The organism is Pontimicrobium sp. MEBiC01747, from assembly GCF_053601635.1.
Window position 1 is genome coordinate 1 of sequence record NZ_JBSHNS010000438.1, and the last position, 40,516, is coordinate 40,516.

The window sequence follows — 40,516 nt, forward strand, 5'->3', positions numbered from 1 at the left end:
TATTTAACGAAAACTTTTAACCAATTAGCAACACAGCTAATTTTATAAAATCATTAACAAGAAAAAGAAAGATGATTTTATACCTTTAAAAGTCAGAAAAGCACGAAGTTAAAATAAAATGAAACAGATAATAATTTACATACTACTACTAACAACAGTATTTTCTTATGCTCAAGAAGAAGATAAAGCCTTAGAATTAGCTACAAAAAAAGCTAACGATTTAGTATACAAAGCAAATGATTTGGCTAGTAATGATGATTTTATTTCTGCAGAAATGGAATATCGTAAAGCCTTATCTCAAAAGCCAACAAGTGTCGCAGGCACATACAATTTAGCACACTCATATTACAAAGAAGGCAATTACGAAGAAGCCTTATACCGTAATAAACAAGCAGCAAAAAATGCAACAGACAAGGCCGAAAAACATAGAGCATATCATAATATAGGTAACATTTTAATGCAAAATAACGAATGTAAACAAGCTGTAGAAGCCTACAAAAATGCCTTAAGAAACGATCCTACCGACGATGAATCTAGATACAATTTAGGTCTTGCCAAAGAATGCGCAAAAAAACAAGAACAAGAGCAAGAACAAGACGACAAAGGAGACGATAAAAAAGATAAAAAAGAAGACAAGAATAAGGACGAAAAGGATAAGAAAGAAAAAGACAAGAAGGACGAGAATAAAGAAGATCAAAAAGATAAAGGCGATAAAGACAAAAAAGAAGGAGACGACCAAAAAGACGACAAAGGAAAGCCTAAAGATGAAAAAGACGATAAAGGAAAAGAAGGAGACGATAAGAAAGAACAACAAAAACCACAGCAACAACCTGGGCAATTATCGCAACAGCAAATTAAAAATTTGCTAGAAGCAATGAATAACCAAGAACAAAAGGTTCAAGAAAAAATGAATGCTAAAAAAGCAAAAGGAGTTAAAGTACAAACAGAAAAAGATTGGTAAAACAAATAGAAAACAACAATTTAAATTTTGTTAATCGTTGTTCATTAACCATTATGAAACAAATAAAGCACATAACGTTACTTCTATTAATACTTAGTACAAGTATACTTTCGGCTCAAATAAAATTTGAAGCAAAAGTAAGTAAGAAGAAATTAGGAATAAATGAGCGTTTACGCGTTGACTTCGAAATGAATAAAGACGGAGATAACTTTAACGCACCTAACTTCGACAACTTTAAAATTGTAGCTGGACCAAACCAATCGGTAAGCACCTCTTGGATTAACGGAAAACGATCCTATAAAAAAACATATAGTTTTTTCCTTGCACCACAAAAACGAGGAAACTTCACCATTAAACAGGCAACCATTGTAGTAGATGGGCAAACTTATAAAACATCCCCTATAAAAATTACTGTAACTAAAGCTGTAGACAAACCAAAAGATGGCAACAACGCCGATTATATTGCTTCAGAGAACATTCATCTAGTTGCAGACGTTTCCAATTATAACCCTTATTTAAACGAAGCAATAACTGTAGAATACAGACTGTATGTTTCACCAAATACAGGAGTAAGCAATTGGCGAGAAATAGACAACCCTAAATTTGATGATTTTTGGAGCCAGAATATAGATATAAAAGGACTTAAAATACTTAATGGTACCTACAAAGGAGAAGATTACCGTTATGTTGTACTACGTAAATCTGTATTATACCCTCAAAAAACAGGAAAATTAAGTATAGAGCCACTTAGCCTTGATATCACAGTAGACGTCCCTACCAATAGAAGAGACATCTTTGGAGGACGTTTAATGACACAAGTACACAAAACCGTATCTGCAGGTAATAGAACCATTAATGTAAAACCATTACCAGAAGCAGGAAAACCATTAGATTTTACAGGAGCTGTTGGAGAGTTTCAATTTAATTTATCCACCTCTAAAACAGAACTTAATGCAACAGAATCCTTACAAGCCAAAGTAGAAGTCTCTGGAAAAGGAAACTTAAAATTGTTTGAGCTTCCAAAACTAAACTTACCAAGCTCATTAGAAGTATACGAACCAGAACATCAAGAAGCTATAAAAACAAACACAAGTGGCATGCAAGGCCGTATAGCAGACAGTTATACAATTGTTCCACAATACAAAGGGAAGTACCCAATACCTAGCATCTCATTTTCGTATTTCGATATAAAAACAGAAACATACAAACGTCTTTCTACCAAAGAAACAGTTATAAATGTGTTAGAAGGCCCAACTTTTGGTAGCTCAGAAAACACAACTAGCACAAATAACGCTTCAGGGAAACAAGCTGTAGTACTTAGTAACGACCAATTTGCGTTTATAAAAACCAATGCAAATTTAGAACCAAAACAAAGTACAATTTTCTTTAAGTCTACCTCATTTTGGACAGCACTACTTCTTCCTTTTTTAGCCATACCTTTAGCTATAGTATTTAGAAAAAAGAAAGCAGAACGCGATGCCGATGTTGTTGGCAATAGATTAAGAAAAGCAGACCGTTTAGCAAAACGCTATTTAGGAGAAGCAAAAAAAGCACTAGGAAACAAAGAAAGCTTTTATATTGCTCTAGAAAAAGCATTACACAACTATTTAAAAGCTAAACTTAATATAGAAACTAGCGATTTTAGTAAGGATAGAATTAAAACATTATTATCTGAACGAAAAGTAGAAATTTCAGTTATTTCAGAATTTGACAGCCTTCTAGAAAGCTGCGAGCTGGCACGATATACGCCTTTTACTTCTGTAACCATGCAGCAAGATTACGATAAGGCAGCACAAACTATTAATAAAATAGACAAACAGATAAGATAAGTTTTATTAAGCATAAAGATTATAAAAGCAATGAAATCATTATTATACATATTACTTTTTCTTTTAAGCGGAAATATTTCTGCACAAGACAATACTGTTTTCGAGCAAGCAAATAAGCTATACAACGACGGTAAATATGCTGAAGCTTTAGATAAATATGACGCCATTTTAGAAGGCGACTCGCACTCTGCTGAACTCTATTTTAATATTGCTAATGCACACTATAAACTAAATCATATTGCACCTAGTATATATTACTACGAGAAAGCTGCAAAATTAGCACCAAACGACACCGATATAAAAAATAACATGGCCTTTGCCAATAACATGAAAATTGACGCCATTGAAACCTTACCAGAAATTGGTATTAAAAAATTCATGAATAAAATAACTAATAGTTTCACTTTCGATGGTTGGGCTAAACTCTCTGTTGTTTTAGTCTTTGGCTTCGTTATTTTATTTCTGTTATATTACTTTACATACACTACTACTGCAAAACGATTATACTTTATAAGTAGTTTAGCTTCTATATTTTTAGCCTGTATTGCTTTAGCATTCACCTTTCACAACTACAACCTAGCACAAAAAGACAAGGCAGCTATTGTATTTGCACAAGAAAGTCAAGTTAAAAGTGAACCAAATAATAGAAGTGATGAAGCCTTTGTATTACACGAAGGTACCAAAGTACAAATTTTAGATACGGTAAGCGACTGGAAAAAAATTAAAATTGCTGATGGAAAAACTGGCTGGATTCCTCAAAAGGATATTAAGGAACTTTAAATCTCTGTTTCCTCCTGTTCCTCTTCCCCATTATTAATAATACTAGGAAAAATCATAGGCGCTAATGATTTTACTGGTTTGTAAAGTATAGAATCGTTAATATTTTCTTCGTCTATAAACGTAATAGTATCATTCATTTTATTAAAAACAATTAATACAACACTTAAAATTAATCCAATTTTTAGTGCTCCAAAGACGCCACCAAGTAACTTATTTAAAATTCCTAAAGAAGCAAAATCGGCTAGCTTTGTCAATGCTTTACCAGCTAAAGCAATAACCACAATAATAATGACAAAGGTAATTGCAAATGCGGTTATATTTATAGTCTGCTCGCTCCATTCTGTTTTACTTTCTAGATAAGATGCTGCAAAATTACTAAAGTGTATAGCTCCATAAACCCCTCCTACTAAAGCAACCAAAGATGCAACCTCAACAAATAACCCTTTCATAAACCCACGAACCAAGCCAAACAATAAAAGTGCAGCTAAAACAATATCTATAACAGCCATAATAGTTTTATTTTTAACAAATATAGTAGTTTAAAAGTAAAATCTTAATGTTGCATTTGGTGTAAACCCCAAAGAGCGTTGCTCTACTCTGTTAAGTTCCGTCAACCCCGTATTTGGGTTACTGTCTATTCTATACGATACCGATAAAGGTACACGACGCGAATATAAGTTTTGAAACGACAGCCCAATAACACAATGCTTTCCAGCTTTTTTAGACAACCCAAAATGATATAATAACGACGCATCCAAACGGTGATAATCTTTTAAACGCGAACCATTAATACTGCCAAATATAATCTCTTCGGTGGTTTCATCAAAACTCTCAACAGTTGTAAAAGGACTTCCAGTTCTATACTGCCAACCTAATGAACACTGCCAATGCCCTTTTTTATAACTTGTAGACACTCTAAAATTATGAGGAATATCGTTATTACCAGAGAATGACTCTGAGGCAATTTCTTCAAATTTATAAGTAACTTTATTGTAAGTATAACTTAACCATACATCAAAATTTTCAATATTCTTTTTTAATAAAACATCTACTCCAAACACATTACTTTCACCTTCAGAAAACCCATTAGAAGTATTGGTAAAACCATTGGTAAACGAGGTTAAACCATCTATACGTTTTACATAGGTGTCAACATCTACAACAAAACCATTAGCATCGTAAATAAAACCTCCCGAATATTGAGTACTAGATAACACTGGAATGTCTTCGGTATTAGACAAAGTCCAGATTTGATTTTCCAAACGTAGTTGTGTGTCTTCAAATTCTACTAATTGACTAATAGTTTGATAACGTCTTTCGGTTGTTGCTTTTAGTCGTAACGATGATGTAATTGGATATTCAATATTTACACGAGGTTCAACAAACACACGATTTATTACCGAATATTTAGAGGCTCTAAGCCCTAGGCTTATAAAGCTTTTACGTACAGGTTTATAAACATATTCACCATACAAACTATGTAATGTATTATTGTTTTGTCTTGATTGATTGAAGTCTCTTTCATCTGGATCATCATTTTCTACATTATCTCTAAACAATTCAAACAACACTTTAGTATCACTAAACTGATATCCTAGATGAGCATTATGATTTGGCAAAAATTCGTAGGCAACGTTTGCATTAAAGCCATACTCTTTAATTGTGTTTTTTCTAATATTTTCTTCGTCAATAGTAACATCTTCAGCAAAAGTATTTCTGTAAAAACTATCAAAATAAGAGTAATACCCTTTTAGTTCGTGTGTAAATTTAGAAAACTTAGAGCCAGACCAATTTATACTCAACCCTTGATTTTCAATTTTAAGAGCATCGGTTGTTCTGTCTCCTTCTACATCTGAAGAAAAGTTTAAATCATTTTGAGTAATGAGCCCACCAATAGTAATTTTATCATTTTTAGATGGTTCTATAATTAGCTTTACATTAGAATCGTAAAAATAGAAGTTGTTGTCTGAGTTAACATCTAACAACTCTCCCTCTTCATCTAAAATTTGTCCTTGCATGTTAGTTGCCACTCTTGTGTTTTGAAATACTTTATTGGACAAAGCATCGTATGTTGGAGTTTGTACTATATCTGTATACGAGCGTCTAAAAGAGCCTACAACACCAACAGATTTTGAAACAGGCATTTTTAATAAAGCATCGGCATGTGTACCATTTAATCCTACTTGAATTTGTGTTGAGTCTGTAACTGTTTTGGTTGTAGAAATGTCTATAACACCCGAAACACGATCACCATATTCTGGGCTGGCACCACTTTTATAGATTTTAGTTTTTTCTACAACATGAGGGTTTATAGCCGAAATCATTCCGAAAAAATGCCCTGTATTATATAGTTTAATATCATCAAAGTAAACTAAGTTCTGGTCTTGAGAACCACCACGAATTTGAATATCGGAAGCACTTTCGTCCAAACTTGTAATCCCCGATAGTATTTGCAAACTTGTTAATACATCTGGTTCTGTTTGTCCTGGTAAAATGCCTAATTCTTGATTATTAACAGTAGTAGACCCATCACTGTTTTTATCTAATCCTGTGGTGATGTAACTTTTTATAATAACATCATCTAAGGTTTCCGAACTTGGTGTTAAATAGAGTTTTTTACAGGGTTCTTTTTTTAAATCTTCAGCTTTTAAACTCAAATCTTTATATCCTAAATACTGAATAGTGATTGTTTGTTCTACAGCTACTTTTTCAATATTAAAATAGCCCTCATTATTTGATGTTCCGCCTTGCGATGTCCCATCTACAATAATACTTGCGTATACTAATGGGGTTAAGGTAATTTCATCAAACAAGTAACCACAAATCGTCATTGTAGTAGTAGCTTTACTTATAATTATTTGTTTTTGGGACACCACTTGCTCAAACTCTAAACCAGTCTGTTCTGCTAGGGTATTTAATAACTCATCTAACGTTATTTTTTTTGAAGCAATGGTAATGGTTTTATCGGCCACATATGTTTCATTGTAGGAAAATAAAGTACCAGTTTTATATTCAATATCTTTTAACACCTCTTTTAAAGGGGTATTTTTGTAAGTAATATCAATATCTGTTTGCGCAAAACTCATCTTAAAGAGTAATACAAAAAACAAAACAGAAACTAATCTCATAATATTATATTTAAGGGCTGGTCAACTCTAACACATTATTGGTTAATGTGTATTTAATATTCATTGGTTTAAAAACTGTTTGTAGCGCTATTTCTATATTATCGTGTACAAAATTACCACTAAATCGTTGCTTAACATCTATATCATTTGTTTTTACAGTAATGTTGTATTGTGTTTGTAATTCATTTAATACATCACTTAACAACACATTATCAAATGTACTTATACCTTGTAACCAAGACGGTTTTTTATTAGTGTGTTTTTGTGCTTCCAATACGCCGTCTAGCACCTTAATAGATTGCCCTGCTGTTAGTATTTTAGCATTTGCTTTTTCATCTTTAAACTGTACTTTTCCTTCGTAGCAATCTACGTGTATTGTTTTTGCTCTGGCTCTTACATTAAACTGTGTCCCTAACACACTTACTGCGCCTAAATTGGTTTCAACAGTAAATTTATTTCCAGAAGTAACTACAAAATAGGCTTCTCCATCTAACTGCACTTCTCTATTATTATTCCAGAAAAAACGACTGTGTTCTAATTTAGACTTTGCATTTAATTGTACTTTAGAACCATCTGGTAATGTTACAGCCAATTGTTCACCTATAGCTGTTTCGTAACTTACCGTATTAAATAAAAAGCCAACTAAAAGTATTAACGATGCTGCAATGCTTATAGTATATATTACTTTTTTAAGTGTAATAACTTTAGGAACACTTTGCTTTTCTATATTAACCTGTTCTCGATTCACTTTTATTTTTTCGTATACTGCTTCTTTATCGCTAAAGGTTGGTTTTAAAAAACGACTACTTGCATTAGCAATGTACTGATACTCCAAAAACGCATCGGTTTTTTGGAATTCGGCCAACTCTTCAGGAGTCAATTCTCCTGCGAGCCATCGTGCTAAAATAGTATCGTCTTTATCTTCAAACATAAACTTGGTGTTCAAAAAGGGTAACAGGCAATTTTATTTCTACCCTACCCCCATTAAATATTTTTTATTGTTTTTCTAATTTTCACTAATGCTTTATGCATTCGCTTTTCAACAGCTTTTTGCGAAACTCCTAGTAGTTCCGCCATTTCTTTATATGTCTTTTTTTCAACTCTATTTAATAAAAACACTTCTCGCTGCCCTTCAGATAATGTATTTATAGCATCCATTAAGGTTGTCATAAACTCATCTTCTTCCATTTTAAATTGCGGTGTCTCAATAGTTGCTGTTTGCTGTGGTTGTTTCGCATATTTAAGCACTACCTTTTTATGTGCAACTTCATTATAAAACGCATTTTTTGTAATGGCGTATAAATAGCCTCTTGCTTTTTCAAGAAGTACTTTTTTACAATTATTCCACAGTTTTATAAAAGCATCTTGTACCAAATCTTCTGCTTGCTGAAAATCGCCACAACGGTAATAAATGTAATTTCTAAGTTCTTCGGAATAGTTGTCGTAAACCTTCTTATAAATTATTTCGGTACATAGTGAAGGTTTATTATCCATTATAAAAAAAAATTACATGTAGGGGGTGGGGTGTTTTTTAGGTTTGCTTGTTCCCCTTACAAATCTATAAAAATATATTTATGAAAGCATCTAGCAATTTTAAAATCATTTTATCACTATTGCTAATTTTAGTTGTAGGGTCTTTAGTTGTAAAATTTTGGTCTTTGTCTGATAGATTAGGAGGTTTTTATCCTGAAGAGCGCTATACAGTAAATTATCAGTACTTCTTTAAAACAAAAGACAAACCTGTTAAAATAAAATCTTTTTTGCCAAAAAACTCTAGTCGTCAGCAAATTTCGTTAGAAAAAACTTTAGCGAATAGCACAGTTAGTTTTAATAAGCTAGAAGAAAATAATAATGTAAAAGGCATTTGGACTGCTAATAAAACGAACCACTATGAAAAAATAGAATATACTTTTGAGTTTGAAGGAAAATCTAAATCCTATACTGTTCCTGATACTTTTGAAGCTTACTCTACTATAGATAAGAAGTATTTAATGGCTACTGAGAACATACAGGTATATCACCCAAAAATCGCTGCGCTTTCTACTAAACTATCTAAAGATAAAACTACAGATAAGGCTATTATTACTGCGCTTCATAATTATGTGAAAAATATTCCCAACGAACCTATTCTTACTTTAACTGATGCTGTTAGTGCTTTAGAACAAAATATGGCTTCTTGTAATGGTAAAAGCAGATTACTAGTAGCACTTTCTAGACAGTTAGGTTACCCTGCGCGTATAAAAGGTGGTATTATTTTAAATACAAATAATACTAGAACGTCTCATTCTTGGGCAGAATTATATATAAATAAACAATGGGTTCCTTTCGATCCTGTTAATGACAATTTTGCTCATATCCCTGCAAATTATTTAGAATTATACGAAGATGATGCTTTTTTACTAACCCATACTGCAGGTGTTAATTTCGATTATAGCTACTACATTAAGCAGCAGATTAATATTCCTTTTATACAAGCAAGTTCTCAAGAAATAAGTAAAGCCACTTCATTTTCTTTATTACGTTTATTAGACCATAAAGTCATTAACTACAAATCGTTAATGCTATTGTTAATGCTTCCTTTTGGAGGTTTTATCGTCGCTATATTACGAAATGTTATTGGTTTAAAAACCTTTGGTGTATTCTTGCCCGTACTTATCGCTTTTTCATTATTAAAAACAGGGTTTGTTACTGGGATTAGCATTTTTATATTTCTAATTCTTGCCATTGGTTTATTGTCTCAACCATTTTCAAAATTAGGATTATTACACACACCAAAACTAGTTATCTCATTAACATTAATGGTAATTATAATAATTGTTGGGTCGTATTTAAGTACAACCACTAGTGCTACATGGTTAAGTTCGTTAAGCTTTTTTCCAATTATAATTTTAACCATTTCTGCAGAGCGTTTTTCTACATTAATTGTTGAGGATGGCTTTAACAAAGCCACAAACATGCTCTTTCAAACTTTAATTGCAGTAAGCTGTTGCTATTTAATATTAGTAAGTAACTGGTTAGCTTCGGCATTAATAGTTTTTCCTGAAATACTACTTATTATCATGATTTTATCCATGTTCTTAGGACGCTATGTGGGGTTGCGTTTTTCAGAAGTTATTCGATTCAATCCCATTTTTAAACTTAAAGCTGCATAATTATGTTTAAGAACTTATTTAAAATACAAAATAGAAGAGGCGTAATGGGTTTAAACCAACGAAATATTGAACTCATTTACCCAAATAATAAACGTAAAGACTATCAATTAGCAGACGATAAAGTAAAAACCAAAACCATTTTACACGATAATAATATTGCTTGTGCTGAGACTTATGCAGTTATAGAGCGCATAAGTGAAATTAAACAGAAATGGCAACTGTGTAATACTCATAATGCTTTAGCTGTAAAACCAGCTAATGGTTGTGGCGGTGGTGGCATTTTAATATTAAAAAAAGAAGAAAACGGCAACTGGAAAAACGGAAGTAAACCTATAAGTGAAGCTCGTATTTTTCAACATATTACTAGTATTGTTTCTGGGTTTTATTCTATGAACTCACAAGACAGTTGTTTAATAGAAGAATGTATTGTACCACATCCTTTTTTTGCGGAAATCTACGGAGAAGGTGTTCCAGATTTTAGAATTATCACACTAAAAGCACAGCCTTTAATTGGTATGCTACGTATGCCAACCTCAAAGTCTAATGGTAAAGCAAACTTACACCAAAAAGGGGTTGGCATTGGCGTGGATTTAGATAAAGGGATATTAACACAAACTTATGATGGGAAACACTATTTAGATTGTCACCCAGATAATCCTACACCTATAAACGGAAAACCTATACCACATTGGGAGGCATTAAAACAATTGGCTATAGATACCGCAAAAGCATTCCCGTTAAACTATTTAGGTATTGATTTAGTTATAGACGCTAAAAAAGGACCACAAATTATGGAAGTAAACGTAAGACCAGGTTTAGGTATACAATTAGTAAACCAAATAGGCATGGGAGGTGCTATTAAAAAACACTATAAACACTAATATCAAAGCTCATAACTGTCTTATACAAATAAACTGTACCCCAAAACAATTAAACATAACCCTTCTCGAAAATTTAAATAAATGAAAAAAGTAATCATAGCATTAATAGTATTAATAAGTATACAAGCACAAGCACAAATAAAACTAGAAGTTGGGTCGCAATTAGGATACGAATACAACTATTTTAAAAGTCCAAACACAGTACGATTTGATAATACTATCTTAACAGAAAATGATTTAATCTCTAACAGTATTTACCAAGATATAACAGTAAATTTTGAAAAAAAATTTAAATGGAGAGATAGCAAACTTCGATTAATAGTTGTTCCAGAAGCAAGACTATTTTACGAAAACATAGACGATAGTTATTGGCAAATCCTAGGTCAAGCAAAATACTATAAAGACCTTAGCAAAACAATAGAATTGCTGGCTGATGCAGATATAAAACGAATGCATAGAACAGGGTTAGATGGCGCACAAGATGTCCTTATAAATCCTTTAGGTTACACCAATTTAGGTGCTAGCGTAGGATTACAATTCAAAGTTTTAAAAAACAATAAAACTACCACGAAACTGTTTTATAATTTTAGAGATTTTGATGCTTTTGGAATGCGAGATTTACAATTTAATGAAATGGGTGTTTCCTTATCAACACGACAAAATATGGAAATAAACAATAATCGATACAAAGTAGGTTTACGTGGGTTTTATAAAATTAGAAAGTACGACACCTTTAATGCCACTAATTTAATACCAAATGGAAAACGTGACTGGAGTTACCTTAAGTTAAACCCATATTTAGACATTCCACTAAGTAATACCTTTAACATTAAACCAAGTTATATTTATTACGAACGCTTTGATAAAATTGATCGTTCTGGATTTACACAACACGGTCCAGAGCTACAGTTAAATTACGATTCTAAAAATACCGAAATAAAAGCAGATGTATCTTATTCAACCAGAAATTATAAAAGCATTGACGCTAGAAACAACAACGGTTTAATAGGAGAAAAATTAACCTACAAGTACACCCAATTTAATATTACAGCAGCGCACAAAATCACTAGAAATTTATCATTAACTGCTACGGTTTACAGTAGGATTAGAAACACAAATTATACAGACATTAGCGCAAGATCATTTAGAGGCTACAGAAACCAATATGCTGGCATTGGCTTAAAATGGAAATTATAAATAGAATAACTACCTTTTTAGTCTTAAATTTGTAACTGAAAAAATTTAAATAAGTAAAATCTAAACATGTCCAGAGATCAAGAATTAAAAGAACGTTGGGAATTAGTAGTACAAAAACTATCTAACCAATTTGCAGATGGGGAAACTTTAGATTTAGATGCTATTATTTATTTAATAGGCGTGCAAGAATTAGGGCAATTAGAGCGTAAATTTAAAAAAGACCATAAGTTAGATTTAATGCATATTGCTATTTGCAAACTCTTAGAACCTTACGGCTATTACGAATTCGATTTTGTTGATAAAGAAGGCTGGCCACATTATAAAGTAAAAGAGCAATTACCACATTTAAAAGCTGGAGAGCAAAGTGTTTTAATGAAAGAAGCCATTGTAAACTATTTTTTAGAAATAGAATTCATTAATTAACATAATTTTGGCACATTGTTTGATGCGTTAAAAGAATCAAAAAAACGAACAAACAATGAAAAAATTAATTTTACTTTTAAGTGTTTTTGTACTCACTTTTACATCTTGTAATAATAATGATGATGACTCTCCACCACCTCCTGCAGTAAACCCAATCGTTGGTACTTGGACCTATCACAAATCTTTTGAAAATAACGTAGAGCAAACATTAACAGATTGCGAAAAACAAGAAACTCTAATATTTAATGCCGATGGAAATTACATGTATACTTATTATGAGGTTATTTCTGGAACTTGCCAATTAGAAGAATCTACATCGGGCACTTGGACTAACGAACAAAATAGTATGTACACAATAACTGTTGGAAATGAATCTAACACGGAACCTGTTACTTTTGAAAACAATACCTTCTTTATAATTGATACCGAAACCATACAAGGAGAAACGATAACTTATAAAGAAGTATACATAAAACAGTAATAACTTATAGCTATTAAATCAATTTAACACCTTCACTAATCAGAAGGTGTTTTTTTATACGAGATATTTAAAATAGCAAACGGTATTATACATAAAATCACTAAATTTGCCATCATTTTATAATGACCATCATGATAGACAGGATAAAAGAACTTATAGCAGAAGCAGAAGCATTTAAAGCACAATCTAAAGAAGAGGTTGAAGCGTTCCGTATAAAATACTTAGGTAAAAAAGGGTTGCTAAACGATTATTTTGCTGAGTTTAAGAATGTAGCAAACGAACAGAAAAAGGAGTTTGGCCAAACTATTAACAAGCTTAAAAAAACAGCCGAAGAAAAAGTCGCAGCTTTAAAGAACGAATTGGAAGCTAATGAGGAAGAAAAAGGGCTTTTTGGCGACTTATCTCGTCCAGGAGAACCTATTGCTTTAGGTGCACGCCACCCAATATCGTTAGTAAAAAACCAAATTACAGATATATTTTCGCGTATAGGTTTTAATGTAAGTGAAGGTCCAGAAATTGAAGACGACTGGCATAACTTTACCGCATTAAACTTACCAGAATACCACCCAGCGAGAGATATGCAGGATACGTTTTTTATTCAAACAAATCCAGATATTTTATTACGCACCCACACTAGTTCTGTACAAGTACGTTATATGGAGAATAATCAACCACCTATTCGTACTATATCGCCAGGAAGAGTATATAGAAACGAAGCGATTTCGGCACGTTCGCACTGTTTTTTCCATCAAGTAGAGGGTTTATATATAGATAAAGATGTAAGCTTTGCAGATTTAAAGCAAACATTACAATACTTTACAACCGAGTTATTTGGGAAATCTAAAATTAGATTACGTCCGTCGTACTTCCCGTTTACAGAACCAAGTGCAGAAATAGATGTGTACTGGGGACTAGAAACCGAAACCGATTATAAAATTACTAAAGGAACTGGATGGCTAGAAATTGGAGGTTGCGGAATGGTAGACCCTAACGTTTTAGAAAATTGCAAAATAGACTCTACCGAATATTCAGGGTTTGCTTTTGGTGTTGGTATAGATCGTATTGCGATGCTATTACACCAAATAAGCGATATTCGTTTGTTAAGCGAAAACGATGTACGTTTCTTAGAACAATTTAAGAGTGCTTTGTAGAATTACAAATTAATATAAAAACTAAAGCCAAATGTGATTATTACATTTGGCTTTTACTTTTTTTCTTGTTTATTAAACTATAAAAAATCTCATAAATTCACTTATTTCATATGCCACAAAAAGAGTTACAATAGACAATTCTTTAATCATCCTTTTTTCTTTACAAACCTTAAAAAATAACACGCTATTGGTATTACCATTAACAGTTGTATTAGACTTGTATATGGATAATGTTGTATTTTAAAGAAAAAGGAAACAAAAGCAGCTAAACCAATTACTAGATTCAACCAATTTTTGTGCAATACACTATAGATAGAATATATAAAGCTCAAAACTCCAAAACTTACAAACGCTATATTTATTAACGCATTAATTTCCGAAAAAGGCAAAATAAGGCTTAGTAGTAAAGCGACTAAAACACCTTTTAAAAAATTGGGTTTTGTTTTTTTATAAAGAAGAATTCCAACACAAATTCCAATAATGATTATAATTCTTAATTCTTCCATATTAATTCAATTAACTCTATGCTATTTCATATATTTCTATTTTATCTAAAGCATAATTACTAAAAGGTATTTTCTATTTCTTCTAATTAACATCATCAAAACATGTAACTATACTTACTTATTTTTATCTTTTGAAGATTAACTCATATTTGTAATAAAAACCAACCAAATGTTACAGCATATAATCAATAGAAAATAACTTCTTCTTATTTTTGCAACAATAATTTAAACAGAGTCTTACCTACACAAAAAATATTATGAAAAAAGATATCGAAATCCCAAAAGTAGAAGATGTATACATTGCAGTAGTTAATGAGTATAACGACATTTATAAAACGCAAGATTGGAATGCTTACATTATAAATGATAAAACAGAGGATTTAGATATTGTTATAATAGTGACTAATGGGTATTCTGAAGATAAAATTACGTCCACATTTCGTAAAAAACTAGACAAGCTTCCTGCTAAAAGCTATGCAAAAATAGAATTAATGCAAGAAGAATTATTTGCGCTTAATAACCAGTTTAAAGTGTCTTTTTTTCAAGGCAATAAAATGTTTGATAAAACATACTTATTTAGAAAAAACACTATTAATTTAAAAGCTTTACAACCCATTCCCTTAATGGAAGCGAGAGGTGTTTTGGTAAAATAATATGCCTGTTATATACCATACTCTAAATTAAACAGATATTTAAAGAGCACTTAAGAAAAAAATAGACAACTTAATCCTTTAAAATTTTTGTTGTAAAAAACCCATCTCTTGCCGAAATATTTAACAAGTACAACCCAGAACTTAAAGCAGACATGTCTACAACCGTAGTTTCCGTTGTAATTGCATCTTTTTTTAATACTAGCTTCCCAGTTATATCATGAAGAGCAATACCAACAGGTCCTTTAATAAAATTAATATATAATTTATTTTTTACAGGGTTAGGAGATAAAGAAATAGATTGTATCAAATTAAATTCTGGTGTGCTTAAATTATCTATTAAAACCGATTGCGAAGAAGTACTTGTCTCCCCACATTTAGTAACAGTTAGTGAAACTACATAATCTCCATTTGCTAAATAAGTATGTGTTGGATTAGATTCTGTAGAAGTATTACCATCTCCAAAATCCCACAAATAACTATCTAAATTACCTAAAGAGTTAAAAGAAACTTCTCCATTAACTATTGTTGGCGTAAAACTAGAATTGGCAGGGTTTACAGTAAAATCCCAATCTGAAATAACATCGTAGATAATCGTTTTTGTAGCCAATTTTATTGTAGAAGTTACAGTTTCAGATAAACTAGAATTCCAAGTAATTAAAGTAGGGTCTAGTTTATATATCATAGTATAAAAAGCAGCAGCAGCAGCATACGTCCCAGTTAAAGATGGATGAGATCCATCTCCAGCATATAAGTCTATTTCGGGGTGATTTTCTCTTAAATAACGCCAAACAGCACCAACTGGAGATACCTCAGCAAGATTATTATTTGCCATAAATGTATAAGTTGTTCTAATAGCGTCATCCATGCCTTGATAAGTACACACCCAAGGGTAAGTTGCACAATTATTAGCATCTCCATTTTCGCGTCCCCATGTCATATAAAACATAGGCTCAGAACATACGTTGTTAGCTCTAATAGCATTACAAAGGGTAGTAGCGTGAGGATATACATCTGTTTCCATTTGTTCCTCATTTAAAGATGTTTCTTGACTTTGCGCTTGTAACACTACATAATCCCAATCATTAGAGTTAATTTTATTTAAACTGGTGGCATTAACAACATGATTTAAAAAACGGTGCCCACCAGGTGTATTAGAATCGTACTCTAGAACATTCCCTGTACTATTAGCCATATTACTTACTATTAAAGGTAAATTATTAGATGCTGTATAACTATTTCCTAAAAAAAGAACCTTCTTAGATTCTTGCCCATGTAGTAATAACGAAAAAAAAGTAAAAAGAATAAAAGGTAAGTAATGTTTCATTTTTAGTAATCTAAAATAGTAATACAAAATTAACGTGCTGTTTTTATAAAACAACTTAAAAGCTTAGTTCCCTAATTACATCATTTTAACTCTTACATGCTAAAACAATATATTAATCCCCAATAGCTAAAAAAAAGTATAAAAAACCTTAGGCATATTGTACAATTAAGAATGCGCTTGTACACTTAAACGATAAACATGCAGCTGTCGTTCATTTTTTCAAATAAACTAGACTCGATTCAAATGGTTTTAGCAGTAATAAAATACCTAAACCCCTAAAAATAAAGTAAAAGAATGAAAAATTACCGAACAACTAAATTACACTTTATCGTCATTTTATGCCTTTTAACCGAAATTAACCATGATTTCGTCTTTTTTATAAAAAGAAAGACAACACAATTCTTTTATTTTGATGTAAATACTTACAAATTATGTATAAAACCTCTCAAATATTAATATTCGTTTTCCTATTATTTAACTTTAATAGCTTTTCTCAAACTGGGCCTGGTGGTGTAGGAAATACAGACGGAACTTCCGATTTAATTCTATGGTTTAAAACAGACAACGGTTTAACTACTTCTGGATCTAATGTATCATCATGGGAGAATTCTGCTGGTTATTCAGAATTTAACCTAACGCCTTCAAGTGGTACAGCACCAACAATAGTTTCTAATGCTGTTAATGGTTATGACGAAGTACTATTTAATGCTCAAGCTTTTTTGTACACAGGTTTAAACCTAACAACAAGTAATTTTGTAACTAATGAAGCATCAACATTTACAGTAACACAATTAGTTTCTAAAACAAGTTCTAATACATATGGTACTTATCCTTTAAATGCCAATCGTTTTAATGCTCATATACCATGGAGTAATAATCAAGCATATTTCGATATAGGACAATGTTGCGGATCGTCAGCTAGAGTTAACATAACTCAATCATTAAGTAGTTACTACAACTATTCTGTATGGACCTATGGTGCTAATGCAGCTTCAGGAAAACAAATGTATAGAAATGGAAACTTATTAGTAAGTAGAAACGGCACCTCTACATTTAATAGACATAGTACAAGTAGATTTCAAATTGGTCAAAATTATAAAGGAAAAATCCCAGAAATAGTTATCTATAAATCTAAAGTAAATACTGCCCAGCGCATTATTGTAGATAATTATCTTTCTGCCAAGTACGGATTATCTTTATCCTCTAACGATTTATATACTCAAGATAATTCTGGTAATGGGGATTACGACCATAAAGTAGCTGGTATAGGTCAAGCATCAGATGGCACTAACCATACAGATTCTAGAGGAACAGGAATTGTACGTATTAACACACCATCTGCACTATCTAATGGAGCATATTTATTTTGGGGAGAGAATGTTAAAGACGCAAATTATGAATTTTCAACAGATCCTGTTAGTTATACAGAGCAATTAAGCTCTAAATGGAGAGTATCTAAAATAAACGATTTAGGAACCGTAACAGTTAGTTTTGATATCTCCGCAATAGATCTCTCTGAAAAACAAGATTGTCAACCTTTACAATTAATAGTAGATAGCAATAGCAACTTCTCTACAGCAGTTGGCTATAACCTCACAATAACAGGCAATACAGCAACAGCTACTAATGTTTCATTTAACGATAACGATTATTTTACATTACAATTTTTAGATGAAATTACATGGGATGGAGCTACATTTTTTAATGGATCTGGTACAGCAAATGCACCAAATGATACTAACGAATGTTTAAAATTAACTGTAAAAGCAGGAGCTACAGCTATATTAACAGCAAACGCACACGTAAGAGAAATTGAAGTAGAACCTGGAGCTACACTAGAAGTAGAAAATGGTATTTTATTAGAAGTAGAAAATCAAGTAGTAATAAATGGTACAATAGACCTTCAAAAAGAAGCTCAACTAATTCAAAACCATACAGGATTAAGTGCAAACTCTGGTAGTGGAGAATTAAAAATAAGCCAACAAGGTTCTCTAAACCTATATAATTACAACTACTGGAGTTCTCCAGTAAATAGAAGCGGTACATGGAAAATTAAATATTTAGAAGAAACCAACGGCGTTGTAAATTTTGCGTTTCAAAATGATGCAGATCCAACAACAAGCCCTATAACACTTAGTAGCAAATGGTTATATGGTTTTAATGCAGTTCAAGGCAATTACTATGGTTGGAATTATTTAGGTATAGAAACAGATATCTTACCAGGAATTGGTTATTCTATGAAAGGGTCTGGTAGAACCCCCACACCTTCAATGTCTTTATTAGAAGAAAACTACTTTTTTAAAGGCATTCCTAATAACGGTGATTACTCTTATACAGTTACAGCAGGGAATAACTTCTTAGTAGGAAACCCATACCCTTCTGCATTAAATGCTATACAATTTATTAACGATAATTTATCTGCTATAGATGGAACCCTCTATTTCTGGGAACAGTTTGAAACAAACGATACACACATCACAGCAGATTATCAAGGCGGGTATGCTACCTTAAATTTAATGATGGGTATTAGCGCAGTAGCTGCACCAGATACTAATGGAGGAACATCATCTAAAGGAGCCCCAAAAACAAACATTCCAGTTGGTCAAGGCTTTTTTGTAAATGTAGATAATGGAGGGACTTTAGTCTTTAAAAACTCGCAACGTATTTTTGCAAGAGAATCTTTATCTGAGTCAACATTCTTTAAAACAGGTACTTCAGTTAGTACTAATACAGATAATCGTACAAAGTTATGGCTAACCTTCACAGACGCCATGGATAGAGAAAGAGAATTAGGTTTAGGCTACGACTCTAATGCTACTAGCGGTTACGATAGAGGTTATGATGCTATAGATTACAGTACTATTCCAGATAACATATCTTGGGCCATTACAGATCATAAATTATCTATACAAGGGCTACAATCATTAAGTATAGAAGATGAAATGCCACTATTTACAAAAATAGAATCTCCAGGAATTTATACATTATCTTTAAAAGACACTGCAAATTTCCCTGAAGACCTTCCTATCTATTTAAAAGACAATTTAAATAGTACATACTATAACCTAAAAGAAGCTCCAGTATCCTTGTTTTTTGAAACTGGAGAAAGCGATACAAGATATTCTATAGTATACAAACAAGAGGAAACTTTAAGCGTAGACGAAAATACGCTTACTAATAGTGATTTTTCGGTTACTTATAATAACCAATCACAGCAATTAACTCTTAATAATTATAAGGAGTTAGGCGCTATTAAAAACTTAAACATTTACAATTTATTAGGGCAAAAGATAGTATCGTTAAATACATTAGAAAGTAACACAATTACATTATCTCAATTATCTAATGCAGTTTACATAGTAGAAATTATAGAAAAAGACAATGGTAGATTTACTCGAAAATTTATTAAAGATTAATGAATGATTAGTTGATTATTGGAGGCGTTATTTCCTGCCAAAATCGGCAGGAATTTCCCCCCAAGCTTTTGTTTCCCATTTAACAATAGTAGTTGTATATGTATTATTTTTAAGCCAAAGTTCTGCACGATCTACTAAATCGTACACTGGTTTATTTTTAGCATTGCGTTCTAATTTAGAGTTACATTTCTTTTTACGCACCCAACTCATAGCTGTTTTAGAATCTGTATATATAATACGATTGCTTTTATGCTTTTTAAGAAAGCTTAACCCGTGTACTAAAGCTAAAAACTCACCTATATTATTAGTCCCTTCCTCAAAAGGCCCTTGTATAAACAACTGTTTCTTACTTTTAGTATCTACACCACGATACTCCATAATACCAGGGTTTCCACTAGAAGCAGCATCAACTGAAATAGAATTATAATTTGGCTGTCCTATTTTTTTTAATTCAGCAGCACTTAATCCACTTTTAAAGGTTTTATTCTTTCCTATGTAATCAAAATAATTACCCTCTAAAGCCTTTTTGGCAGCATCTAAAGAATCGAAAGATTTATACTGTGCGCCTTGAAAATCTTTAATCTGCTTTTTACAGTCTTTCCAAGTTTCAAAAACACCAGTTTTATGTCCTTTCCAAACGGTATAATATTTTTTCTTTTTCTTACTCACTTTTGTCATTCCCGTGAAGACGGGAATCTTTTAAATTTAACTTAGATTTAAAATAATACGCTCCATTTTTTTAACATCCTCTAAATCGACTAGTTTAAGTGTTTTAATAAACAGATTATCGTTGTCTATTTCAATTTCTAAACCCTTATTATGAATGATTTTATTTAAAATAGTATTGATTTTTATAATATTACGGGATTTTTCAACCGTAAAACATTCGTAATTCTTCAGTTTAATATCATCATCATTTCTAATGCGATCAAAAAACTTTTCCGAACTTGTTTTTTCTCTAAATAAATAGTGTCCTTCAATAGTTTCAATTTTATACCAAATCATTAAATGTACTTCTTGATGAAAACGATTTTTATTCCATTCTACAGAAGGTAAAAAAATAAAACCATTTTCAAATTTATAAGCATCAGAATAAAACCAATTGTCGTACCCTTTAAGTACTTTCGTCTTTTTAAGCTTGTTTTCTTCTTCGTAAGTCAAATCTGTTTTTATAAAGAATCGACTCTCTCTAATATAATTAAGTGCAACCTCCACTTCTCTCTCATTGTCATTTGCAATCTTATTTAGTTCTTCTTCTGGAATTGTTCTAAATTCATTATCGTGAGCCAACCAAACACCACTTTCTGCCTCTTCCAATGTTAATTTTACTCCTGTTTCTGGGTCTGTAATAAACTCGTCATTCAAACTCTCTTTTAACTTTCTTTCATATTCTTTATCTTCAGGTGTTTTTCTGAAAATCCAAAAATTCAAACATAGAGCAATAATTAATCCAATAAGAAAATAAAATTCGACATCCATGTTGCATTAATCGTTTAGTAATTCCTCAACTACCTTCGGAAAGTACTCCATTTCTAATTCATGAATCTTTTTAGCGACATCCTCAGCAGAATCCTCAGGTAAAACCTTACATTTTGCCTGAAAAATGATTGCACCTTCGTCGTAATGCTCATTTACATAATGAATTGTTATACCCGTTTCAGTTTCTTTTTGGTTAACAACGGCCTCATGAACATGCATACCGTACATACCTTTTCCTCCAAATTTAGGTAACAATGCGGGGTGTACATTTATCACTTTATTTGGAAATTCGTTAATAATATGCTCTGGAAATTTCCATAAAAACCCAGCAAGAACAATTAAATCTGGCTGAGCTAACTTTAAAATATTAAGTACATCATCTGTACCCGTAAAAGCTGTTCTATTAAAAGACAATGCACTAACTTTCAGTTTTTTACACCTATCCAACACTTTGGCATGAGGATTGTTAGTAAGAACTTGAATGACAGAAGCATTATCTCTGTTGTGAAAAAACTTAATTAAATTTTCAGCATTAGTTCCACCTCCGGAAGCAAAAATTACAATACGTTTCATTTTACAGACTATAATGTTAAAATTCTTCGAACAAAAAAAAGAATAATTATTAACAATTATGGGGTAAAAGCCAATAACTTGAACTTTATTTATTAAATTCGAAACACATTTTCACAGTAAACTGTTGTTTTAAAATAAAGTTTTTTATTTTTGCGTCTTAATTAAAACTAAAAAATTAAAATTATGTCAGACATTGCATCAAGAGTAAAAGCGATAATCGTAGACAAATTAGGAGTTGATGAAAACGAAGTTGTTACAGAAGCAAGCTTCACAAACGACTTAGGAGCAGATTCATTAGATACTGTTGAGTTAATTATGGAATTCGAAAAAGAATTCGATATTCAAATTCCAGATGACCAAGCAGAAAACATTGCAACAGTAGGTCAAGCAGTTTCTTATATTGACACTGCAAAAAAATAAGCACTAAAATTTATGGAACTTAAGCGAGTTGTAGTTACAGGACTAGGAGCACTTACGCCAATTGGAAACACCAAGGATGAATACTGGGATGCTCTAATTAATGGAAAAAGTGGCGCTGCGCCTATAACCTATTTTGATACTGAAAAGTTCAAAACAAAATTCGCTTGTGAGTTAAAAAACTTTAACGTGACAGATTTTCTTAACAGAAAAGAAGCACGTAAAATGGACAGGTTTACGCAGTACGCAATGGTCGCATCCGATGAGGCTATTGCGGACTCAAACCTAAATTTAGATACCGTTAACAAACTACGTGTTGGCGTTATTTGGGGTGCAGGAATTGGAGGTCTAGAAACGTTTCAAAACGAAGTATTAAACTTTGCAGAAGGAGATGGAAGCCCTAGATTTAATCCTTTCTTTATTCCAAAAATGATTGCAGATATCGCTCCAGGAAACATTTCTATAAAAAATGGCTTTATGGGACCTAACTATACTACCGTATCTGCATGTGCCTCTTCTGCAAACGCTATGATAGATGCCTTAAACTATATTCGTTTAGGACATTGTGATGTTATTGTAACAGGAGGTAGTGAAGCTGCCGTTACTATTGCAGGAATGGGAGGATTTAATGCCATGCATGCTTTATCTACAAGAAATGAAAGTCCAGAAACAGCCTCAAGACCTTTTGATGGAACTAGAGATGGTTTTGTATTAGGAGAAGGTGCTGGAGCAATTATCTTAGAAGAATACGAACACGCTAAGGCAAGAGGCGCTAAAATTTATGCAGAAGTTGTAGGTGGAGGCTTATCATCAGATGCGCACCATATGACAGCACCACACCCAGAAGGAATTGGAGTTGTTGCAGTAATGCAAAACTGTTTGCAAAACGCAGGCTTAAAACCAGAAGATGTAGACCACATTAATACACATGGTACTTCTACGCCTTTAGGAGACGTTGCAGAACTAAAAGCAATCTCTCAAGTTTTTGGTGAACATGCCAAGAACTTAAATATTAATTCTACGAAGTCTATGACAGGGCATTTGTTGGGAGCAGCTGGAGCTATAGAGTCTATAGCCTCTATATTAGCTATAGAACATGGTATAGTACCACCAACAATTAACCACACAACTGTAGACGAAAACATAGACCAAGAATTAAATTTAACCTTAAACAAAGCACAAAAAAGAGACGTTAAAGTCGCCATGAGTAATACTTTTGGATTTGGAGGACATAACGCTTGTGTATTATTCAAAAAATTAGACTAAATCTCGAATGAAACGCATTCGAAACATATTCGGTTCTCGTTCTAAAGAAAACGAGGGCTTTTTTATGGCCATATCTAAAATTTTAGGGTTTAAACCTAAAAATTTAAAACACTTCGAGACTGCGTTTACCCATCGTTCTATGAATATAAAAAACAGTCAAGGACACACTGTTAATTATGAACGATTAGAGTTTTTAGGAGATGCTATGCTTAGCGCTGTAATAGCAAACCATTTATATCTAGAAGTCCCTAGCGGGGACGAAGGTTACTTAACAAAAATGCGCTCTAAAGTAGTAAGTAGAGAACACTTAAACGAGTTAGGTCGAGGTTTAGGGCTTATAAACTTAGTACAAAGTAAAATACCAAAAGGACAATTTGGAGACAACATACATGGTAATTTATTTGAAGCTTTAGTAGGCGCTATTTACCTAGACAGAGACTATAAATACTGCGAAAAGTTTATTTACAAACAGGTTATTATACCCTATGTAGATATCGAAAAACTCGAAGGAAAAGTAATAAGCTATAAAAGTTTATTAATAGAATGGTGCCAAAAAGAAAAGAAAACCTTTAACTATAATGTTTATGAAGATACAGGAAACGATAACACACGTCATTTCTCTGTAAAACTCTCTATAAACGATAAAATTGTATCTAAAGCAAGAGCCACTTCTAAAAAGAAAGCAGAAGAAAAAGCTTCTAAACGAGCCTTTTTTGTCTTTCAGAATCAGATCTCTAAAACACTTTAAATATAAAATAGGTAATAACCAACATGCCTATAAAAAACCTAACAATACTATAACGTTTGCGTAACTATTTCGTACAAAAATGTGCAATAATAAAGGTTTTATATGCTATATTTACAATTAATTTTAGCAATAAATGGCCATTCATAAACTTGTTTTAGATGACTTTTTAGAAACAGAAGTATATACTTTAATAGGTATACATTGCACTATAGAAGACTATAGATTAGCATATCTTTTAAATAAGGCTTTACAAATAAACCTAACCAGAAAACCAAAAGATCTAGACAACTGTAACCTAAAAACTACCTATTCTATTTTTGAGTGGGAAAGCCCATCGCAGTTAGCCACATGGAATTTAGTATCAAATAGTTGTAAGGTAAAAAGTAATCCAGACACCAATACAGTAAACTCGCTATTTAATGCGCAACAAACCAGTACTAAAGTATACTATTTAGTACCAGAATATAAAAAAGTAAACTATATACTAAAAATAGAAAATGAGTTAAATAGTAATAGACAAAAACTCATTTTAGACAAAATACTAAACATACCGCAAGTTGTTACAGCATATAGTATAGATGCAGAACAATTAAAAGCAAAAGACAATTTAATATTTAACTAATGTTAAACAGAAAAAAAACCAAAATAGTAGCAACCTTAGGCCCAGCAACAAGTACAAAAAAAGTATTAAAAGCAATGCTTGAAGAAGGCGCTAATGTATTTAGAATTAATTTCTCTCATGCCGATTATACCGATGTTAAAGAACGTGTACAGATGATTCGTGAATTAAATGACGAATTTGGTTATAACGCTTCCATTTTAGCCGATCTACAAGGCCCTAAACTACGTGTTGGGGTTATGAAAGGAGAGATTATTGTAAATCCAGGAGACGAAATTGTTTTTGCAACAGGAAAACGATTCGAAGGCACAAAAAAGCGTGTCTACATGACCTACGACAACTTCCCTCAAGATGCAAAACCAGGAGAACGTATACTTTTAGACGATGGTAAACTCATTTTCGAAGTCCTTTCTACAGACAAAAAGAGCGAAGTAAAAGCTAAAGTAATACAAGGCGGACCATTAAAATCTAAAAAAGGTGTAAACCTCCCAAACACCAACATATCTCAACCCGCATTAACCGAGAAAGATATAGAAGATGCAAAATTTGCATGCCAACTACAAGTAGATTGGATAGCATTATCCTTTGTGCGCCACGCAGAAGATTTAATGGTATTACAAGAACTAATAAAAGAAAACAGCGAACATAAAATTCCTATAATTGCAAAAATTGAAAAACCAGAAGGCGTCGCTAACATCGATAAAATTGTAGCCTATTGCGATGGCTTAATGGTAGCCCGAGGAGATTTAGGAGTAGAAATACCAGCAGAAGAAGTACCACTAGTACAAAAAAAGCTAGTACTACGTGCAAAAAAAGCAAGAATACCTGTAATTATTGCTACACAAATGATGGAGACTATGATAAATAGTTTAACACCAACACGAGCAGAAGTAAACGATGTTGCTAATTCTGTAATGGATGGAGCCGATGCCGTAATGCTATCTGGCGAAACCAGTGTTGGCCAATACCCAGTGCAAGTAATAAAACAAATGGCAAGCATAATACGCAGTGTAGAAGACTCTAGCCTAATACAAGTACCACAAGAGCCACCACACATACGTACTAAGCGTTACATAACAAAATCTATATGCTATCATGCAGCACATATGGCCAATGAAATAGATGCTAAAGGTATCTCTACACTAACCAATAGCGGTTACACAGCCTTTCAAATATCGGCATGGAGACCAAAAGCACACATATTAGTATTTACATCTAATAAACGTATACTAACACAACTAAACCTATTATGGGGCGTAAAAGCCTTCTTCTACGATAAGTTTGTAAGTACAGACGAAACCATAGAAGACGTAAACCAAATAGCACAAGACAAAGGCTATCTAGAAAAAGGAGACATGCTAGTAAGCCTAGCAGCAATGCCAATACAAGACAAAGGCATGGTAAACACACTTAGAGTAACAGAAATATAGAAAACAAAAAGAATCTATAGTAGTCTGTTTGCAGTACTTACTCGAAACTCTATAAATAATACATAGGGCGTTACCCAAGGGTCGCGCTTTCATTACTCGCTCTCTTCGAGGAGCTCAAACAAACCATTCAATCGCTAACGCGAGGACAGTAATTTATAAAAAACCAGTTATAACATTATAGCTGGTTTTCTTATTACACATAAAACCCATAAAATATATTTTACACAATTATTTAAATAAAGACTACAATAAAAAAGAATACAACCATTCCCCATCGTAGGGTTTTTCATCCCAAAACTGTTAAATAAGTAATAATATTATTATAATTAACAATTTTAGTGTAATTATTAATAATAAAAACCCACTAAAGCTTATATTAATAAAAACCCTAGACATTATGTTAAGTACACAAATAGAAACTATAGAAAAAGAACAAATAAAATATTTAAAATTCCCTAAAGAAGAAGTATTAACTTCCAAAACCGAACAAAACGAACGCTGCATAACACTAAAACGCGCTATGGCCTTAGGCAATTTAGAACGCGGTAAAGTAGGTATTTTATTTATGGATAACGATGGCTTTAAAAAAGTAGAAACTACCGTTTGGGGCGTAACAGATAAATCTGTAATACTAAAAGAATCTACAGTAATCCCTTTAAAACGTATTTTGTGGGTATCCTAGTTACTACCAAAACACTTTAATTAATACTAACAACGACCAACCCCTTTATTTTGTCAAGAAAAACAATGCTTAAAAGATTAACCTCTATACTTTTTGGCATTACCATATTGTTTTTACTCTGTATTATAAAAGCATTATTTAATACAAATAATATGTAAATGCTAAGGTCTATTATTAAAACTCAAACTTTAATTGCACAGTAACCGCTTTAGGTTTTTCTTTTTTAACCACTTTCTCAGTATTTAAATTCGATAACGAAATCCCTAATAAGCGTACAGAATTATTCAACGTATCCTGATAGAGTAAATCTTTGGCCGTTTCTATAATTAAGGCCTTATCGCTAATAAAATATGGCAACGTTTTACTGCGCGTTTGCAAGGTAAAATCACTATACTTAATTTTTAAAGTTACCGTTTTACCGGCCACTTTACTTTTACTTAAACGCCTAGCAACCTCATCGGCAATATGGTCTAGTTTTTCTAGCATAAAAACCTCCGACGACAAATTCTCATTAAACGTACGCTCTGCAGCTAACGATTTTCGTATACGATTGGGTTTTACCTCACTATGCTGTATACCCCGAACTATATAATAATAGTACTTGCCCGATTTCCCAAAATTGGTTTCTAAAAATTCTATAGATTTCGATTTTAAATCGGCACCTGTAAAGATGCCTTTTTGGTACATTTTTTCGGCAGTAACCTTACCAATACCGTAAAATTTTCTAATATCTAAAGCCTCTAAAAAATCTAGAACCTCTTCCGGGTTTACTGTTTTTTGTCCGTTGGGTTTGTTATAATCGCTTGCTACTTTAGCAATAAACTTATTAATAGAAATCCCTGCCGATGCCGTTAAACCTACTTCATTAAAAATACGGGTGCGTATCTCTTCGGCAAGCATAGAAGCACTTGGGTTTCCCTTTTTGTTTTCGGTAACATCTAAATAAGCTTCATCTAGAGATAAAGGCTCTACCAAATCTGTGTAGTCATGAAAAATAGCACGTATTTTTTTAGAGATCTCACTGTAACGCTCATACCGTGGACGTACAAAAATTAAATCTGGACATAAACGTCTTGCCTTAACACCGCTCATAGCACTGCGTACACCATATTTACGCGCTTCGTAACTAGCAGCACTTACCACACCACGTGTACCACTACCACCAACAGCCAACGGTTTACCCTTAAGCTCAGGATTATCCATTACTTCTACAGACGCATAAAAGGCATCCATATCTACATGAATAATTTTTCTAATTGGTAAATCGCTTTGCATGCTGTAAATTTATAACATTAAAGTAAAAAGCTCTAGGTTTTTAACGCTAACTAAAGTTGGTGCTTACTTTATAACTTGCTATAACACTATAGCAAACCATATTAATCGATAATAAAAACCACCTTATGGCTACACCTCCACCTCCTGGATTTAAAAATGAATTAGAATATTTACAAAATACTTTAGAAGCAGAAATTCCAAAGAGTCAGTATCAATTGAATAATCTTGGCCAAATAGTATACTTGAAATTATCTGATATTGGCTTATACACTATAGATGCACTATCGCATTTAAAATCCCTTAAAGAACTATTAGTTGTAGGAAACTTGATATCAGATATAACACCATTAAAAAATCTGTCTAACCTAGAAGTATTGGATCTTAGTTATAATAAAATAACTAATTTAGAATCTATCTCAGGGCTGAAAAAATTAACTTATTTTCATGCAAGAGACAATCAAATTCAAGATATTGAACCACTCGAAAATTTAAAATTCTTAAATAACCTATCACTGTCTAGAAATAAAATTAGAAATCTAAATCCGCTTGAAAATTTGATTAAATTAAATCATCTTTTTTTAGGTAATAATCAAATTCAAGACATCAAACCGCTTAAAAACTTGAATCAATTATCGGTCTTAGAACTTGATAGTAATTATATAATGAGTATCGAACCTCTTAAAAACTTAATTAAATTAAGACAATTAACATTAGGTGACAATAAAATTTATAATATTGAAGCTCTAAACAATTTACACGAGCTTAACATACTATCAATTCCATTTAATCAAATATCTAATATTTTCCCGCTAGAAAGTTTAAGGTCGTTAACTCAACTGTCTCTTAACAATAATCAAATATCTTCAATTAGAGCTATTAGAGAATTAAACAAATTAACTCGTTTAATACTTAACAGCAACGAAATAGAGCATATTGAGCCTCTGAACAATCTAACTAAATTAATTCAACTATCTCTTTCAAAAAATAAAATTACAAAAATAGAACCGTTAGAAAATTTAAATAAATTAGGACAACTAGATTTATCTAATAATGAAATATCTAATCTTACTCCTTTAAAAAAACTACTTCATTTAAAAAGTTTAATTATTCGAGAAAATCCAATAGAAAACATTCCTACAAACATATTAAACAGCTCTGCACAAGAAATTATACGTTGGTTAAATGAAAACACAAACCAACCAGAGTATAAAAAACAGCTTTTAAAAGATATTAAAGTATTACTGTTAGGCAACACCAACATAGGCAAATCTAATTTATTATTTCTATGGCAACAACATTATAAAGCTATAGACGGCAGAACAAAATACCCAGAAAACAGTGACTCTACACATGGTTTGGTCTACGAAAGCTTTTCTAAAACAAAAGAGAGTACACAACTACACCTTTGGGATTTTGGTGGGCAAGACTATTTTCATGCCACACACCAGCTCTTTTTTAGCCCAGACGCCTTGCATATTATACTCTGGGCAAAACAACATCCTACCCGTAAGGCTAACGAGCAAGTGTTTCAATTAGATTATTGGCTCCGTTGTGCAGAGCAATTAAGCACTAGTAACAATGCTATAGAAACCGTATTAGTAGAAAACTATATAGACCTAGAAAACACTGACAGTACAGAATATTATACACACTTTCCAGAAAGTGCACATTTAAAAAAGTTTGCAGTGTACTCGCCTCACAATACAGAAGCTTCTAAACAATCCAAATCAAACTTTGTAATTAATACTTGCTCTGTGAGTTTACTAAAAAAACAACGTATTAATGGCTTATTCGAAATATTAGAAGAACGTATAGACCACATACAAAGCAAAAACAAATATCCTTCAATTTATATAGAGATTAGAGATAAACTGGCTAATTCCAATAAAACCGTTTGGACACTTAAAGATTATAAAACCGAGTTTAAAGAAACAGACAATACCATATTAAAAACACTACACCGAGCAGGTTGTATTTTGTACTTTCATGAGCAACTACCCAATATTATTTTTAATAAACCAGAAGCACTTTTAAATTTAATATATAAAGACATTTTAAATGAAAAATTACAAAAAGCCCATGGGAAAATTACTGAAGAAATTAAAAATGCAGGTAAAAGCAATAATTTAGGACTCACAGCTACAAACATAGAAACCCTGCTCGATTCTTTTAATTTAATATTTAAAACCAAAGGCAAAAAAGATAAACAATACACTTGGTACGTACCACAATATTTACCAGAAGCCGAACCGAGTTGGCTAGAATTACTAAAAAAATACACCTTTAGTTATGCTAATGTGGTAATCACTTCCGATCACTATTTAATGAATGTGATTCTGTTAGAAATTTTTCAAGAATACGGTGTCGAAATTAAGCGCAACGAAGACCAATCCTATATGTTTTGGCAAAATGGCTTAATTATAGAAAAGGACGAGCAATTGCTATTAGTAATATACGATAGACAGAACATGACATTACAATTGTACGGCGACCAACAAGGCAATAATTTAAAACTGCAAAAAGAAGTGGTCGATTTTGTTTTAAAAACAACAACTCCAGAAGAAAAAAATGTAATGGATTATCGCCATTCTGAAATTAAATTAGATGCAACCTCAAAAGGCGAAACATTCGACTTACCAATCAAAAATAAAGATAAAAAAAGAAGTGACTGGAAAAGCGATATCATAGACATTATGGTAAGTAAAGACGGCAAATACTACATAAACATTAACGAACTCTACAACAATGTAGAGAGTAAAATGTACACTGTAAAAGGTTATGATTATACAGATAATAGTAATTTTAAAACCTTTTCGGTATTTAGTTTTAATCAATATTTAGCAGACAAAGACCAAGGACAAATGAAAAAAGTAGCCATTAGTTATTCTAAAGACGATTTAACCTTAGTAAATGAATTTATAAAAAACCTAGTACCGTTACACGACGATGGTTTAATAGAAAACCCTTGGTATTGTTCGCAATTAGAGGCTGGTAGCGAATGGAACAAAGAGATACAAGATAAATTTAAACAAGCCAATATTATCTTTTTTATGGTAAGCCCAAATTTTTTAGCAACCAAATATATTAAAGAGCATGAAATTAAAACGGCCATTGCCAGGCGCGAAAAAGAAATAGTAGATAATATATTACCGAGACAACAATTAAAAATAATCCCCATTATTTTAGATTTTTGCCGTTGGGACCGTAAAGACGACCGTTATAACTTAGGGAAGTACACTGCCTTACCTTATACAGCAAAACCTGTAGCAGATTTTAAAAACAAAAACAAGGCATGGTACATTATAGAAGAATGCATACGTACTGCAATAGAAAAAGATAACGACCCAGAATTTGACACCAACTTAAGTAAAGCCGTTAAAAAGATATATGAAGACATTATTAATAGTAAAGTTTAGAGTACAAATTTTAATGGTTCTCGATACTAAATTTCTAAAAAAAGGAATTTCACATGAACTGACGTTAGTATTTCAAAACTATCTCTACCCGTCGCTTCGAGTGATTTGTGAGGTACGAGCAAATTGTATCGAGAAGTTTTATCAACTAAAAAACATAACTCTAAAATAAGCTTCACTATTTTTTGTAAAACCATCCGATTTTTCATTCTGAAAAACTCATCGTCCTTTTTTAAAGGAAGGCGTCTTTTACACTTTTGTAACATTAGAGCTAGCAAATTGTATCGAGAAGTCTTAGTAACCATAACACAATATAACATTCAAAAAAACAAAATAGTTCTCGATACAAAATCCTAAAAAAGGATTTCACTCGAACTGACGGTAGTGCTTAAAAACAAACCCAAAACGTCACTTCGAGTGATGCTGAGGCACGAAGCATTGTATCGAGAAGTCTTAGTAGACTATAGTCGCGTACTTGCGAAACTATTGTGGTTTCATATAAAATTAATAGATTTAGCATTAAATTTAGAGACTAATTAAAGAGAGACTTCCGTTTTCACGGAAGGCAAGCATGATAGAAATAGAACGTAAATTCCTAGTAAACTCTACAGCTTTTAAAGCCGAAGCTTTTAAAAGTACGCGTATTATACAAGGGTTTTTAAGCACAGACAAAGCACGTACCGTACGTGTACGCCTAAAAGGCGAACTGGGTTTTTTAACCATAAAAGGTAAGTCTACAAACGATGGCTTATCGCGTTTTGAATGGGAAAAAGAAATACCAAAACACGAAGTAGAAGCATTATTAAAACTCTGTTTAAAAGGCATTATCGATAAAATACGATACGAAATAAAAGTAGATAGCCATATTTTTGAAGTCGATGAGTTCTTTGGAGACAATAAAGGTTTAATCGTTGCAGAAGTAGAGCTAAACACAGAAACAGAAACGTTTACCAAACCCAATTGGTTAGGTAAGGAAGTAACTGGAGATATTAAATACTACAACTCACAATTAAGCAAACACCCCTATACATTATGGAACTAAATAAATACGTTATAATTGCTCTATTAAGTGCATTATGCTTTACAAGTTGCAAAACAGAACTTGAAAAAGAAACGACTATTACCGAAATAAAAGAAGAGGTCATAGAGAAAAAACAAACCACGAAACAACTTTTAGAAGAACTAAAAGCAAAAGGTTTTAAAACGTTTAATTATTATGACGAAACCCTTAAAGACACCGTTGTAATGCAACAGTATTTTATAGCCTTTTTAAAACGTGGTAAAAATCGTTCGCAAAGCAAAGAGGAAGCAGCTAAAATACAAGAACAACACCAAGCACATTTAGGTAAAATGTACGAGTTAGGTTATGCCGATATTTCTGGGCCAATGGGAGACGATGGTGATATTAGAGGCATTACTATTTACAACGTACCGACTTTAAAACTAGCCGATAGTTTAGCCAATGCTGATCCTGCTGTAAAAGCTGGAAGATTAGAAATAGAAATACACCCTTGGTGGGTTGGTAAAGGGTTTCCGTTACGCTAGTTACTCTTCTTCATTACCCATATCCTCATAATCATAATCTGGATATAAAAAATGGTTGTATGGAAAACGGGTTATGTGTATATCTCTAACCTCATCGTACACACGCTTTTTAAAATCTTCTAAGTTTTGTTTATTTATGGCCGAAATAAACAGGGCATTGTTTCCTATTTTATTCATCCAAGTTTTACGCCACTCATCTAAACTATAGTGTTTTTCGGTACGTTCTGCTATTAAATCGGTATCATCAAACGGTTCCGCTTCGTAAGCATCAATTTTATTAAACACCATTATGGTTGGCTTATCGGCACTTTTAATCTCCCCTAGAATTTTATTTACAGAGGCAATATGATCTTCAAAATTAGGATGCGAAATATCTACTACATGTAGTAACAAATCGGCTTCACGAACCTCATCTAGAGTACTTTTAAAAGAATCGACCAGTTGTGTTGGCAACTTGCGTATAAACCCAACGGTGTCGGATAATAAAAATGGTAAATTTTGAATCACCACTTTTCTAACCGTTGTATCTAATGTAGCAAAGAGTTTATTTTCTGCAAACACTTCACTTTTACTAACGGTATTCATTAAAGTAGATTTCCCTACATTGGTATATCCAACCAATGCAACACGTACCATTTTACCTCGGTTACCACGTTGCACAGACATTTGTTTGTCTATAGCTTTAATTTTCTCTTTTAGTTGCGAGATACGGTCGCGAACAATACGTCTATCGGTTTCAATCTCAGTTTCACCAGGTCCACGCATTCCAATTCCACCTTTTTGTCTTTCAAGGTGTGTCCACATCCCTCGTAGTCTTGGCAGCAAGTATTGGCATTGTGCTAACTCTACTTGGGTTCTTGCATAGCTAGTTTGTGCACGTTGTGCAAAAATATCGAGTATTAAATTGGTTCTGTCGAGTACCTTACAGTTTAATATTTTACTTATGTTTCGTTCTTGAGAAGCCGACAACTCATCATCAAAAATAGCTGTACCAACATCATTATCCTCAATAAACTGGCGTACATCTTCCATTCTACCACTTCCTATATAGGTTTTAGGATTAGGCATGTCCATTTTTTGAGTAAATCGCTTTAAAACCTCTCCACCTGCAGTGTACGTTAAAAACTCAAGCTCGTCTAAATATTCTTTAGACTTAATCTCATCTTGTTCTCTTGTTACTACTCCTATTAATACTGCTTTTTCTAAAGCTATATCTTTTTTTTCTAACATAAATAAATTTAAAGGACAAAGTTACATAATTGAAAGCAGATAAAATTTGCTATTTTTAGCCTTTTCAAACTTAATTGATGCTAAACCTCTTTAAACCGAAAGCTAAAAAGCATACGGTAGCTTTTTACAATATTGAAAACCTATTCGACATCTACGATGAGGAATTTACTCGCGATGACGATTTTGTTCCTACTTCCGATAAGCGTTGGACTATAAAACGCTACAGGAATAAACTAAAAAAAATAGGCTATGCTATTTCTAATATTGGAAAAAAAGAAACGAAGAAGCATCCTGCAATTGTAGGTTTAGCAGAAGTAGAAAATGCCGATGTTTTAATAGATTTAGTACAATCTAAACACATAGAGGACTTTAATTATAAGTTTGTGCACTACGACTCTAATGATGAACGCGGTATAGATGTCGCATTATTATACGACGACTCTGTTTTTAAAGTTGCCTATTCTGAAACATTTTCTGTAGAATTAATTGAAGAAGATGGTACGGTAGATTACACTAGAGATATTTTATTAGTTAGTGGTTTGTTTGAAGGTTTAGAGCTTCATGTTATCGTTAACCATTGGCCATCTAGACGAAGTGGCGATGACCAAACCGAGCCAAAACGTATGGCTGCCTCACAAAAGGTTAGCTATATTATTTCAAAAATAAAAGCAAAAAATAACAATGCTAAAATTATTGTTATGGGAGACTTTAATGATGACCCAGCAAGTAATAGCATTAAATCTTTAGTAAAAACTAATGGTTTGTTCAACCCTATGGACACCCTTTTATCTCAAGACCGAGGTACAACAACTTACAGAAAACAGTGGAATTTATTCGACCAGATTTTAATAACACATAACTTCTTTGAACGTAAATCTAATAGCCTACGCTTTAAAAAAGCTAACATTTTCGACGAAGATTTTTTAAAGCTTTACGACGGTAAATATAAAGGCAGCCCGTACAGAACTTATGTAGGCAAACGATACAAAGGCGGCTATAGCGATCACTTCCCTGTATACATAACCATCTATAAAAAATAAAATCTAAAAACTTATTAATTAAGCTTTTAACCCTTAGTTAAACATTTTATTAAAAATAATAATGTATCTTTAGTATTCAAAAATAATACTTCCCTAGGTGTCTTGTATTAATAGCATAAAACAAGTACTTAAAGATTATGAATACACCTTCGCATAGAAAGCTTAGGGGTTATGCTTTTGATCCCTCTTTATCAATACGATTAGACACGCACAGTATTAACGAGATAATCTACCAAGTGCCTTGGGAGGATATAGATTATACAGACGGAACCTTAAGAGGCGAATACATAGAAGTTATTGATTACGATCCTACTGTAGGAGAGTTTTATGAAACTGTAGATTTTAAAAGCGAATCTTTTTTAGCTCAAAACGGACTATCTCCAAGCGAGAGTAACCCTAAGTTTCATCAGCAAATGGTTTATGCTGTTGTTATGACGACCATTAAAAATTTTGAACGCGCTTTAGGTAGAAAAGTACTCTGGTCTACCAGAAAGCTAGAATACGACCCCGCACTAGGTAAAGATAAATACGAGGAATATATAGATAGAATACGTATATATCCACATGCTATTAGAGAAGCAAATGCCTATTACAGCCCACAGAAGAAAGCCTTATTATTTGGTTACTTTCACTCTAACCCAATAGACCAGGCAGACCAAATGCCAGGAACTTTAGTTTACACCTGTTTAAGTCATGATATTATAGCGCATGAAACCACTCATGCCATATTAGATGGGTTGCAACATCATTACAATCATCCTACAAACCCAGATGTATTGGCCTTTCATGAAGGGTTTGCAGACATTGTTGCACTATTTCAGCATTTTTCATTTCCAGATGTATTAAAACACCAAATAGCTAAAACAAAAGGAGATTTATCTAGACAAAATTTATTAGGTGAACTGGCACAACAATTTGGAGTTGCTATTGGACATTATGGTAATTTAAGAGATGCTATAGGCGACATTAATGAAAATGGAGAATGGGAACCTAAAAAACCCAACCCAAATGAGTATAACGAAGTTATGCAACCCCACGAAAGAGGCAGCATTTTGGTTGCTGCTGTTTTTGAAGCCTTTTTATCTATCTACCAAAGGCGTATAGCAGATTTAAATCGAATAGCATCTAACGGAACAGGTATTTTACCAGAAGGAGAGCTACATCCCGATTTAGTAAATAGATTGGCTACAGAAGCCTCAAAAACAGCTCAACATATTCTACACATGTGTATTAGAGCTATTGATTATTGCCCGCCAACCGATATTACTTTTGGAGAATACTTAAGAGCCATAATTACCGCAGATAGCGACTTAGTAAGTTCCGACCCTTATGCTTATAGATTAGCTTTTATTGAAGCTTTTAAAAAACGAGGTATTTATCCTGTTGGCATAAACTCATTAAGTATAGAAAGTTTAAGACATCCTAAAATTACTATCTCGGAAGAACCAGATTCACTTATTAAAATTATTGCTTCTTTTTTACGTAGTTATGCCAATAGAATAGCTTACCATACCCATAGAAAACATATTTATGAAATAACAACAGCAGTTATATCTGGAATACCACTAAGAGAAGATTCTGAAAGAGAATACAATAGAAAGGTAAGGAGACAAAAAGATGATTTTAAAATACGAGCCGTTTCAGAATCTAAGGCTCCATATACTTATAATGAAAAAGTGGAAGCCTATTCAGAGCATTTACAGTATTTACGAAATATTATGGATATGCAATACTATGAACAGGTTATAGGCTTACACAAAAGAGTTAGTGTTAAATTCAACAAATTCTCCGAGTTTGTTGAATTAACAGGTCTCGTTTTTGGAGATAGCGGTAAGCGCTTTGGTATAAAAGACTCCTCTACAGATTATGGTAGAAATATGGCAGCATTTTCTATTCAAAACCTTCGTTTGGTCTCTAGAGTTGGCCCAAATGGTAACAAAGTAAACCAAGTTATTTTTTCAATTATTCAAAAATCTGCTGTAGTAATGAAAGATAATAAAGTTGTAAAACCATATACTAGTAACCTTAATAATAAGCCTAGTTTAAAGGATGGTGAAAAACTATTTTCTTACAAAGGTAGTTGTACCCTTATAATGGATTTAGACACTAGAGAACTAAAATACTCTATTAACAAACCTATATTATTAAAAACATCTAAAGGCATAGTACTAAATAAAAAGGAAATTGAAAAACAATGGTTATTTCAAAATGAAATTACTGTAAATGCCATGAGCGAATTTCAAAAATACTTTAGTGCGCAAATAAATGATAATGCTTTTGAGCCTTTTGCACTACTACACCAACACTAAAAAATTATGATTAATACTAAAACGATTACAGCTGTAGATGTTAGAATGTACGGTACAGGAACAGGAGATTGTTTTGTGCTAAAGTTTTTTTCTAATACATCTGCTATTTTTACAATGATGATAGATGGAGGCACTTGGAAAGGTACCAAAAAGCATTTAACACAATATGTTGAAGATTTAAAAGCATATGTTAATGGCCATATTGATTTATTAGTTATTACTCATGAACACAAAGACCATGTGTATCTTTTCAATGCGTGTTCAGATTTATTTATAAACGATTTTACCTTCGATGAAATATGGATGGCTTGGAGCGAAGATGAACAAGATGATTTGGTAAAGGAATGGAAAGAAAAATTTGGACAAAAGAAAAAGGCACTCGCCATAGCTTCAGATGAAATAAACCTTAAATTAAAAGATACAGCATTAACCAACCAATTAAAAAGAGGGTTTAAAGGAGAAGAAATTGTAAACCGATTTAATAATTTTTCAGAATCTCTAAACGATTTTAAAGAACTTCATTTTTCGCCAGATAAAACAAAGAAATATAAAGGCGGTTTAAAGGGCATGGAAATAATAAAAAATGAGATTGCTAAAGACAATATTAGATATTGTAAACCTGGAGAAATAGAATCTATTACTAAATTACCAGGAGTAAAATTTCATATACTTGGCCCTCCAGAATCTATTAAAGCTGTAAAAAAAGAACATGGCAAAAAAGGCACTAACGATACTTACGAGCATAATAAGGTGTTAAAACGCAGCGATTCATTTTCGGCAGTAATAACAGATAAATCTTCTAGTGTTGGCCAATCGCCGTTCGATTCTAAATATAAAACTAATTGTACAAAAATTAAGGACTACTATAAAAAAGAAGATACTTTTTGGAGAACTGTAGATTTAGACTGGCTAGTAAGTGGTGCGGGTAATCTTGCGTTAAGAATTAACACTGGTATTAATAATTTAAGTCTTGCAATGGCAATTGAATTAGAAGACTCTAAAAAAGTATTGCTATTTCCTGGAGATGCAGAGTTTGGTAGTTGGGAAAGTTGGCATAACATAGATTGGGACAAAAAACCTGAAAATGGAAAACATTTAACCGAAGATTTATTAAATCGTACCGTTTTCTATAAAGTAGCACATCATTTAAGCCATAATGGCACCGCTAAAGACAAAGGATTAAAAATGATGACCTCTCCAGATCTTGTTGCTATGGCAACTTTAGACTTTAATGCTATTAGTAGTAATTGGAAATCGACAATGCCAAATAGAGGAATTTTAAAAGATTTAATAAATAAAACTAAAGGACGTTTAATTATCATGAACGAAAAAGATTTATTTTATGATTTTGATGAGAAAATTCCTCTAAGCCAAAAAATTAAAGAGGAGCGTTTAAGGTTAAACGAAAAACAACAACAAGCATTTAATGAGGCTTACACGCCAAAAAAACTATACAAACAATACAGAATAACCGTATAAAACTAAAACACTATTACAATGGCTACAGCAAATAAAAAACCCATTATAAATTGCCATACTCATATTTTTAAAGGGGAGCATGTGCCTCCTTATTTAGCAAAGGCATTTGTACCTTGGCCTTTTTATAAACTATTAAGTGTTCCTTTTATTTTATGGATATTTAAGCGTTTTATAACCAAAAAAAACAAAAAATATAAAGATCCATATATAGAGCAGCAAAGAAATAAAACTAAAACCAAAATAAAAGTACAGAGAAATATAGTACTTAAAACCATAATTATGGTTTTAAAAACAGCTATTACTGTACAAGCTATTTTTATTGTATGTAATTGGTTAAAACTTAACACCAATAATAACTTTATATATAAAATACAAAACTGGCTAACAGAGCATAATTTATTAGTACCTCTAGACCATTTAATTATTACTATTTTAATTGTTGTTATAGTTATTTTATTTGTAAAATCTGGGCGAAACTTATTGTGGTTTATAGCAAAAAAGTCCATTAAACTACTCTCTATTTTACCAGGTAAAATGACTCGAGATTTAATTGATCGTTATATACTGCTTGGGCGTTTTACAATATATCAAAAACAAACCACTACGTTTTCTAAACTAGTACAGCAATACGATTCTGGTAGTAAGTTTATAGTATTACCTATGGACATGGAGTATATGGGCGCTGGAAAACTAAAAAAAGGCTACGAGTATAAAGACCAAATGCAAGAATTAGCAGATATTAAAAATAAAAGTAAAAATAAAGATGCTATTCTACCTTTTGTATTTGTAGAGCCTAGACGCATTGTAGAAGACAAAACACAACTAAAATATCACTTTAATGATAATACAGGAACTGTAACACTACAAGATTGTTTTATAAAAAGGTATATAGAAGACGAAAAATTTAGTGGTTTTAAAATATATCCTGCCTTAGGGTATTATGTCTTTGATGAGACATTATTACCATTATGGAAATATGCTGCAGATAATCAAATTCCAATTATGACGCATTGTATTAAAGGAACCATATTTTATAGAGGTAAAAAGAAAAAAGAATGGGATACACATCCTGTATTTGAAGAATACATTAGTCTAGAAAAAAAAGAACGTGGTCCCCTATTACTACCTC

34 protein-coding genes are annotated in these 40,516 nt (G+C 32.3%); 24 read left to right on the forward strand and 10 right to left on the reverse strand.

The genetic code is table 11. The annotated features are described in order from the left end of the window. The first annotated feature begins 118 nt into the window (after positions 1-118). From ACVC2P_RS14190 to ACVC2P_RS14200, 3 genes are read left to right on the forward strand one after another with little or no spacing between them, the layout of a single operon-like run. A complete protein-coding gene (locus ACVC2P_RS14190; RefSeq protein ID WP_452599112.1) occupies positions 119-961 on the forward strand; it encodes a tetratricopeptide repeat protein in 843 nt (280 codons plus the stop codon). Between the two features lie 53 nt (positions 962-1,014). Continuing rightward, positions 1,015-2,790 carry a BatD family protein gene (locus ACVC2P_RS14195; RefSeq protein ID WP_452599113.1) on the forward strand — a complete coding sequence of 592 codons (1,776 nt, stop codon included), beginning with the start codon at positions 1,015-1,017 and terminating at the stop codon, positions 2,788-2,790. A 30-nt stretch (positions 2,791-2,820) separates the two neighbouring features. Further along, positions 2,821-3,570, forward strand: coding sequence for a tetratricopeptide repeat protein (locus ACVC2P_RS14200; RefSeq protein WP_452599114.1), 750 nt, complete (start codon positions 2,821-2,823; stop codon positions 3,568-3,570). On the opposite strand, the gene ACVC2P_RS14205 is transcribed toward ACVC2P_RS14200, so the two are convergent. Genes ACVC2P_RS14205 through ACVC2P_RS14220 form a run of 4 tightly spaced genes read right to left on the reverse strand, consistent with a single transcriptional unit; the run spans position 3,567 to position 8,192 of the window. Further along, on the reverse strand, positions 3,567-4,079 hold the full coding sequence (locus tag ACVC2P_RS14205) for a CvpA family protein (RefSeq protein ID WP_452599115.1): 513 nt from the start codon (positions 4,077-4,079) through the stop codon (positions 3,567-3,569). The genes ACVC2P_RS14200 and ACVC2P_RS14205 overlap by 4 nt on opposite strands. 30 nt (positions 4,080-4,109) lie before the next feature. Beyond that, positions 4,110-6,698: a carboxypeptidase-like regulatory domain-containing protein gene (locus ACVC2P_RS14210; protein ID WP_452599116.1), complete on the reverse strand. Its 2,589-nt coding sequence runs from the start codon at positions 6,696-6,698 to the stop codon at positions 4,110-4,112. Between the two features lie 10 nt (positions 6,699-6,708). Further along, positions 6,709-7,629 (reverse strand): FecR family protein, encoded by a 921-nt coding sequence (locus ACVC2P_RS14215; RefSeq protein WP_452599117.1) that lies wholly within the window; start codon positions 7,627-7,629, stop codon positions 6,709-6,711. 53 nt (positions 7,630-7,682) lie between these two features. Continuing rightward, positions 7,683-8,192, reverse strand: coding sequence for an RNA polymerase sigma factor (locus ACVC2P_RS14220; protein ID WP_452599118.1), 510 nt, complete (start codon positions 8,190-8,192; stop codon positions 7,683-7,685). Positions 8,193-8,272: 80 nt separating this feature from the next. Between ACVC2P_RS14220 and ACVC2P_RS14225 the strand changes: the two genes are divergently transcribed. The 7 genes from ACVC2P_RS14225 (at position 8,273) to ACVC2P_RS14255 (ending at position 15,142) form a co-directional block, all read left to right on the forward strand. Next, complete coding sequence (locus tag ACVC2P_RS14225; protein ID WP_452599119.1) at positions 8,273-9,850, forward strand: 7TM domain-containing protein; 1,578 nt, start codon at positions 8,273-8,275, stop codon at positions 9,848-9,850. Positions 9,851-9,852: 2 nt separating this feature from the next. Next, positions 9,853-10,731: a sugar-transfer associated ATP-grasp domain-containing protein gene (locus ACVC2P_RS14230; RefSeq protein ID WP_452599120.1), complete on the forward strand. Its 879-nt coding sequence runs from the start codon at positions 9,853-9,855 to the stop codon at positions 10,729-10,731. 81 nt (positions 10,732-10,812) lie between these two features. Continuing rightward, entirely contained in the window at positions 10,813-11,928 is a 1,116-nt protein-coding gene (locus ACVC2P_RS14235; protein WP_452599121.1) for a hypothetical protein, read from the forward strand. Positions 11,929-11,994: 66 nt separating this feature from the next. Then, positions 11,995-12,351, forward strand: coding sequence for a hypothetical protein (locus tag ACVC2P_RS14240; protein WP_452599122.1), 357 nt, complete (start codon positions 11,995-11,997; stop codon positions 12,349-12,351). A 55-nt stretch (positions 12,352-12,406) separates the two neighbouring features. After that, on the forward strand, positions 12,407-12,832 hold the full coding sequence (locus ACVC2P_RS14245; protein WP_452599123.1) for a lipocalin family protein: 426 nt from the start codon (positions 12,407-12,409) through the stop codon (positions 12,830-12,832). A 131-nt stretch (positions 12,833-12,963) separates the two neighbouring features. Beyond that, entirely contained in the window at positions 12,964-13,983 is a 1,020-nt protein-coding gene (pheS, locus tag ACVC2P_RS14250) for a phenylalanine--tRNA ligase subunit alpha (protein ID WP_452599124.1), read from the forward strand. Positions 13,984-14,746: 763 nt separating this feature from the next. Further along, positions 14,747-15,142, forward strand: a complete 396-nt coding sequence (locus ACVC2P_RS14255) for a hypothetical protein (RefSeq protein WP_452599125.1) — start codon at positions 14,747-14,749, stop codon at positions 15,140-15,142. Positions 15,143-15,212: 70 nt separating this feature from the next. Here ACVC2P_RS14255 and ACVC2P_RS14260 read toward each other — a convergent pair whose 3' ends face one another. After that, a complete protein-coding gene (locus tag ACVC2P_RS14260) occupies positions 15,213-16,466 on the reverse strand; it encodes a PKD domain-containing protein (RefSeq protein ID WP_452599126.1) in 1,254 nt (417 codons plus the stop codon). A gap of 431 nt (positions 16,467-16,897) precedes the next feature. On the opposite strand from ACVC2P_RS14260, the gene ACVC2P_RS14265 reads away from it, so the two are divergent. Beyond that, positions 16,898-19,882, forward strand: a complete 2,985-nt coding sequence (locus tag ACVC2P_RS14265; protein WP_452599127.1) for a T9SS type A sorting domain-containing protein — start codon at positions 16,898-16,900, stop codon at positions 19,880-19,882. A gap of 27 nt (positions 19,883-19,909) precedes the next feature. On the opposite strand, the gene ACVC2P_RS14270 is transcribed toward ACVC2P_RS14265, so the two are convergent. Genes ACVC2P_RS14270 through purN form a run of 3 tightly spaced genes read right to left on the reverse strand, consistent with a single transcriptional unit; the run spans position 19,910 to position 21,934 of the window. Next, entirely contained in the window at positions 19,910-20,551 is a 642-nt protein-coding gene (locus tag ACVC2P_RS14270) for a ribonuclease H1 domain-containing protein (protein ID WP_452599145.1), read from the reverse strand. A 36-nt stretch (positions 20,552-20,587) separates the two neighbouring features. After that, positions 20,588-21,361, reverse strand: coding sequence for a hypothetical protein (locus tag ACVC2P_RS14275; protein ID WP_452599128.1), 774 nt, complete (start codon positions 21,359-21,361; stop codon positions 20,588-20,590). Between the two features lie 6 nt (positions 21,362-21,367). Then, positions 21,368-21,934 (reverse strand): phosphoribosylglycinamide formyltransferase, encoded by a 567-nt coding sequence (gene purN, locus ACVC2P_RS14280; RefSeq protein WP_452599129.1) that lies wholly within the window; start codon positions 21,932-21,934, stop codon positions 21,368-21,370. A gap of 183 nt (positions 21,935-22,117) precedes the next feature. On the opposite strand from purN, the gene ACVC2P_RS14285 reads away from it, so the two are divergent. From ACVC2P_RS14285 to ACVC2P_RS14310, 6 genes are all read left to right on the forward strand, one after another. Beyond that, positions 22,118-22,354 carry an acyl carrier protein gene (locus ACVC2P_RS14285; protein ID WP_452599130.1) on the forward strand — a complete coding sequence of 79 codons (237 nt, stop codon included), beginning with the start codon at positions 22,118-22,120 and terminating at the stop codon, positions 22,352-22,354. Positions 22,355-22,366: 12 nt separating this feature from the next. Further along, the gene (gene fabF, locus ACVC2P_RS14290; RefSeq protein WP_452599131.1) at positions 22,367-23,617 is read left to right on the forward strand and encodes a beta-ketoacyl-ACP synthase II; all 1,251 of its coding nucleotides are present in this window, start codon (positions 22,367-22,369) and stop codon (positions 23,615-23,617) included. A 7-nt stretch (positions 23,618-23,624) separates the two neighbouring features. Then, the gene (gene rnc, locus ACVC2P_RS14295) at positions 23,625-24,365 is read left to right on the forward strand and encodes a ribonuclease III (RefSeq protein ID WP_452599132.1); all 741 of its coding nucleotides are present in this window, start codon (positions 23,625-23,627) and stop codon (positions 24,363-24,365) included. A gap of 133 nt (positions 24,366-24,498) precedes the next feature. Then, a complete protein-coding gene (locus tag ACVC2P_RS14300; RefSeq protein WP_452599133.1) occupies positions 24,499-24,987 on the forward strand; it encodes an IPExxxVDY family protein in 489 nt (162 codons plus the stop codon). Beyond that, positions 24,987-26,414, forward strand: coding sequence for a pyruvate kinase (gene pyk / locus ACVC2P_RS14305; RefSeq protein ID WP_452599134.1), 1,428 nt, complete (start codon positions 24,987-24,989; stop codon positions 26,412-26,414). The genes ACVC2P_RS14300 and pyk overlap by 1 nt, the downstream gene beginning before the upstream one ends. A gap of 397 nt (positions 26,415-26,811) precedes the next feature. Then, the gene (locus ACVC2P_RS14310; RefSeq protein ID WP_452599135.1) at positions 26,812-27,096 is read left to right on the forward strand and encodes a hypothetical protein; all 285 of its coding nucleotides are present in this window, start codon (positions 26,812-26,814) and stop codon (positions 27,094-27,096) included. Positions 27,097-27,270: 174 nt separating this feature from the next. On the opposite strand, the gene dinB is transcribed toward ACVC2P_RS14310, so the two are convergent. Further along, positions 27,271-28,371 carry a DNA polymerase IV gene (gene dinB, locus ACVC2P_RS14315; protein ID WP_452599136.1) on the reverse strand — a complete coding sequence of 367 codons (1,101 nt, stop codon included), beginning with the start codon at positions 28,369-28,371 and terminating at the stop codon, positions 27,271-27,273. A gap of 125 nt (positions 28,372-28,496) precedes the next feature. Here dinB and ACVC2P_RS14320 point away from each other — a divergent pair, with 125 nt between their 5' ends. The 3 genes from ACVC2P_RS14320 to ACVC2P_RS14330 all read left to right on the forward strand — a co-directional run bounded on the left by ACVC2P_RS14320 (position 28,497) and on the right by ACVC2P_RS14330 (position 33,329). Next, a complete protein-coding gene (locus ACVC2P_RS14320; RefSeq protein WP_452599137.1) occupies positions 28,497-31,787 on the forward strand; it encodes a leucine-rich repeat domain-containing protein in 3,291 nt (1,096 codons plus the stop codon). 568 nt (positions 31,788-32,355) lie between these two features. Beyond that, entirely contained in the window at positions 32,356-32,826 is a 471-nt protein-coding gene (locus tag ACVC2P_RS14325; protein WP_452599138.1) for a CYTH domain-containing protein, read from the forward strand. Continuing rightward, positions 32,817-33,329, forward strand: coding sequence for a YciI family protein (locus ACVC2P_RS14330; protein ID WP_452599139.1), 513 nt, complete (start codon positions 32,817-32,819; stop codon positions 33,327-33,329). The genes ACVC2P_RS14325 and ACVC2P_RS14330 overlap by 10 nt, the downstream gene beginning before the upstream one ends. Here the strand turns inward: ACVC2P_RS14330 and hflX are convergent, their stop codons facing one another. After that, positions 33,330-34,559 (reverse strand): GTPase HflX, encoded by a 1,230-nt coding sequence (gene hflX, locus ACVC2P_RS14335; RefSeq protein WP_452599140.1) that lies wholly within the window; start codon positions 34,557-34,559, stop codon positions 33,330-33,332. It abuts the gene before it with no gap. Between the two features lie 77 nt (positions 34,560-34,636). On the opposite strand from hflX, the gene ACVC2P_RS14340 reads away from it, so the two are divergent. From ACVC2P_RS14340 to ACVC2P_RS14355, 4 genes are all read left to right on the forward strand, one after another. Next, positions 34,637-35,599, forward strand: a complete 963-nt coding sequence (locus ACVC2P_RS14340; protein WP_452599141.1) for an endonuclease/exonuclease/phosphatase family protein — start codon at positions 34,637-34,639, stop codon at positions 35,597-35,599. Between the two features lie 137 nt (positions 35,600-35,736). Beyond that, positions 35,737-37,908, forward strand: a complete 2,172-nt coding sequence (locus ACVC2P_RS14345; protein ID WP_452599142.1) for a hypothetical protein — start codon at positions 35,737-35,739, stop codon at positions 37,906-37,908. A gap of 6 nt (positions 37,909-37,914) precedes the next feature. Beyond that, complete coding sequence (locus ACVC2P_RS14350; protein ID WP_452599143.1) at positions 37,915-39,387, forward strand: hypothetical protein; 1,473 nt, start codon at positions 37,915-37,917, stop codon at positions 39,385-39,387. 18 nt (positions 39,388-39,405) lie between these two features. After that, positions 39,406-40,516 (forward strand): hypothetical protein (locus ACVC2P_RS14355; protein WP_452599144.1); only part of this gene is annotated, 1,111 nt, incomplete at its 3' end.

Coding starts and splice junctions, on each gene's coding strand:
- ACVC2P_RS14285 (WP_452599130.1), top strand. CDS start 22,118: ATGTCAGACATTGCATCAAGAGTAAAAGCGATAATCGTAGACAAATTA.
- purN (WP_452599129.1), bottom strand. CDS start 21,934: ATGAAACGTATTGTAATTTTTGCTTCCGGAGGTGGAACTAATGCTGAA.
- ACVC2P_RS14310 (WP_452599135.1), top strand. CDS start 26,812: ATGTTAAGTACACAAATAGAAACTATAGAAAAAGAACAAATAAAATAT.
- ACVC2P_RS14340 (WP_452599141.1), top strand. CDS start 34,637: ATGCTAAACCTCTTTAAACCGAAAGCTAAAAAGCATACGGTAGCTTTT.
- ACVC2P_RS14230 (WP_452599120.1), top strand. CDS start 9,853: ATGTTTAAGAACTTATTTAAAATACAAAATAGAAGAGGCGTAATGGGT.
- pheS (WP_452599124.1), top strand. CDS start 12,964: ATGATAGACAGGATAAAAGAACTTATAGCAGAAGCAGAAGCATTTAAA.
- ACVC2P_RS14330 (WP_452599139.1), top strand. CDS start 32,817: ATGGAACTAAATAAATACGTTATAATTGCTCTATTAAGTGCATTATGC.
- ACVC2P_RS14325 (WP_452599138.1), top strand. CDS start 32,356: ATGATAGAAATAGAACGTAAATTCCTAGTAAACTCTACAGCTTTTAAA.
- ACVC2P_RS14260 (WP_452599126.1), bottom strand. CDS start 16,466: ATGAAACATTACTTACCTTTTATTCTTTTTACTTTTTTTTCGTTATTA.
- ACVC2P_RS14190 (WP_452599112.1), top strand. CDS start 119: ATGAAACAGATAATAATTTACATACTACTACTAACAACAGTATTTTCT.
- ACVC2P_RS14255 (WP_452599125.1), top strand. CDS start 14,747: ATGAAAAAAGATATCGAAATCCCAAAAGTAGAAGATGTATACATTGCA.
- ACVC2P_RS14350 (WP_452599143.1), top strand. CDS start 37,915: ATGATTAATACTAAAACGATTACAGCTGTAGATGTTAGAATGTACGGT.
- fabF (WP_452599131.1), top strand. CDS start 22,367: ATGGAACTTAAGCGAGTTGTAGTTACAGGACTAGGAGCACTTACGCCA.
- ACVC2P_RS14240 (WP_452599122.1), top strand. CDS start 11,995: ATGTCCAGAGATCAAGAATTAAAAGAACGTTGGGAATTAGTAGTACAA.
- ACVC2P_RS14235 (WP_452599121.1), top strand. CDS start 10,813: ATGAAAAAAGTAATCATAGCATTAATAGTATTAATAAGTATACAAGCA.
- ACVC2P_RS14210 (WP_452599116.1), bottom strand. CDS start 6,698: ATGAGATTAGTTTCTGTTTTGTTTTTTGTATTACTCTTTAAGATGAGT.
- ACVC2P_RS14200 (WP_452599114.1), top strand. CDS start 2,821: ATGAAATCATTATTATACATATTACTTTTTCTTTTAAGCGGAAATATT.
- ACVC2P_RS14320 (WP_452599137.1), top strand. CDS start 28,497: ATGGCTACACCTCCACCTCCTGGATTTAAAAATGAATTAGAATATTTA.
- ACVC2P_RS14215 (WP_452599117.1), bottom strand. CDS start 7,629: ATGTTTGAAGATAAAGACGATACTATTTTAGCACGATGGCTCGCAGGA.
- ACVC2P_RS14265 (WP_452599127.1), top strand. CDS start 16,898: ATGTATAAAACCTCTCAAATATTAATATTCGTTTTCCTATTATTTAAC.
- rnc (WP_452599132.1), top strand. CDS start 23,625: ATGAAACGCATTCGAAACATATTCGGTTCTCGTTCTAAAGAAAACGAG.
- ACVC2P_RS14220 (WP_452599118.1), bottom strand. CDS start 8,192: ATGGATAATAAACCTTCACTATGTACCGAAATAATTTATAAGAAGGTT.
- ACVC2P_RS14275 (WP_452599128.1), bottom strand. CDS start 21,361: ATGGATGTCGAATTTTATTTTCTTATTGGATTAATTATTGCTCTATGT.
- ACVC2P_RS14345 (WP_452599142.1), top strand. CDS start 35,737: ATGAATACACCTTCGCATAGAAAGCTTAGGGGTTATGCTTTTGATCCC.
- ACVC2P_RS14195 (WP_452599113.1), top strand. CDS start 1,015: ATGAAACAAATAAAGCACATAACGTTACTTCTATTAATACTTAGTACA.
- hflX (WP_452599140.1), bottom strand. CDS start 34,559: ATGTTAGAAAAAAAAGATATAGCTTTAGAAAAAGCAGTATTAATAGGA.
- ACVC2P_RS14205 (WP_452599115.1), bottom strand. CDS start 4,079: ATGGCTGTTATAGATATTGTTTTAGCTGCACTTTTATTGTTTGGCTTG.
- pyk (WP_452599134.1), top strand. CDS start 24,987: ATGTTAAACAGAAAAAAAACCAAAATAGTAGCAACCTTAGGCCCAGCA.
- ACVC2P_RS14245 (WP_452599123.1), top strand. CDS start 12,407: ATGAAAAAATTAATTTTACTTTTAAGTGTTTTTGTACTCACTTTTACA.
- ACVC2P_RS14225 (WP_452599119.1), top strand. CDS start 8,273: ATGAAAGCATCTAGCAATTTTAAAATCATTTTATCACTATTGCTAATT.
- ACVC2P_RS14300 (WP_452599133.1), top strand. CDS start 24,499: ATGGCCATTCATAAACTTGTTTTAGATGACTTTTTAGAAACAGAAGTA.
- dinB (WP_452599136.1), bottom strand. CDS start 28,371: ATGCAAAGCGATTTACCAATTAGAAAAATTATTCATGTAGATATGGAT.